Below are 54,766 nucleotides of genomic sequence, written 5' to 3' on the forward strand. Positions count from 1 at the left end.
CGCCGCGACACCGAGCGCGCCGAGGGCGCTGGTGAGCCAGAACATGGTGTGCCAGTCGGCGTACTGGACGACGAGTGCGGCGAGCGGCAGGCCGAGCGCGGCGCCGATGCCGACCGTGGAACTCATCAGCGCCACGGCAGAGCCGCGGCGCTCCGGCGGGAGTTCGTCGCGCAGGATGCTGATCGACAGCGGTACGACGGAGGCGGCGGCGCCCTGGAGCGCGCGGGCGGCGATGAGCACGCCGATGTCGGAGGACAGTGCGCACATCACCGAGCCGACGGTCATCAGCACGAGCGCGCAGGTGAGCACCCGGCGCTTGCCGTACATGTCGCCGGCCCGGCCGAGGACGGGGGTGAGGACGGCGCCGGAGAGCAGGGTCGCGGTGACCGTCCAGGAGACCGCCGCGGGCGAGGCGCCGGTGAGCCGGGGCAGGTCCGGCAGCAGGGGGACGACGACGGTCTGCATGACCGCCATGAGGATGCCGCCCGACGCCAGCACCGGGATGGTGAGCCGGTTCCGCAGCGGGATCGGCCCGGCCGGGGGCGGGGGTGTCGGGGCGGTCTGGTCCATCGGCGCTCCTGATGGCGACGTGACGGCGAGGTGAATGACAATTCACCTTATCGAGTGAATGGCCATTCACCAACATTCCCGGTCACGTGACGTGAGCGTTCGGTCCCGCGGCGGGGAGGGCGGGGTGAAGCGGGCCGAACGAGACGGGCACGATCACGGACGGGACGCCTCGCCACCCGGAGCGGCCGGGTCACCCCGTCGCGAAGTCGCGGCGTCCACGTCGTCCGATCGCGTCAGTTTGGCGGGGTGAGCCGGACCACTCGGACGGACCGCGGGCGAGAAGGATCGCCGAAAACGCGGCCCGCGTGGCAAGGAATTCCCCGTTCCGGAGCGGATCACCACCCGGGCACGGCAAGATCATCTTCGTTCAACACTGTACGACATGTAACCAATTGTCCGGATCACAGCCAACCGGTTCCGGGGGATTTCTCCCCGTCACCGAGCCCCCGATAGGCATGCGTCGTCACCACAGGAACACCCTCCAGGAGGACCGCATGCCCGACCTCACCCGGCGCCGCGCGCTCACCGCGACGGCAGCCCTCGCCGCGACGGCCACCGTCACCGCCCTCGCGGCACCGGCGGCCTCGGCCGCGGGGCACGACCACACCATGCCGATGCCGGACACCTTCAACGAGGTCTACAAGGGCCGCCGGATACAGGGCCGTCCGATGAGCGGAGGCGGCCACCACCACGAGCACGGCGGCGGATACGAGGTGCTGATCGACGGCGTGCCACTGCACCTGATGCGCAACGCCGACGGCACCTGGATCAGCGTCGTCAGCCACTACGACCCGGTGCGCACCCCGCGCGCCGCCGCCCGCGCCGCGGTGGACGAGCTGCAGGGCGCCGCGCTGCTGCCCTTCCCCGCCAACTGACCGCCCCCGCAAGGACTTCCGGAGCACCCGCACCATGACCGTACGCAAGAACCAGGCCAACCTGAGCGCCGACGAGAAGCGCCGGTTCGTCAACGCCGTCCTCGAACTCAAGCGCAACGGACGCTACGACGAGTTCGTCCGCACACACAACGCGTTCATCATGTCGGACACCGACACGAGTGAGCGGACCGGCCACCGCTCCCCGTCCTTCCTGCCCTGGCACCGCAGATTCCTGCTCGACTTCGAACAGGCGCTGCAGTCGGTGGACTCCTCGGTCGCGCTGCCCTACTGGGACTGGAGCACCGACCGCACGGTGCGTGCCGCGCTGTGGGGGCCGGACTTCCTGGGCGGCACCGGGCGCAGCACGGACGGCCGGGTGATGGACGGCCCGTTCGCCGCGTCGGCCGGCAACTGGCCGATGAACATACGCGTCGACGGCCGTACCTTCCTGCGCCGCTCGCTCGGCACGGCCGTGCGCGAGCTGCCGACGCCCGCGGAGGTGGAGTCGGTGCTGTCCATGGCCACGTACGACATGGCGCCGTACAACAGCGCCTCGGACGGCTTCCGCAACAACCTGGAGGGGTGGCGCGGGGTCAATCTGCACAACCGGGTCCACGTCTGGGTCGGCGGCCAGATGGCCACCGGGGTCTCCCCCAACGACCCGGTGTTCTGGCTGCACCACGCCTTCGTCGACAAGCTGTGGGCGGAGTGGCAGCGGCGGCATCCGGGCGCGTCGTACGTGCCGGGCGGCGGCACGCCGGACGTCGTGGACCTGAACGAGACGATGAAGCCGTGGAACGACGTGCGCCCGGCGGATCTGCTGGACCACACGAAGTTCTACACCTTCGACAGCTGAGACCGCCGAAGACGGCCCACGACGGCCGACGACCGCTGAAGGCGGCTGATCAGGCCTCGGCGGTACGGCACTCCGGGTGACCCCAGCCCTGCGCGTTCTTGGCGATGGACTCGCCGGCCGCGTAGGCGCGGCCGCACAGGCAGCGGCCGGAGAACTTCGCCTTGATCGTACGGGAGGACGCTCCGCCGCCGGCGCGGCGGGGCGCCTTCTTGCGCGGGGCCGCCGCCTTCGGGGCGTCGGGCGACGACGGCGGCTCGGGAGAGCCGAGCGCGCTGCCGGCCGCCTCCTGGACGGTGGCGGCCTGGCTCGCGGCGCGGTCGGCGAAGTCGTTCAGGGGATCGCCGTCGACCTGGTGGGCCGGGACGTAGCGGAACTCGACCGTCCGGCCGTCCAGCAGCGCGTCGATGCGCACGACGAGCTCCTGGTTGGCGACCGGCTTGCCGGCCGCGGTCTTCCAGCCGTTGCGCTTCCAGCCGGGCAGCCAGGTGGTGACGGCCTTCATCGCGTACTGGGAGTCCATGCGGATCTCCAGCGGCACGTCCGGCTCGACGGCCGCGAGCAGCCGCTCCAGGGCCGTGAGTTCGGCGACGTTGTTGGTGGCCCGGCCGAGCGGGCCGGCCTCCCAGCGGACGGCGGTCCGCTCGTCGTCGGAGATCACCCATGCCCATCCGGCCGGTCCGGGGTTTCCCTTCGAAGCCCCGTCGCACGCGGCCACCACACGTTCACGCATGTGCCCGATCATGCCATGGCCGCGCGGCCGGCCGTGCTCCGTCGTGCCGCGGACGGCCTGCAGCGGGAGCCGGTCAGACCTCCTTGACCGCCGGCATCTCCCCTTCCGTGGTCGCGATGTCGATCACGGAGAAGTTCGCGCCCTGCGGATCGCTGAGGGCCGCGAACCGGCCGAAGGGACTGCTCATCGGCCCGAAGCGGAGGACACCGCCGAGCTTGGTGGCCCGCGCCACGGCCTCGTCGCAGTCGTCGACGGTGAAGTAGACATTGATGTAGGACGGCACCTCGGGCGGGAAGTCGTCGGTCATCCGCATCCGGCCGAGGACGGTGTCCTCGCCCACGTCGAACATCCGGAAGTCGACGGCCTGGTCCTGGAGCTGCTTCATCCGGTACGGGAAGAGGGCGGAGAAGAAGGTGTCGGCCTTCTCGGGCTCACGGGTGAAGACCTCGGCCCAGCAGTAGGCGCCCGGGGTCGCGGTCGCCTCGAAACCCTCATGGGTGCCGCCCTGCCAGACACCGAACACGGCTCCGCTGGGCTCACGGGCCAGGCACATCGTGCCGAAGGTGCCGACCTGCATCGGCTCCATGAGCACCTCGCCGCCGTTCGCGCGGATCTTCTCCGCGGTCGCGGCGGCGTCCGGCGAGGCGAAGTACAGGCACCACTGGGACTGGCCCTCCTGGCCGGGCATGGGCGGGACCACGGCGGCCACCGCCTTGCCGTCCGCGTAGGCCTGCGTGTAGTTGCCGTACTCCGACGACGACTCGCCGAAGGTCCAGCCGAGGACGTCGGCGTAGAACCGCTTGGCTCCCTCGACGTCGCTGAACATCGCATCGGCCCAACAGGGCGTTCCCTCGGGTTGCACGGCCATCCTCGCGGCCCTCCTGGTGTTGTGCTGCCCCCGTGCTCACGCTAGCCAGCCCGCGGACGGCCCGCGCGCCGAACGCGCGACTGCCGGACACTGGGGAAGGGGCCCGCTGCTTCGGAAGGGCGGACGTGATGACGACGCCGACGATGCGGGCCTGGTCCGTCGTGCGGCCCGGGCCCGTCGAGGGTGACCCGCTGCGGCTCGTGGAGCGGCCCGTGCCGCTGCCCGGCGCGGACGAGCTGCTGGTGCGGGTGCGCGCCTGCGGGGTGTGCCGGACCGATCTGCATGTCACCGAGGGTGACCTGCCCGTGCACCGGGCCGGGGTGACGCCGGGGCACGAGGTCGTCGGCGTGGTGGCGCGCGCCGGAACCGGGGCCGGCGACTTCGCCGTGGGCGACCGGGTGGGCATGGCGTGGCTGCGCCGGACCGACGGGCGGTGCGCGTACTGCGCACGGGGCGCCGAGAACCTGTGCCCGCGCTCGGAGTACACCGGCTGGGACGCCGACGGCGGCTACGCCGAGTACGCCACCGTCCCGGCCGGCTTCGCCTACCGGCTGCCCGGCACCTTGGACGAGGTGGCGGTGGCACCGCTGCTGTGCGCCGGGATCATCGGGTTCCGTGCGCTGCGGCGGACCGGGCTGCCCAAGGGCGGACGGCTCGGCCTGTACGGCTTCGGCGGGAGCGCGCACCTGTGTGCGCAGATCGCCCTCGCCGAGGGCGCCACGGTGCATGTGATCACCCGGGAGCCGGCGGCCCGCCGGCTGGCCCTGGAGCTGGGCGCGGCCTCCGCGCGGGACCTGCGCGAGCCGCCGCCCGAGCCGCTGGACGCCGCGATCCTGTTCGCCCCGGCCGGTGAGCTCGTCCCGGTCGCACTGCGCGCCCTCGACCGCGGCGGCGTGCTGGCGCTCGCCGGCATCCACCTGAGCGACGTGCCGGTCCTGCACTACGAGACCGAGCTGTTCTACGAGAAGGAGCTGCGCAGCGTCACCTCCAACACCCGAGCGGACGGGCGGGAGTTCCTCGTGCTGGCCGCCCGGTACGGCGTCCGCGCGACCACGCACCCCTATCCGCTCTCCGAGGCGCCCAGAGCCTTGCGGGACCTGAAGGCCGGACGCTTCGACGGGGCCGCGGTACTGGTGCACGACCGTTCCTGACCCCGGCCGCCCGGGCACGCGCGGGACCACCCGCGCATGATCAAGAAACGCGCCCCCTTTCGCCCCGAACAGCGGGTTTACGCAACCAAGTCACGCAACCGCCCCCTTTGCGCCGTATCCCGGAGATCACCACGGCTGTTTGGCTTGTGCCTGCGCACTCGCACCTCGCGCACCACTGCCTCTTCACACCCCCTTGTTCACCTCTCCGCTGGAGGGAATGTGTCCACACCGGACAGCGTCGTCGGTCCCGCCGTAGACGAGCCTGAACCCGATCCGACCGCCGGCCGGCAGCTCACCAGTCTGAGCACCCGGGCGGCACGCCAGCTCGCCACGACCACCAAGTCCGAACCGCAGATGCAGGCCATCACCTCCCGATGGCTGCTGAAGACACTGCCGTGGGTGGACGTCAAGGGCGGCACCTACCGGGTCAACCGGCGCCTCCAACTGCGCACGGGGCGCGGCCGGGTGAGCTTCGAGCACAACGGCGGGAACGACATCCGGGTCATCCCGCACACGCTCACCGAACTGCCCATCCTGCGCGGCTACGACGACCTGGAGGTGCTGACCGAGGTCGCCGGCCGTTTCCAGGCCCGCGAGGTGCGCGCGGGACAGGTGCTGTTCGAGGCCGGGCAGCCGGTCACCGAGGCGTACCTCGTGGTGCACGGCAGGTTCACCCGGTACGCGGCGGGCAAGTACGGCGAGGAGGAGATCGTCGGGGTCGTCACCGACGGCGACCAGATGGGCGACGAGGCGGTCGGGCAGTCCGACCCGCTGTGGCTCACCTCGGTCCGGGCGGAGACCGCGGGCGTGGTGCTGGCGCTGCCCTGGGCCGTCGTCGAGGAGGTCATCGAGCGCGTGCCCTCACTGGGCGCCCATCTCCAGGCCTATGTGGACCGGCAGCAGCTGCCGATGAACCGCAAGGGCGAGGCCGAGGTTCCGGTGCAGGCCGGCCACGTCGGCGAGGAGACACTGCCCGGCGGCTTCGTGGACTACGAACTCGCCCCGCGTGAGTACGAGCTGTCGCTCACCCAGACCGTGCTGCGGGTGCACACCAGGGTCGCGGACCTCTACAACCACCCGATGGACCAGACCCAGCAGCAGCTGCGCCTCACGGTCGAGGAGATCCGCGAGCGCCAGGAGTGGGAACTGGTCAACAACCGGGAGTTCGGGCTGCTGCACAACATCGACTACGGGCAGCGGATCAGCACCTTCACCGGCCCGCCGACGCCCGACGACATGGACGAGCTGCTGTCCATGCGCCGCAAGACCAAGGTGTTCCTGGCCCATCCCAAGGCGATCGCGGCCTTCTTCCGGCAGTGCAACCGACGCGGTCTGGTGCCCGGCACGGCGAGCGTCGACGGGCACGAGGTGCCGGCCTGGCGCGGGGTCCCGATCTACCCGTGCAGCAAGATCCCGATCAGTGAGAACCACACCACCAGCATCATCGCGCTGCGCACCGGTGAGGCGGACCAGGGTGTCATCGGCCTCTACCAGACCGGCATCCCGGAGGAGTTCCAGCCGGGCCTGAACGTCCGCTTCATGGGCGTCAACGAGCAGGCCGTCATCAACTACCTGGTCACCGCCTACTACTCGCTGGCGATTCTGGTCCCCGACGCGGCGGGGATCCTGGAGAACGTCCAGCTCGGCCGGACCGCCGACTGACACGGCCTGGAGCACAGTCATGAGCACATCCACCCACTCCTACGCGCTGCCCGGGCCACCGAACATCGCCCAGAGCCTGCGTCCGGCCCGGCGCACCGGGGCCGTCCCCGGACTCCGCTACCGGCCGGCGGTACCGGCAGACCCGGAGAAGGCGGCCGAGGTCGATCGCAGGCTGGAGGCCTGGGCCCGCGAGCTGGACCTGTTCCCCGAGGCCTGGAAGGGAGACTTCTCCGGCTTCCAGTTCGGCCGGGCCGTCGTCCTGCAGCATCCGGGCGGCCTCGACCTCGACCGTCTCACCGCCGCCGGAAAACTGCTGCTCGCCGAGAACATCGTGGACTCCTGCTACTGCGAGGAGGACGAGGGACGGGGCGGATCACGGCGGGGCCTCGGCGGGCCGCTGATCATCGCCCAGTCGGCGCTCGACCCCTACCACGGCATCCCGGAGCTGGAGACGGAGTGGCGGGACGGTATCCAGGCCGACGGGCCGCTGCGCTCCTACCACTTCGCGCTGGCGGACTACGCGACCTTCGCCACGCCCAGCCAGACCGGCCGGTTCGTGCACGACATGGCCCGCCTGCACATGGGCTATCTGGCCGAGGCCGCCTGGATGGAGACCCGGTACACACCGCGGGTCTGGGAGTACCTGGTGATGCGGCAGTTCAACAACTTCCGCCCCTGTCTGTCGCTCGTCGACGCCGTGGACGGCTACGAACTGCCCGAGCCGGTCTACGCCCGCCCGGAGATCCAGCGGATCACCGCCCTCGCCTGCAACGCGACCACGATCGTGAACGACCTGTACTCGTTCACGAAGGAGCTGGCGAGCGATCCGGACCACCTCAACCTGCCCCAGGTGGTCGCGGCCAACGACCGCCGCGGGCTGAAGGCCGCCTATCTGAAGTCCGTGGAGATCCACAACGGGATCATGGAGGCCTTCGAGGAGGAGTCCGCCGCCCTGTCGGCGACCTCGCCCCTGGTCGCGCGCTATGCCGAGAGCCTGGCCGCCTGGGTCTCGGGCAACCACGAGTGGCACGCCACCAACACCCACCGCTACCACCTGCCCGACTACTGGTAGCAGATCCACAGCTCACCTGAAACACCATCAGTACCACTTCGAGGAGCAACTGTTGACCACCGCCCCTGTCGCCCGGAAGACCAGCACGTCGGCACCGGTGCCGACCCAGTCCACGTACCAGAACCGCGTCGCGGACTACTGGAACGCCGAGGAGAACCCGGTCAACCTCGAACTCGGAAAGATCGACGACCTGTACCACCACCATTACGGCATCGGGGAGGCCGACTGGACGGTGCTCGACGAGCCCGATCCCGATCTGCGCAAGGCGCGGATCACCACGGAACTGCACCGGCTGGAGCACGCCCAGGCCGAGCTGCTGGCCGGCCACCTCGGCCCGCTCACGCCCACCGACCGGGTCTTCGACGCCGGCTGCGGCCGGGGCGGCGGCAGCATCGTGGCGAACCTGCGCCACGGCTGCCACGCCGACGGGGTCACCATCTCCGCCAAGCAGGCCGACTTCGCCAACGAGACGGCCCGCCGGCGGCAAGTCGACGACAAGGTGCGCTACCACCACCGCAACATGCTCGACACCGGCTTCGCGTCGGGCGCGTACGCGGCGTCGTGGAACAACGAGTCCACCATGTACGTCGAGCTGGACCTGCTGTTCGCCGAGCACGCCCGGCTGCTGCGCCGGGGCGGACGCTATGTGACGATCACCGGCTGCTACAACGACACCTACGGCCGGGCCTCACGCGAGGTGTCCCTGATCAACGCCCACTACATCTGCGACATCCACCCGCGCTCGGAGTACTTCAAGGCGATGGCCCGCAACCGCCTGGTGCCAGTCCACGTCGAGGATCTGACCGAGGCCGCGATCCCCTACTGGGAACTGCGCAAGCAGGCCGACCACCTGGTCACGGGCATCGAGGACACGTTCCTCGACGCCTATCGCAACGGCAGCTTCCAGTACCTGCTGATCGCGGCCGACCGGATCTGAGCCGGGGACCGACGTCAGGAACTGCCGTCGACATGGGACGCCGACCCGGCCCTGGCGGGGAACTCCCGGTATGCGATCACCGGGATCCCCGTCGAGGCCGGGTGGGGCCGTCGGCCGCTACTCCCCCGCGTGTGCCCTCTCCAGTGCGGCGACGTCCAGCTTGCCCATGGCCATCATGGCCTTCATGGTGCGGGCCGCCTTCTCCTGGTCCGGGTCGCCGATCAGGTCGGGCATCCGGTCGTAGACGACCTGCCAGGAGACGCCGTACCGGTCCTTGAGCCAGCCGCAGGGGCCGGCCTCGCCGCCGTCCTCGGTGAGCTTGGTCCAGTAGTAGTCGATCTCGTCCTGGTCGGCGCAGAGGATCTGGAAGGACACGGCCTCGTTGAACCGGAACTGGGGGCCGCCGTTGAGCGCGACGAACTTCTGGCCGTTGGCCGTGAACTCGGCGACCAGCACGGAGCCCGCCGGGCCGGGACCGGCCTCGGTGTAGCGGCCGATGCGGCCGATGCTCGAGTTCTTGAAGACCGAGACGTAGAACTCGGCGGCCTCCTCGGCCTGGCCGTCGAACCACAGACACGTGACGAATCCGTCGGTGGTCATGAGTACCTCCTGGGCGGGGAACGCGGTCATCTGTATCGACCGGTCCGCGCGGCGAAACTCATCGGCGGGGGCGCCGGATAATCCGTGCGGGTGAACGGCGTCCGCGCCTAGCATCCCGATCATGACCTCCACGCCCGCCGAACGCATCGAACCTTTCCGGCTCTCGGTCCCGCAGAGCGACCTCGACGACCTGCACGACCGCCTCGACCGCACCCGCTGGCCGGCCGAGCTGCCCGGAGCCGGCTGGGAGTACGGCGTCCCGGCCGGCTATCTGCGCGAGCTGGTCCGGTACTGGCGGCACGAGTACGACTGGCGCGCCGCCGAGGCCGAGTTGAACCGGTGGCCGCAGTTCACCACCACGATCGACGGCACGAACGTCCACTTCGCCCACGTCCGCTCACCCGAGCCGGACGCCACGCCGCTGGTCCTCACCCATGGCTGGCCGGGGTCGGTCGTGGAGTTCCTGGACGTGGTCGGCCCGCTCACCGACCCGGTCGCGCACGGCGGCGACGCGGCGGACGCCTTCCATGTCGTCGTGCCGAGCATCCCCGGCTTCGGGCTGTCCGGACCCACCACCGAACGGGGCTGGGAGGCGCGCCGGGTGGCCGACGCCTGGGTGGAACTGATGCGGCGGCTCGGCTACGAGCGGTTCGGGCTGCAGGGCGGCGACTGGGGCGCGGGGATCTCCCGCGAGCTGGGGCGCGTCCATCCGGAGCGCGTGATCGGCGTCCACCTCAATCTGCTGCCCGGCGCGCAGGCGGCCACCGAGCCGACCGAGGAGGAGCTGGCCGCGCTCGACCCCGGGGAGCGGGAGCGGACGCTGCTGTCCTGGCGCCGGTGGGACGCCTGGCTCCGGGACGGCGCCGGATACGCCGGCCTGCAGTCCACCCGCCCGCACACCCTGGCCTACGCCCTGACGGACTCTCCCGTCGGTCAACTCGCCTGGATCGTCGAGAAGTTCCGGGAGTGGGCGGACTGCGCGGAGCTGCCGGAGGAGGCGGTGGACCGGGACCGGCTGCTGACCAACGTGATGCTGTACTGGCTGACCGGTACGGCCGGTTCGTCCGGCCGTATCTACTACGAGCGGGCCCACACCGGCGGCGACCGGGCGTGGCAGCCGGCCGAGCCCTCGACCGCGCCGACCGCGCTGGCCGTGTTCCCGGCCGACCCCCAGATGCCGCTGCGGCACAAGGCGGAGCGCACCGAGAACCTCGTCCGCTGGACCGAGTTCGACCGGGGCGGCCACTTCGCGGCCCTGGAGGAGCCGGACCTCCTGGTTCCCGACATCCGAGCGTTCTTCCGCGGGCTCCGCGAGAAGCCGTAGGGGTCGTCGTACGGCCGGGGCGGCTCAGGCGGCCAGGCAGAGGCCGGCGGAGGGGCGGGGACGCGCGGCGGTCGGACGGCGATGCGGGGTCGTGTGGCGGGCCAGCTCCGCGTGGGTCAGGGACAGCAGGTCGGCGAGGCCCAGGCCGAGTGCGTGCGCCGCGGCGGCGAGGACCTCCGAGGAGGCCTCCTTGCGGCCGCGCTCGATCTCGGAGAGGTAGGGCAGCGAGATCCTGGCCGCGTCGGCCACGTCCTTGAGGGTGCGCTCCTGGGACCGCCGCTCGCGGCGCAGCACCTCACCGACGAGATCACGCCACAACGGCTCCTTGCCCTCCTGCTGCCCCGCGTTCTCTCTGTTCTGCGTGTTCCCCGTGTTCCGCGCGGGCGAGGACTCGGGGTCCGCCGGGCGGGCGGGCGCCGGTCGCAGCGGGATCACTCGGGCTTCGTTACTCACCTGGTTGGTCACCCGCGCCAGCCTACGAGCCGGGGGCCGCCGGGCAAGGGCGCCGCGTTGCGCTCTGGGGGAAATCGGCGGGGCGTGTTTCGCGCCACTGCGCGACAACACATGCATGCGAGACGTGACCGGGGGTACCCGCCCCGTGAGCGGCACCGCCGGCACGCATCAAGTACCGGGGGTTCGGGTATCCGGAATAAAAGGTGGGAAACGGACAAAAGCTGGCCGCTCGGGCAGACGGCAGACGGAGCACCGTGACATTCGTGGGAGAGGTAATGAACACCGCCGGGATCCGGTCAGAAGCAGAGGTCGCCGAGAGGGCCGAGCAGGACAGGACGGGCGAGGAGTCACTGCCTGGAATCGCGGACCCTGCGTCCGTCGCGCCGCGTGACGCACGGGAGCTGTCCCGCCAGTTCTTCCGCCGCCTGACCGAGCTGGAGGAGGGCACGCACGAGTACCAGTACGCGCGCAACACCCTCATTGAGATGAACATGTCGCTGGTGCGGTTCGCGGCCGGACGGTTCCGGGGACGCGGCGACGACATGGAGGACATCGTCCAGACCGGCATGATCGGCCTGATCAAGGCCATCGACCGGTTCGAGCTGACACGCGAGGTGGAGTTCACCTCCTTCGCGCTGCCGTACATCGTGGGCGAGATCAAGCGGTTCTTCCGGGACACCACGTGGGCGGTGCACGTGCCGCGCCGGCTCCAGGAGGCACGGGTGGAGCTGGCCAAGGCGCGCGAGGAGCTGTCCAGCCGGCTGGACCGGGACCCGACGGTGGCCGAGCTGGCGACGCTGATGAACATCTCCGAGGACGAGGTGGTCGAGGCCCAGCTCGCCTCCAACGGGTACAACTCCGCCTCCCTGGACGCCGCGCTCACCGGCGACGGTCCCGAGGACGGCGAGGCGGTGCTCGCCGACTTCATCGGTGTCGAGGAGGAGGGGCTGCGGCTCGTCGAGGACTTCCACGCGCTCGCCCCGCTGATGGCGGAGCTCAGCGAGCGGGACCGGGAGATCATCCATCTCCGGTTCGTCGAGGAGGCCACCCAGGCGGAGATCGGGGCACGGCTCGGCTGCTCCCAGATGCATGTGTCCCGGCTGATCAAGCGCATCATCACCCGGCTGCGCGAGGGCATGCTCGGCGAGCTGGGCTGCGCCTGAGGTCAGCCCGCTTCCGGGCGGCGCAGTTCGAAGCGGGCCCGCACCCGCTTGCCGACCGGTACGCGCTCCGCGGTGACCGCCGAGGCCAGGGCCCACACGATCTCCAGGCCGTGCCGCCCGACGCGTTCGGGATCCTTGGGGTAGCGGCGGGGCAGGGCGGAGCTGCTGTCGTAGACGGACACCGTGACGGCGCTGTCGGTGCCCTCCAGTTCCAGGATGTAGGGGCCGTTGCTGTGCCGGTCGGCGTTGGTGACGAGTTCACTCACGAGCAGCAGCAGCTCGCCGTCGGCACGCCGGTCGGCGGTGGCGCACCACTCGGTCCGCAGCTGCTCCAGGAACCGGGAGGCGAAGGCACGCGCCTCGGCGATGCATCCGGGTTCGCCGGTGTAGTGCGCCGCGCGTCGCAGCGGCTCCACGGGTACGTCGAAACCAGTCGGTATCACTGCCCCGCCCAGATGCTCGGTCATGCTGTCTCTCTCGAAAACTCGGCCCGGCCGGTCGCCTGTCGCACCTGTCCTCGTACCCCGAGCCGGGCCCGGCAGTCCCCCTGGGCGTTCGCCCGCCGCGCACAGTGGCGAGGGTCACGAGGGTGTCGTCACGCCGGCGGCGGAGTTCTCGGAGGACGGCGGCGCGGAGCCGGTCGTCCGCTCCTGCGACGACTCCTCGCCGGAGCTCTCGGTCGCCGGGGAGCCCGCGGACGGTGACGTCGGCCCGGCGGAGGAGGACTCGGACGACGACTCCGACGACGACGCCGGCCCGGAGGAGGACTCCGGCTCCGACGACTTCGGCTCGGCCGGCTTCGACCTCGACGGCGAGGACGAGGACGACGGCGAACTCGACGAAGACGGCGAGGACGACGAAGAGGAAGAAGAGGACGAACCAGGCGAGGAGGACTTCGAAGAGGACGAGGCCGGCTTCGAAGGGGGCCGGGAGGACGGGCTCGACGAGAGCGAGGAAGACGACGTCGACCACGACGGCGAGGTGCTCGGCTTGCCCGACGTGGGCCCGCAGGGCCGGGGCGAGGGGCCCGGCGTCCCGGGCTTACCCGGCGAGGGCGGGCACGGCTCCGGCGGGTTCCAGGGGTGCGGGAACACCGGCGGCCTGGCGTGCCGGTCGTGCCGGCCGTCGGGGTCGCCGCGCTGCCGGTGGATCCAGTCGTGGTGGGGGGCGTCGTAGAGCACGAAGACGTCGACGACCTTCGGCGCGGGCGTCACCACCACCACGTTCGAGGGCCGGTACGACGACCAGCGGGTGCCCACCAGTTTCGGTGTGGCCTTCTGGGCCACCGGCGATGCCAGCGGGTTGCCGCAGGCGCAGCGCACCCGGGGCACACCGTGGCCGTCCACCAGCACGGCGGTGCCCGCCTGGAGCACCGACTGGTAGGCGGTGGCGGCGCCGTCGCGGTAGCCGTGGTTGGTGACCCGGGTGTCGACGCGCAGCTGGACCGGGGTCAGCGAGCGCAGGTAGGCGGGCACGCCGGAGGGCTGGACGCCGACCACGGAGGCGAACGCCTTGTTCTTGCCCGGTTCGGCCTGCAGAGCCTTGATCTGTTTCTCGACATCGCAGGAGGGAGTGCTCTGGGTGCCGCCGTAGAGGCCGGGCGCCCCGCCCTCGACTCCCCGCACCGCGTTGGCCCTGCCGGAGGCGGCGGGGGCGGAGGGCGACGGCGGCGCTGAGAGCAGCCACGCGCGGTACCGATTTCCACCACGGCCCGTGCGGCCCCCCGGGCCCGGCGCCGGCGCCCGGGGGCTGCGCGGGCGGTGGTCCGGAGGGGGGCCGGGAGGAGCCCGACAGCGGGCCGGAGGGCGGTCCGGTCGGGCGGCCTGAAGACGGAGGTTCGGCGCTCACGAGCACTTCTTCCCGTCGCGATCGTCGCGATACGCGGCGCGATGCGCGGCGTTTCTTGAGTCACATCCCGTGGGGTGCGTTCGGCTGCACGTCGATCCCATTGTGTGTCGCAGGGTTCTGACACTCGCAAGCCGACGCGGACGGCCCACTCGGCGGGCGCGGTGCCCTGCCGCTGCTTAGCGTGGCAGGCGTGAGCGCTCCGACCGTCTCCGCGCGGCCCGCCGCCCACCACGGCTGGGCGCGGGCCGTGGCCACGGTGCTGACCGGGCTGGCCGTCATGGTGCTCGTGGCGGCATTCGGGCTGTGGGCGGCCGGGGCGGCGGACCTGCCGGACGGCGCGTTCCCCAGGGTGGTGGTCGCGACCCTGGTCACGGCGGTGGGCGGCAGCGTGGAACTGTCCGGCAACGCGGGCGTCCTGGCGCAGACCCGGGCCGGCATCACCGTGATCCCGCTGTCCGTGACGCTCGCCGGCGCCCTGGTGATCGGCGCGGGCTTCCTGCGCCCGCTGCGGCACCGGGCGGTGGCCTCGGCAGGTGAACTGGGCGGCTGGGCCGCCCGGATCGCCGTGCTGTGGCTGCTCGTGCTGGTCGGCCTGGCCTTCGGCGCCCGGCAGACCTTCGCCGTGGACGTGGGCAGCGGCACCCTCAGCGACCTGACCGGGCTGTTCGACGTGTCGCCGAGGGTGGGGTTCACCGCGAACGTGCCGCTGACCGTCCTGTTCGGACTGCTGTGGCTGGCGGGGGTGCTGCTGCTGGCCCTGCTGGTCGCGTACGGGGCGCCCCTGCCGGCGCGGCTGCTGCGTTTCCAGGAGTCGGTGCGCCCGGCGGCGCACGCGACGGTGGCCCTGCTCCTCGCGTACGTCGCCGTCGGGCTCGTCACCGCGCTGATCACGGCGGCGACCCGTGGGCACGCCCCGGCGACCCTCGCGCTGATCCTGCTCGGCCTGCCGAATCTGGCCTGGCTGGCCCTCACCCTCGGCATGGGAGCGACCTGGAACGGCCGCGTGGACGGCCCGTTCGGCCTGCCGATGCCGCACGTCCTGGACGCGATCCTGCGCACCCCGGACGTGTCCGCGCTGAACCTGCGCTCGCTCACCGCCCACGACGCCCGGTGGTGGTGGCTGGTGGTGCTGGACGCGATCCTGCTGCTGGCCGTGGCCTTCCGGATGGCGGTCCGCTCACCGGCCCGGATCCGCCTGTGGCAGCACGCCGTCCACCTGGCCGTGGCGCTGGCGCTGGCGGTGCTGATGATCTGTCTGACGGGCCGCGTCTCGGCGCACTACGGACTGTCCCTGCTCGGCATCGGTGACGTGGGCGGCGGGCTGTCCGGGGAGCTGTTCCTCAGACCCCAGCTGTGGCAGGCGGTGGGCCTGGGTGCGGTGTGGGGGCTGGTCGCGGGGTTCGTGGGCGCTCTGCTGGCGCTCCCGGTGCGCAGGCGGGGCGAGGTGGAGCGGCCTTAGGGGTCTCAGGACCCGAACGCCGGCTCGGCCCAGCGCGGGGGCCGTGGGGTCGCGGCCGCCGTGTGGTCCGTCTCCGTGTCGGGCTCTGTGCCGGGCCCCGCCGCCGCGTGGACGTCGGCCGGGGCCGCGCCGGGCGCGGTGGCGGCGCGCAGGGCGGAGACGAAGGCCAGGCAGGTGTCGTAGCGGGCGTCCGGGCTCTTGGCGAGGGCCCGGGCGAAGACCGGGTCGACGGCCGGGGCGAGGCCGGGGCGGACCTCGCTCGGCGGGGGCGGCTCGTCGTACTGGTGGGCCCAGAGCAGGGCCATGTCGTCCTCGCGCAGGAACGGCGGACGGCCGGCGAGGGTCTCGTACACGACGCAGGCCAGGCCGTAGACGTCACAGCGGCTGTCGACCGGCCGGCCGGAGATCTGCTCGGGGGCCACGTAGTCGAGGGTGCCCACGAACTGGCCCACGCTGGTGAAGCCGGTCAGGGACAGCGACTTCTTGGTGAGCCCGAAGTCGGTGAGGTAGACGTGCTCGGGATGGTCACTGTCGATGCCCTCCGCGATCAGGATGTTGCCGGGCTTGACGTCCCGGTGGACCAGGCCGTGCTCGTGGGCGGCGTCGAGGGCGGAGGCGACCTGCGCGGCGATCCGTACGGTGTCCGGCAGCGGCAGTGGTCCGCGCAGGTCGAGGAGGCGGCGCAGGTCGCTGCCGGAGACGTACCGCATGGCGATGTAGAGCACTCCGTCCGTCTCGCCGGCCTCGAAGACCGGCACGATGTGCGGGTGGTCGATCGCCGCGGCCACCTGGGACTCGTGGGTGAAGCGCTTGCGGAAGGTGTCGTTGCGGGCGAGTTCGGGGGCGAGCAGCTTGAGGGCGACCGTGCGCTCCAGGCGCAGGTCGCGGGCCCGGTAGACGACGGCCATGCCACCGCGCCCGATCTCGCTCTCGACGAGATAGCCCGCCACCTGCCGGCCGATCAGCTCCGAGGGCCGGCCGGAGAACAAACTGGTCTCGCGTGCCATCAGCGCTCGCCCTCGGGCGCGACCAGCCGGGTCGGGGCGTGCCCGGTGTCGCCCTCGCCGGTGACCGCCCGGTCGGTGGCGTAGGTGGTCAGCCGCCGTCCGTCGCCGTAGACCCAGCGGCCCTCCTCGGGGTCGTACAGCCACATGGACTCACCGTCGACCACGACCCCGATCCTCAGGTCCCGGGTGCGGTCCTCGAAGTCCTCGCCGTCCAGGGCACCGGCCGCCAGTTCCTCGACCGCGGACCGGTAGTCGGCCAGGGCCTGTTCGGCGCGGGCCAGCAGGGGCCGGGGATCGGCGGTGCCGTCCGGAGCGTCGCCGGCGGGCGGGTCGTCGGGTACGGCGACGAGCCGGCGGCCGTCGACCCAGGCGCCCCAGCCGTTGGAGCAGCGGACGTACCCCCAGTCGCCGCGCCGCTCGACCAGCTCGACCGGGAGCAGCGGGTCGAGGGGCACGGTGGGCCGGGCCGGGTCGGGCGACTCCCAGGCGGGCATGCCGCGCCGCGGCACGACGTGCGTGGGCTGGAATCCGGGACTGGGCGCTTTGCTCATCGGGGCGCCTGCTTCCGCGTGCGTGACGTCGTCGTGGGTGCCATCGTGCCGCCTACCTCCGCATCACGGCGGGCTCGTGCCGGCGCAGCAGCCGGGCGACCGCGAGCCCGTAGAGGGCGGACAGCACCACCAGCATGGCCAGGTCGAGCAGCCAGACGCCTGTCGAGTGCCGGAAGAGCGGGTCGGCGGTCAGCGTGCCGGGCACGGTCCTGGACAGCCCCACCGTGCCGGCCATGGCGGCGAGCGCCCAGCGGGAGGGCACGAGCCAGGACAGCTGGTCCAGGCCGGGCACGCCGCTCAGCCTGAGCAGGGCCCCGCAGAGCACGACCTGGACGATGGCCAGCAGCACCAGCAGCGGCATCGTCACCTCCTCCTTGCGCACCAGCGCGGAGACGAGGAGGCCGAGCATCATGGCGGTGAACGCCAGCAGGGCGACGGCCAGGGTGATCTCGGCGAGCGGCGGCAGCAGGACGCCCCTGCCGCCGGGCGCGTTCAGGTCGACGCCGAGGAGGGCGACCAGGGTGAGGACGACGGCCTGGACGACGCTGATCGTGCCGAGCACCACGACCTTGGACATCAGATAGGCCGACCTGGGCAGGCCGACGGCGCGTTCGCGCTGGTAGACGACGCGTTCCTTGACGAGTTCGCGCACCGCGTTGGCGGCGCCGGTGAGCACGGCACCGACGCACAGGATGAGCAGCGCGCTCATCGCCGTCTCCCGGGTGAGCCGTGTGCCCGCGAGGGCCCGGGCCATGGCGCCCATGACGAAGGGCAGCGCGATCATGACGAGCAGGAAGGTGCGGTCGGCGCCGAGGACGGCCGCGTAGCGGCGGACCAGGGTGCCGAGCTGGGCGGCCCAGCCTCGCGGGCGGGGCGGCGGCGCCGTGGTGACGGGAGCCGGGCCGGGGTGGCGGGGCTGGGTGCTGGCCTCGGTGATGTAGTGCCGGTGGAACGGCGAGTCCCGGTACTCCCGCGCCCAGTCGCGGTCCTGGTCGCGGTCGAAGGCCTCGAAGGCCTCCGGCCACTGCTCGAAGCCGAGGAAGGCGAGGGTGTCGTCGGGCGGGCCGTAGTAGGCCACCCTGCCGCCCGGAGCCAGCACCAGGAGGCGGTCGCAGAGGCTCAGGCTGAGGACGCTGTGGGTGACGACGATGACGGTGCGGCCGTCGTCGGCGAGGCCGCGCAGCATGTGCATCACCGAGCGGTCCATGCCGGGGTCCAGGCCGGAGGTCGGCTCGTCCAGGAAGAGCAGCGAGGGTTTGGTGAGTAGTTCCAGGGCCACGCTGACCCGCTTGCGCTGGCCCCCGGAGAGGCTGTGCACGGGTTGTTCGGCGCGCTGTTCGAGACCGAGTTCCCGGATGACCTCCGCGACCCGGGCGCGCCGCTCGCCCTGGGCGGTGTCCTCGGGGAAGCGCAGCTCGGCGGCGTAGGACAGGGCGGCGCGCACGGTGAGCTGGGGATGCAGGATGTCGTCCTGCGGGACCAGGCCGATGCGCTGGCGCAGTTCGGCGTAGTCGCGGTAGAGGTCGCGGCCGTCGTACAGGACGGTGCCGCGGTCGGCGGGCCGCTGTCCGGTGAGGGCGTTCAGCAGGGTGGACTTGCCGGCGCCGCTCGGCCCGACCACCGCGAGCAGGCACTTCTCGCCGAGCGGGAAGGACACGTGGTCGATGAGCACCTTGCTGCCACCGTCCACGGCGACGGTGAGGTCCTGGACGTCCAGGGCCACTTCGCCGGTGTCGACGTACTCCTGGAGTTCGTCGCCGACCAGGCAGAACGCGGAGTGGCCGACACCGACGATGTCGCCGGGGCGCACGGGCGCGCGGGTGACGGGCCGGCCGTTGAGGTAGGTGCCGTTGTGGCTGCCGAGGTCGACGATCTCGTACGTGCCGTCGGTGCGGGCGCGCAGCTCGGCGTGGCGCCGGGAGACGACCAGGTCCTCCACCACGAGGTCGTTGTCGGCCGCCCGGCCGATGCGGACCGAGCGCGCGGGCAGCGGGCGGACGCTGGTGGGCCGGCGGAAGGTGCCGGTCAGCTGGGGCAGCGACACCGCGGAGGGACGGTCGGGGGCGGGCCGCGGGGCTCCGGCGAGTACCGCGCGGGGGCCGTCGGCGGGGTTGCCGAAGCGGATCACGCTGCCGGGGCGCACGGCCCACCGCTCGATCCTGCGGCCGTCGGCGTAGGTGCCGTTGGTGCTGTGCCGGTCCGTCAGGGTCCAGTGGTCGTCATCGCAGTGCAGCACGGCGTGGTCCCAGGAGACCCGGGCATCGTCGAGGACGATGTCGCTCAACGGGTCACGTCCGACGTGGTAGTCGCGGCCCGGGCTCATCACCGTGGAGCCCGTGTCGGTCTCCAGGACGAGTTCGGGCGCCGTCGGGGCGACCGACCGCTCCGCCATGGCCAGAATTCTACCGATTCGCTCACCTGTACGCCCCTGCCGGGGGGTCGGGCTCCGGCTGAACGGACACGTGTCAGGCGACGGGCACCACGAGCACCGGCAGGACGCGCTGCATGCGCACCGCGTCCACGGACTCGGCGAGCAGTTCGTACTCGGTGGTGTCGTCGCTGGCGGCGATCCGCACCAGCCGTCCGCCCGCCAGCTCGTCGGCCACCAGCTCCTGCCGGGCGTCGTCGGCACACCAGCCGCGCAGCAGGGCCGGCACGTCGACGACCGTGTCCGGGACCGGCACCAGCGCGCCCGCCGGAAAGGCGGGGCCCTCCGGGGCCGGGTCGAGGCGCTCGGCGATCCAGGACGCCCGGTCCCTCAGCCACCACAGGGCGAGGGCCAGCGTCGGTGCGCGGTAGGTGCCGAGCGGTACGCCGATGCGCCGGCCGTCGCACATGCCGTACGCCGTGACATGGCACAGGAATTCGTCGTGCATGTCTCACTCCCCCGTCGCCTGGCTGTGTGGCGGCTGGACCTCGCTCTGCGTGCGGCTCTGTGCGGTGAAGTGCCCCTGGCGTTCGAGTATCGCCACTCCCGAAACACAGTCACCATGACTTTCCGGCCAGTCTGTTGGCATATTCACCACCTGTTCTGGCCGGAATGCACCGGCGCGCACGGCCCCGGGGCATTACCAGGCAGGTAATCGACCCGCCCCTCGGGTCTCCGGCATGGTGGTCACACCGGATCGGCGAAGCCCCGGATCCGGTCCCGACCAGCAGCAACGACCTCGATGGAGGCTGATTCACCATGTCCGCGCACACCGACCGTTACGAGACCGCCGCCGGCCGTTACTTCGAGGCCTGGAACGCCACCGAGCCCGAGGCCCTGAAGAAGGCCGTCGCCGCCGCCTGGACCGCGGACGGCGGCTACACCGACCCGCTCGCCGAGGTCCGCGGCCACGAGGGCATCGCGGCCGTGATCGCGGCGGCGCACGAGCAGTTCCCGGGGTTCGTCTTCCGCCCGCTCGGCGTTGTGGACGGCCACCACGACACCGCGCGCTTCGGCTGGGAGCTGGTGAACGAGGCCGACGGCTCGGCGCCGGTGGCCGGGTTCGACGTCGTCACGCTGGACGCGGAGGGCCGGATCCGGCAGGTCCTGGGCTTTCTGGACCGGGTGCCGGCGGGTGCCTGACACCGTCTGGCCGACGAAGCGGCCGCCGCCGGAGTGAGTGCGGCCGCGGGGGCGGCTCGGGTGACCGTGCCGCTTCAGGAGCGGGATGGGTGAGCGCGCGGTCGCGGGGTGTCAGGGGGAGCGCGCGGCCTCGGGGGTGCCAGGGGAGCGCGCGGCCCCGGGGGCCGCGGGGCCGCCAGGGTGAGCGCGCGAGCACGCGGCCACAGGACCGCCAGGGCGAGCACGCGATCACAGCACCGCCCGTCGCAGGCGAGCTCGCGGCCACAGAACCGCCGGGGGCGAGCGTGCGGCCACAGGACCCCCAGGGGCGAGCAAGCGATCACAGCACCGCCCGTCGCAGGCGAGCGCGCGGCCACAGGACCGCCGGGGGCGAGCGTGCGGCCGCCGGGCCGCCGCGGGTGGGCGTGCGATTCGGCGGCCACTGGACCGGTCGGCGGCGAGCGCGCGACCACAGAACCGCCACAGGACCCCCAGGGGCGAGCGTGCGGCCGTGGGGGCTCATGGGCGGGCCCGCGGCTCCCGGAGTGGCTCGGGGGCCGGTTCCCGCAGGGACGTGGGCGGCTCGGCCGGACCTGATGCCTTCGGGTCTGCGCGGTCACCCCCGAGGCGTGCGGACGCCTCACCACCGGCTCGCCTCAGGGCCGGCGGCGAACGGCTCAGCCCTGGAGCCCCCGTCGGCACCGGCTCACCTCCGGTCGGGGCGGCGGCTCGGTGGGTTCAGGCCTTCACGATCGCGTCGATCCGCGCCAGTTCCTCGTCATCGAAGTGCAGGTTGCGGATCGTGCCCACGCTGTCCTCGATCTGCTGCGGGCTGCTCGCGCCGACCAGCGCCGAGGTGACCCGGCCGCCGCGCAGCACCCAGGCCAGGGCCAGCTGGGCCAGGGTCTGGCCGCGGGACTTGGCGATCTCGTCGAGCGAGCGCAGCCGGGCGACCAGGTCCTCGGTGACCGCGTCCGAGTTCAGGAAGGGGCTGTCGCTCGCCGCCCGGGAGTCCTCGGGGATGCCGTCGAGGTAGCGGCCGGTGAGCAGGCCCTGTTCCAGCGGGGAGTAGACGATGGAGCCGACCTGGAGTTCGTCCAGGGCGTCGAGCAGACCCTCGTCCTCGGGGCGCCGGTCGAGCATCGAGTAGCGCGGCTGGTGGATCAGGAGCGGGGTGCCCAGGCCAGCGAGGATGCGTGCGGCCTCGCGGGTCTGCTCCGCCGAGTAGTTGGAGACGCCCACGTACAGCGCCTTGCCCTGCTGGACCGCCGAGTGCAGCGCGCCCATGGTCTCCTCCAGAGGAGTGTCCGGGTCGGCGCGGTGCGAGTAGAAGATGTCGACGTAGTCCAGGCCCATACGCGTCAGGCTCTGGTCGAGCGAGGAGAGCAGGTACTTGCGCGAGCCCCATTCGCCGTACGGGCCCGGCCCCATGAGGTAGCCGGCCTTGGTGGAGATCACCAGCTCGTCCCGGTACGGCGCGAGGTCGGCCTTCAGGGCCTCGCCGAGCGCGGACTCGGCGGCGCCGGGCGGCGGGCCGTAGTTGTTGGCGAGGTCGAAGTGGGTGACACCCAGGTCGAAGGCGCGGCGCAGGACGGCCCGCTGTGTCTCGACGGGCCGGTCCGGGCCGAAGTTGTGCCACAGGCCGAGGGACAGCGCGGGGAGCTTCAGTCCGCTGCGTCCGGAGCGCCGGTAGGGCATGTCGGCGTAACGGTCGGGGTGTGCGGTGTACAACGCGACTCCAGAGGGGTTGGCACACGTGTCTTCCCGGCTCCCGGGAGCTTGCGCTCCTGGTCACCGCTCCCACTCTTCCCCGCCCGCCGGGCAGCGGTCCAACAGAAGAATCCGATGGGATTCAGCGACTAGGCTTCTCAATCATGGAACTGCGCCATCTGCAGCACTTCGTCGCCGTCTCCGAGGACCAGCATTTCACCCGGGCCGCCGAACGCCTGATGGTGTCCCAGTCGGGGCTGTCGGCGTCCATCAGGGCGCTGGAGCGGGAGCTGCGGGCGCCGTTGTTCGTGCGCACCACCCGCCGGGTGACGCTCACGGAGGCGGGGCGGGCGCTGCTGGTGGAGGCCGAGCGGATCCTGGCGCAGGTGCGGGCGGCGCACGAGGCGGTGGCCGCGGTGCAGGGCGTGCTGCGCGGGACGCTGGCACTGGGCACCGAGCAGTGCATCGCGGGCGTTCATCCGGCGCGGTTGCTGGCCGCGTTCCGGGGGCGGCATCCGGACGTGGAGATCCGGCTGCGGCAGGCCGGTTCGGGCGCGCTGGCCGAGGAGGTCACGGCCGGCCGCCTCGACCTGGCCTTCGCCTACCGCACCCAGGCGGACACCGACCAGCTGCGCTCGGTGGCGCTGACGAGTGAGCCGATGACCGTGCTGTGCCATCCGGGCCATCGGCTCGCCTCGGCCGACGCGGTGCTGACCCCGGACGACCTGGCCGGTGAGGTCTTCGTGGACTTCCACCCGGACTGGGGCCCGCGGCGCACCACCGACGCCGCGTTCGCCGCGGCCGGTGTCCGGCGCACGGTCGCGCTGGAGGTCAACGACGTGCACAGTCTGCTGGACCTGGTGGACGAGAACCTGGGGATCGCGGTCGTACCGCGGCACTTCCGGCACAAGCGGCCCTCGCTCACGGCGCTGCCGCTGAAGGGCGCGGGCGAGGCGGAGTACCAGACGGTGGCCCTGCTGCCGCCGGACCGCGCGACCAGTCCCGCCGCCCGGGCACTCGTCACCCTCCTGGAAACAGGGGGCGGGACGCCGGAGCCGGCGCCGCCCGGTGTCCACGGGAGCCTGATTCCGGACGCATGAGCGCCCGCTGTTTGGGATGGTGGACGGTATGCACGCAAAGGACATCCTCATCGACGGCTACGGCCGCATCCAGGAAGAAGTCCATGCCGCCCTCGACGGCCTCGGACCGGACGAGCTGCACCACCGCCCGGCCCCCGACGCCAACTCCATCGCCTGGCTCGTCTGGCATCTCACCCGGGTGCAGGACGACCACATCGCCGACGCCTTCGACCTCGACCAGGTGTGGCTGTCCCAGGGCTGGGAGAAGCGCTTCGGCCTCGGCCTGCCCCGCCATGACACCGGCTACGGGCACAGTCCCGCGAAGATCGCGAAGGTGCGGGTCGAGTCGGCCGACCAGCTGACGGGGTACTACGACGCCGTCCACGAGCAGTCGCTCGGCGCGCTGCGCTCGCTCGCCGCCAAGGATCTGGAACGGGTCGTGGACGAGCGGTGGGATCCCCCGGTCAGTCTGGGTGTGCGCCTGGTGAGCGTCCTGTCCGACGACCTTCAGCACATCGGACAGGCCGCCTACCTGAGGGGGCTGCTTCAGAGCGCTGCCGCGTAACCCGGCAGGACCACGTCCTCGATGAGGGCCTTGCGCTCGTCGAACGGGATGAACGCGCTCTTGAGGGCGTTCACCGTGACCGTGCGCAGGTCCTCGACCGTCCAGCCGGCCTCCTCGACCAGCAGGGACATCTCCCGGGTCATCGTCGTGCCCGACACCAGGCGGTTGTCGGTGTTGAGGGTGACCCGGAAGCCGAGGTCCTTCAGGGCCGTGATGGGGTGCTCGGCGATCGAGGTGGCGCAGCCGGTCTGCAGATTGGAGGTCGGGCACATCTCCAGGGCGATACGACGGTCGCGCACCCAGGAAGCGAGCCGGCCGAGCTTGCCGGCCGCGAGGTCGGGGATGTCCTCGACGAGGCGCACGCCGTGGCCGATGCGCTGGGCGCCGCACACCTGCAGGGCCTGGTGGATGCTGGGCAGGCCGTGGGCCTCGCCGGCGTGGATCGTGAAGGGCACGCTCTCGCGCCGCAGGTGCTCGAATGCCTCAAGGTGGTCCGCGGGCGGGAAGCCGTCCTCCGCGCCGGCGATGTCGAAGCCGACGACACCCGCGTCGCGGTAGGCGACGGCCAGGTCGGCGGCCTCACGGACCCGGTCGAACATCCGCATCCCGCACAGCAGGGTGCCCACGCGCACGGGGGTGCCGGCTGCGGCGGCCTTGGCCATACCGGTGGCGAGGCCCTCCTGGACGGTCTCCACGACCTCGCGGAGCGACAGCCCGCCGTTGGTGTTCAGCTCGGGGGCGTAGCGCACCTCGGCGTAGACGACACCGTCGGCGGCGAGGTCGAGGACGTACTCCTCGGCGGTGCGCAGCAGGCCCTCGCGGGTCTGCATGACGGCGAGGGTGTGCTCGAAGGTGGCTATGTAGCGGACCAGGTCGCCGGAGTTGGCGGCCTCGAAGTACCAGGCGGCCAGCTCGTCGGGGTCGGTGGTGGGCAGCTGGTGGCCGACCGCGGCCGCGAGCTCGACGACGGTGGCGGGGCGCAGGCCGCCGTCGAGGTGGTCGTGCAGGACGGCCTTGGGGAGCCGGCGGAGGGTCTCGGTGTCGATGCGGGGCGCGGTCATGGCAGGGCTTTCCTCAGGTGGTGCGGTGGGATGTCAGTGGTCGGCCGGCTGGAGCAGGTCCCAGCGGTTGCCGTAGAGGTCCTGGAAGACGGCGACGGTGCCGTACGGCTCGTGGCGCGGCTCCTCCAGGAAGGTCACGCCGGCCGCGGTCATCCGGCCGTGGTCGCGGGCGAAGTCGTCGGTGTGCAGGAAGAACCCGACGCGTCCGCCGGTCTGGTCGCCGATCCGGGACCGCTGGTCCTCGCCCTTGGCCCGGGCCAGGAGCAGGCCGGTGCCGGTGCCCTCGGTCCCCGGCTCCACGACGACCCAGCGGGAACCGTCGGGGCGCGGGGCGTCCTCGGCCAGCCGGAAGCCCAGGGCCTCGGTGTAGAAGCGGATGGCCTCGTCGTAGTCGTCGACGACGAGGGTGACCAGGGCGACGCGTCGCATCGGGACCTTCCGGTGGGGGTGGTTAGCGGGTGAGGTTATACGTAAAACCCTGCGCGCGCCAGTCCCTGTTCTACGCGCGTTGCCGTGCGGTGGTGCCAGGCACGTACGCAGGGCCGCGGGTGGGTTCTCCGGAGGGGTTCGTCAGGGTGTCTCGTCGCCCTGGGCGACCTCGACCCGGTGGTGGAAGTCGGCCATTCCCGCGGCCGAGGCCACGCAGGAGACGGCCGTGCAGGCGATGAGGAGAGCGGCGATCGTCCGGCCGGCCCGGGGTGCGCGCGGAGCGGCCAGCAGGGCCTGGACGCGCTGCGGGACGGGGCCGGTGGTCGCGGCGGGCACGAAGCCGGGGCGCTCGGTGCGGGCGGCCTGGCCGGCGAGGGCCGCACGGGCGATGGCCCGGGCGATCAGGCGCCGGTCGCCGACCCGGACGGCGGCGGCCTCGTCGGCGGCGCGCTCGGCGGCCAGCCGGATGGTCTCGCGGACCGGGCGCAGGGCCGGATGGCAGTGCGCGGCGAGTTCGGCGGCGGCGAGGAAGTAGTGGTGTCCGCCGTCGTTGTGCGCCCGCTCGTGCGCGAACAGCGCCTCGCGCTCGGGTCCGTCCAGGCTGCGCAGCATCGCGGTGGTGACGACGACGCGGTGCGGGCGGCCGGGCAGCGCGTAGGCGTCCGGGCGGGGCGAGTCCACCACGCACAGGTCGCCGGCCGCGGGGCCGCGCCCGGCCTCCGTCCGGGCCGCACGGAAGGCGCGGGTCTGGCGCAGCACCGAGCGGACGAGGGTCCAGCCGCAGACGGCGAGCACACCGACGGAGGTCGCGGCGGCCGGCAGGACGACGAGGTCCGAGGCGGTGCGCAGCGGGTGGATCAGCTCGCCGAGCGCGGCGAAGAGGGGGAGCTTGAGCAGCCCGACGAGGACGAACGAGCCGAGCGCGGCCAGCGAGCAGCCGGCGAGGAGCACCGCGCAGGCGGTGACGGCCCACAGCGCGGCGACCGGGACCAGCCGGTCCAGCGCCCGGCGGGCCAGGGCCGGGAGGGCGAAGGGCAGCAGCAGCGGGAGCAGGAGGAGCGCGGTCATCGTTCGCCGGATTCGAGCAGGTCTCGCAGAATGCGTTCGTCGTCGGGGCTGAGCTGGGCGACGAAACGGGCGAGGACCGTCTGGCGGTCGTCGTCCCGGTCCAGTTCGCTGTGCATCCGGCGGGCGGTGAGGCCCTGGGCGTCCTGGACGTCCCGCACCGGGACGTAGGCGTAGCCGCGGCCCTGGCGGTGCCGCTCGACGACTCCCTTGTCGTACAGGCGGGTGAGGATGGTGGTCACCGTCGTACGGGCCAGGTCCGTGCCGAGGCTCCGCTGGACCTCGCCGGGCGTCCGTGGTGCGCCGGCGGCCCAGAGCGCGGCCATGACGCTCGCCTCGAGTTCACCGGCCGGCCGCCGCTCGTCCTTCGCCTCGGTCATGGAACGTTCCTCACCCCGTCCTCGTCTGCGGTCGTTGCGACCGTCTACACGATGGTAGTCAAGCGGACCCTCGAACGGCCGTGCGCCCGGGGCACCCGTCCCCGAGGGGGCGGTGCCGGACGTCCGGCCGTTTCCGAGCGTCCGTCGGTGTGAGGCGCGGGCGCGGCGGCGTTCGCCCGGCGTGCCGGGGGAACGCCGGCGCCGCCCGTCCGCCGCATGACCGCGGTGCGGTGCGGCGGGCGGGCAGGGCGCCGGGTGCGAAGGTGCGGGTTTCAGCCGAGCGGCTTCTCCAGGACGGCCTTGCGGTGGCTGAACGTCTCGATGGAGTACCGGCCGTGGTAGCTGCCCGTGCCGCTCTCCCCCACGCCGCCGAACGGCAGGTCGGAGACGGTGAGATGGGCGAGGGGAAGGCCGTGGCCGAGGCCGCCGGAGGAGGTCTCGGCAGCGATGCGGGCGCGGGTCTCCTCGGACTCGCTGAACACGTACAGCGCGAGCGGCTTGTCACGGTCGTTGATGAAGGCGATCGCCTCGTCCAGGCCGGACACGGTGACGAGGGGCAGGATCGGGCCGAAGATCTCCTCCTGCATGACGGGCGACTTCGGGTCGACGTCCGCGAGGACGGTGGGCGCGATGTACTTGGCCGTACGGTCGCTCTCCCCGCCGACCGCGACCCGGCCGGAGTCGAGGAGGTCGGAGAGCCGGTCGAAGTGCCGCTCGTTGATGATCCGGCCGTATTCGGGCGAGGCCTGCGGGTCCGTGCCGAACAGCGCCTCCACCGCACGCACCAGCGCGCGCTCCAGGGCGGCGGCGGTCTCCGGGTCGGTCAGCACGTAGTCGGGGGCGACGCAGGTCTGGCCGGCGTTGAGGAACTTGCCGCGGGCGAGCCGGTCCGCGACCACGTCGAGGTCGGTGTCCCGGTCCACGAACACCGGGGACTTGCCGCCGAGTTCGAGGGTGACCGGGGTGAGGTGCTCGGCGGCGGCGCGCATCACGACGCGGCCGACCGTGCCGTTGCCGGTGTAGAAGATGTGGTCGAAGCGCTCGGCCAGCAGGGCCGTGGTCTCCGGGATGCCGCCCTCCACCACGGCGACGGCGTCGGTGTCGAGATAGGCCGGGATCAGCTCGGCGAGGGCGGCCGAGGTGGCCGGGGCCAGCTCGCTGGGCTTGGCGACGACCGCGTTGCCGGAGGCCAGGGCGCCGACCATCGGGGCGAGCAGCAGCTGCGCCGGGTAGTTCCAGGGGGCGATGACGAGGACGACGCCGAGGGGGTCGTACTGCGTCCAGGCCCTCGCGTCGGCGCCGAGGTGGGCCGGGACCGGGGCGGGCTCGGGGCGCAGCCACTGCGCGAGGTGGTCGAGGGTGTGGTCGATCTCGCGGACGGTGAAGTCGATCTCGGTGCGGTAGGCCTCGGTGCCGCTCTTGCCGAGGTCGGCGCGGAGGGCGGTGGCGAGGTCGGCCCCGCGCTCGGTGAGCATCGCGCGCAGGCGGCGCAGCTGGCCGGTGCGCCACTCGACGGGCTTGGTGCGGCCGGTGGTGAAGGTGGCGCGCAGCCGGGCCACGATGTCGGCGGGCTGCTCGGGTGCGTGGTGGTTCACGGATGCCTCGCTGAGGTGCACGGGCTGGTTCGGGCCCGAGCCTAGGTGTCAGTGGATGTATTCACCAACCTTTCAGGTTCTCAAGTTCATTCCGGCTGCTCGGGGTGACGAGGGTCACGCGGCCGGGCCGGTCTCCCGTCGGCGTCGCTCCAGATAGGCCCGCTCGGCCTCGCTCGCGGCCAGCTCGGCGGCCAGACCGTACGCGGTGGCGGCCTCGGCGGTGCGGCCCAGGCGGCGCAGCAGGTCGGCGCGGACGGCGTGCAGCACGTGGTAGCGGCCGAGGTCCAGGGTGTCGACCAGGTCGAGCGCCGCGGCGGCGCCCTGGGTCTCGGCCAGGGCGACCGCGCGGTTCAGGGCGACGACCGGGGACGGCGCCACGGCCATGAGCTGGTCGTACAGGCGCAGGATCTGCGGCCAGTCGGTGGCGGCGGCGGTGGGCGCGTCGCCGTGCACGGCGTTGATGGCGGCCTGGATCTGGTAGGGGCCGGGCCGGCCGTGGCGCAGACAGCGCCGGACCAGGTCCTGGCCCTCGGCGATGAGGGCCCGGTCCCAGCGGGAGCGGTCCTGCTCGGGCAGCGGGACGAGGACGCCGTCGGCGTCGCGCCGGGCGGGCCGACGGGACTCGGTGAGCAGCATCAGCGCGAGCAGGCCGGTGACCTCGGGTTCGTCCGGCATCAGGGCGGCGAGCAGACGGCCCAGGCGGAGCGCCTCGGCGCACAGGGCGGGGTCGCCGGTGTAGCCCTCGTTGAAGATCAGGTAGACGACGGCGAGGACACCGCCCAGCCGCGCGGGCAGATCGGCGGCGCGGGGCACGCGGTAGGGGATGCCCGCGTCCCGGATCTTGGCTTTGGCCCGCACCAGCCGCTGGGCGAGGGTCGGCTCCGGCACCAGGAAGGCGCGGGCGATCTGGGCGGTGCTCAGCCCCCCGAGGAGACGCAGGGTCAGGGCGACCCGGGCCTGGAGGGCGAGCGCGGGGTGGCAGCAGGTGAACATGAGGCGGAGCCGGTCGTCGCGCACGGGACCCTCATCGGGCGGTGCGTCGGACGCGTACAGGCGGGCGGCCTCGGCGTGGCGGGCGTCCCGGGAGGACTCGCGGCGCAGCCGGTCGATCGCCCGGTTGCGTGCGGTGGTGATGATCCAGCCGGCCGGGCTCGGCGGCACACCGGCCTCGGGCCAGGTGCGTACGGCGGTGGTGAAGGCGTCCTGGACGGCTTCCTCGGCGAGGTCGATGTCGCCGAGGAAGCGGACGAGGACGGAGACCGCGCGCCCGTACTCGGCGCGGAAGACGGCCTCGACATCGACGGTGTCCGGCATGGGCGCCCGTGCCCTCCTGTCCGATCACGCCCCGACCCGGACGATGCCGGCCGTGGGGTGGGGTGCGGGCCGGTGGGCGGCGGCTGTCCTGTCGGGGCCGGCCGTCGCAAGCGTACGGGCTGCCTCATGCCGAGCACCGCAGACAGGCGCGGACTTCCCGCCCGCCGCGGGTCTGATGGACCTCGGTGGACTGCGCGAGGGAGTCGACGATGCCGGTGCCTCGGCCGTGCTCGTCCGGAGCCACGTCGTGAGGGACGCGCTCGACCGCCGTGCCGGAGTCGGTGACCACGATGTGCAGGGTGCCGCCGTCGAGGACGAGCAGCAGCGTCATGCGTTCGCGGCCGTACTGGGCGGCGTTGGCGGCGAGTTCGTCGACGATGAGGACGGCGGAGTCCCGCTCGCTCTCGGGCACGCGCCAGCACTCCAGCAGCTCGGCCGCGAGATGACGGGCGGCGGGGACATGCGCCTCCTGCGCGGGCAGGGTGAGCATCGCCTGGTGGTGGCAGGACCGTGCGGGGAGTGAGCCGGCACGGGCGGAATCGGTCACAAACATGGTCTTCTGGCTCTTCTGCGTAGGAACCTGTATGTGAGCACTCATTGAGTTCTACGGATGGCGAGCACATATAGTTCGAGCCATTCGCCCCTTTTGCGCATCTTGTGGGATCGAATTCGTCCGCTGGGCGGTGAGCCGGTGCGCCCCGCTCGCCTCATGCCCGGATCGTGACCAGCTTCTGGCCGTCGCCCGCGACGATCTCGAAGTGCTCGATGGCGGACGGGGGCATCGGGACCGCCCCGGGGATCGTGGTGCCGACGGGATACTCGCCCGCCCGCCAGGTGGCGGCGTCCGCCCTGGTTCCACCGGTCCCGATCGCCTGCAGCCGGCAGGTGATGCCCGCGGGCGCCCCCCGGGCGGAGACCTGCAGCACACTGCCCCACGCCGAGGGTGAGACCCGCACCGACGCGGTGACGCCGGTGGTGGGGTCGCTTCCGGAGAAGATGCGCGACGGAGCCGGGGTGACCGGTGCGGGCCGTGTCGCCTGACCGGCCACCGGTCCGCCGACCGCCAGCCAGGTGCCGCCGACCGCCGCACCGGCGACCAGCGTCAACGAGGCGGCCGCCCCGGCCAGTTGCCACCGCCAGGTCCTGCGGCGCCGGGCAGCGGCCTGCCGAAGCATCCGGTCGAGCAGTCCCGCCTCGGGAGCCCGCGGCACCGCGGACGGGCCGGGCGGGGCCCGGAACGAGCCCCCGGCGCTCTCCGCCGCCCGCCGCACCAGCCGGTCGGCCGGGTCCTCGTCGCCGGCCGGCGCGGGCCGGCCTTCGGCTTCCGCCGCGGTGACCGTCGCGAGCAGTGCCGGAAGTCCGGCCAGCTCGGCGTGTTCCGCCCGGCACGCGTCGCATTCGGCGAGGTGCGCCCGCACCTGTTCCGTCTCCGCCGGCGACAGCACGCCGAGGACATATCCTCCCAGCGCCAGCCGGAGGGCGTCATGGTCCGTGTTCATGGCCGGCACCTCCTCCATGCCGTGGTCATGGCTCGATGCCCCGTTCCCGCAGTGCCAGCCGGAGGGCGTGCAGGGCGTAGTACGTCCGCGACTTGACGGTGCCCGGCGGGATGCCCAGCACCTGTGCGGCCTCCGCCACGGTCCGGCCCCGGTAGTACGTCTCCAGCAGGACCGCACGATGGTCCGGGGACAGCGTCCGGACGGCGTCGGCCACGGCCCAGCTCTGCAACGCCTGCTCGATCCGGTCCTCGCCCGGCGCCTGCTCCGCGGCCCGCTCCAGCGCCTCGCCGCCCACCTCCGCCGGCCTCGCCTGCCGGGCCCGGTGCATGTCGATGACCAGGCGCCGGGCGACCGTGCACAGCCAGGCGCGCGCCGGACCGCGTCCGGGTTCGAACGCGGTGGGGTGCTGCCACGCCCGCAGCAGCGTCTCCTGGACGACATCCTCGGCCCACTGCCGGTCTCCTGACGTCAGTCGCAGCACGTAGTGGAACAGTGGGCCTGCGTGCTCGGCATACAGAGCCCGGAGCAGTTCCTCGTCCGTGGTCGAAACGGTCCCGTCACCCGGAACACGGCCCCCGGAGCGATTCGGATCGGCCGCCTCGCCACGTTTTCGAGCACTCCATGGCATAAGCCGATCATCACTCATATGCGCTGGTTTGTCGTGCCATACCCACTGACTGAATAGATGGCCCGAAAAAGATGTGTATCCACCGAACCGTGCGACACCCCTGCCCGTGAAACCAGGCATGAGCCGTCACGGACGGCATCACCTGACCAGTGGGGAATGAACATCATGTACGTCAACTTCCGCCCCGTGAGCCGCCGATCGCGCTGTGCGGCCGGGCTGGCCGTCGCCACCGCCGGTGTACTGGGACTCCTGAGCGCGTGCGGCCAGTCACCCCCTTCCGCGGGCACCGGCTCCCTCACGCCCGGCCCGGGCCAGCATCGGCTTGCCGGGATGCCCGGCGGCTCGGCAGCGCCCAGCATGACCATGCCCATGGCCTCTCCGGGCGGGGGCACCACCGCCGCGCCGGTGTCCGCGGACACCGTGGCGATCAAGAACTTCGCGTTCTCTCCGGCCACGCTGAAGATCAAGGCGGGCACGACGGTGACCTGGACCAATGAGGACACCGACGCCCACACCGTCACCAGCGCCGGCTCGGGCGGCCCGCTGCACTCGCCCGCACTCGCCACGCACGGCACCTACACCCACACCTTCACCAAGCCCGGCAGCTACGGCTACGTCTGCACCATCCATCCGTTCATGACCGGCACCGTGGAGGTGACCTCATGACCGGGTACGACGGCCATCAGGGCCCGGCACCGGTCGACGGCGCCGAGGAGCCGCCGGCGTCCGAACACGGCATGACCCGGCGCCAGCTCATGCGGCACGCCGGGTGGTTCGGCGGAGCCGTCGTGCTCACCGTGGCCGGCGGAGAGGTGCTCAGCCATGTCGCCGGCTCCCGGAACGCCACCGCCGGGGCCGTCACGGCACCGAGCGGCGCACTGCGGTTCGTGCAGGTCTCCGACAGCCACATCGGCTTCCAGGGCCCGGCCAACACGGACGTGGTCGGCTCCTTCACCGAAGCGATCGACCAGGTCAACGGGCTCGGGTTCACGCCCGACTTCGTCATGCACAGCGGCGACCTGACCCACCTGTCGACCGCGGGACAGTTCGACCAGGTCAGGCAGATGATGACCGGGCTGCGCACGGAGCGTGTGTTCACCGTGCCGGGCGAGCACGACTCCATCGGCGACGCGGGCCGCGCCTACCGGCAGATCTTCGGCAAGGGCACGCTCGGCGACGGGTGGTACAGCTTCGACACCCGCGGTGTGCACTTCCTCGCCCTGGTCAACACCCTGAGCCTGGAGAAGCTCGGTCACCTCGGCACCGCGCAGATCGACTTCGTCCGCAAGGACCTCGCCGGCCTGTCGTCGGACACCCCCGTCGTGGTCTTCAGCCACATCCCGCTGTTCGCCATGTACCCGCGGTGGGGCTGGAGCACGGACGACGCCTTGAAGGTGATCGCGCTGCTGCGCCGCTTCTCCTCGGTCACCTGTCTCAACGGACACGTCCACCAGCTGTTCACGAAGACGGAGGGCAACATCACCTTCCACTCCGCCACCACCACCGCCTACCCGCTGCCCAGGCCGGGGCGGGCACCCGCGCCCACTCCGCAGGTCGTGCCCGCCCGGCAGCTGAAGGACGCGCTCGGCATCCGCACCGTGGCCTACCGCAGGGGAGACCAGCAGCTGGCGATCAAGGACGAGAGGCTGGCGTGAACCCCGGGCAGTGCCTCGCCGAGTCCCCGGATCACCTCGCGACCGCCTCGTGCGGGCCGCGAGATGGTCCGGCGGGACGCACGGCTAGTGCTGGTCCACGAAAGGCCGTACCTCGACGGGCAGCGTCGTGGCGAGGGCGGCCTTGCGGCCCCACTCCAGGGCCTCGTCCAGGTCGGCCGCCCGGATCAGGCACAGTCCGCCGAGGTACTCCTTGCCCTCGGCGTAGGGGCCGTCGGTGATGAGGACGTCACCGTCCTTGGGCCGGAGCACGGTGGCGGTCTCGGGACCGTGCAGACCGCCGGCGAAGACCCAGGCCCCGGCGGCGCGCAGCTCGTCGTTGAAGGCCTCCACATCGCGCATGATCGCGGCGAGCGCGTCGGGGGCGGGCGGGGTGCCGTCGGCTGGCTGGACCACGCTGAGCAGGTAGTGCTTCATGACGTCCTCCTGTTGTCTTCAGGGTCTCTCGGGTGCCTGACACCTCCTACACGAACGGCCCGGCCCCGGATCGACACGACGCCGGAAGAATTCCCGGACAGAATTCCTCGCATGACGGCCACCACCGCACATCCGCTCCTCGACCGCGCCCTTCGGCTCGCCACGGACCTGCTGATCCCCGAGGCCGAGCGCGTCGACCAGGAGGGCGTGCCGGTGAGCCACATCGAAGCGGTGAAACGGTCGGGACTGCTGGGAGCGGGCGCCCCGGTCGCGTACGGCGGCTCGGGCGCGCCGCCGGACGTGGTCCGCCGGATCGCGGAGATCCTGTCCGGGGCCTGCTGTTCGACGTGGTTCGTGCAGACCCAGCACCACACGCCGGTGCAGACCCTGGCCCAGAGCGGGCTACCGGTCCGGGAACGGTTGCTGGGGCCGCTGGCACGGGGGGAGCTGCTGTCCGGGGTGGCGTACGCGCATCTGCGGTCGTATCCGCGTCGCGTCCCGGTGCGCGTCCGCCGGGACGGTGGCGGCTGGCGCTTCGACGGGACCGTGCCCTGGTACACGGGGTGGGGTCTGAACGACGTGATGCTGCTCGCCGGGGTGACCGAGGCGGACGAGGTGCTGTTCGCGTTCGCGGAGGCGCGTGAGCAGGCGGGGCTGCGGGCGTCGGAGCCGATGCGCCTCGCGGCGCTGACGGCCGCGCGCACGGTGTCGCTGGAGCTCGACGGGCTGTGGCTGCCCGAGGAGGCGGTGGCCCTGCGGGCGCCGTACGAGCACTGGGCGCCCGGGGACCGGGCCAGGACGCTGAACGCCACCCCGGCGGTCTTCGGCGTGGCGGAGGCCGCGCTGTCCCTGCTGGGCCCGGAGACGGCCGCGCCGCTCGCGGCCCGGCTCGCCGATGTGCGCCGCCGCGCCTACGCCCTGGTCGACCGTCCGGCGCCGCTGGAGCGGGTAACGGAGCGGCTGGCGGTGCGGGCGGAGGCGTACGAGGTGCTGCGAACGGCCACCACCGCGGCGGTGGTGGCCGGCGGCGGCCGGTCGATGTCCCTGTCGAGCCGTGCCCAGCGCCTGGCCCGCGAGGCGCTGTTCCTGCTGGTACAGGGCCAGACGACCGAGTCACGAACGGCGCACCTGCACGCCCTGGCGGCCACCTGAGCCCGGGCCTTCCGGCCACCGGGGACACCACCACGGCCCGCGGTCGGCACCGACGGGGCCGCGGGCGCCCTCGGTGGCCGAGGCAGCCGTCCGTCCTCGGGGTGTTCGCGGAGGCCGGAGCCGTCCGGCAGCGGGGCCTTGCCGTCACCCCGACGCGGCCGCAGGTGTTCGGCGCTGCCGGAGCCGGGTGCCCGTCGTCACCGTCCGCGCAGCACGCCCTGGGCCAGTGCGTGGGTGCCGACCGCGGCCGCCGCGGCGAAGGCGAGGCCCTCGGCCAGCTGCCGAGGCCGGGCGGGGCGCAGGACGCCGGAGCGACGCAGCCGGCCGCGGGCCCACACGCTGAACGGCAGGACCACCAGGGGCGTGGTCGCCGAGCCCGGGGTGTAGCCGCGCAGGGTGGCCGCCTGGACCAGATGGACCAGGCCGTGCAGGCCGAAGGCGTTGAGCGCCGTCTGGTACACGGCCGAGCGACCCCCGGTCCGATGGCCGTCCGCCGCCGCGGCGGCCAGCACCACCGCCATCGCGGCGACCGCGGTGCTGAACTCCCGCGCGTCCACGGCCTCCAGCCGCCGCCACACCGTCTCCGGCACCCGGGGGAACCTCTTGCGCAGCTCCGGCACATGGGTGCGCACCCAGCGCGGCACCATCACCACTTCCTCGGTGTCGTGCACCGCCCACGCGGCCAGCAGGCCCCAAGTGACCGCCCTGGAAACGTCGTTCGGGTTCTGTGTCATGAACCCGCAGTCTGCCAGGACGGTTGATCAACTCGCGAACGGCACCTGGGCCGAGGCGGCGGACACCGTGCCGCCGGGATGCGTCCACAGTCCCTGCGCGGCGAGCCGGGGCAGCACGCCCTCGCCGAACCGGTACGCCTCCTCCAGGTGCGGGTAGCCGGGGAGGACGAACTGGTCGATGCCGAGGGCGTGGTACTCCTTGATCCGCCCGGCGATCTCGTCATGGCTGCCGACCAGGGCCGTGCCCGCGCCGCCGCGCACCAGGCCGATGCCCGCCCAGAGGTGGGGATGGATCTCCAGGCTCTCCCGGCGCGCCGCCGTGCAGGGCGAGCATCCGCCGCTGCCCCTCCGACTCGCTGCGGGCGAGGCCCGCCTGGACGGCCCGCACGGTCACCGCGAGCAGTCCGGAGGCGGACAGGCGGTCCACCTCGCCCCGTGGCAGCCGCCACTCGGCGGCACCGCGCGGAACCCCACGGCCAGGGCCTCGGCGGCGTCGGCGATCACGTGTGCGGTCATGGCGGTCAGCTCGCCGCCGCCAGCGCCGGGGCGCGGTCGAGGGCGGCGGAGAACTGGTCCACCACGTGCCCCAGCGCCTCGGCGGTGGGCGGGGCGACCGTCAGCGAGCCGTCCTCGCCCACGGTGATGTCCTTGTCGAGGGTGAACCAGCCCTGGACGATGTGCGCGGCACCCATGGAGTTCAGCACCGGCCGTAGTGCGTAGTCGATGGCGAGGACGTGCGCGCTGGAGCCTCCGGTGGCGAGGGGCAGCACGGTCTTGCCGGTGAGCGCGTACTGCGGGAGCAGGTCCAGCAGCGCTTTCAGGACGCCGGAGTACGACGCCTTGTAGATGGGTGTGCCGATCAGGACGCCGTCGGCACGGGCGAACAGCTCGGCGGCCTCGGCGATGGCGGGGTGCCGGAAGTCCGCGCCGAGCAGCGCTTCGGCGGGGACGGTGCGTACGTCGAGCGGAATCACCTCGTGGCCCTGGGCGATCAGCCGCTGGTCCAGGTGGCGCAGCAGGCGACCCGTGCGCGAGGAGGCGGAGGGGCTGCCGGAGACGGACAGGACGGTGGCCATGGGTGCCTCTGTTTCTGGGGTGCGCCGGGCGCCCCTACGGGGGACGGGCGCTCGGGGAGTGGGGTCGGTCAGGAGTACCAGGCGGGTCCCCAGTGGGCGAATTTCACAGGCGCTGCGGGCATGTGGAACTCCTGTTGCGGAAGAGTTTTCGGGCACGCCTGATTCAAAAGCGTGCGAGGGCACGGTGAATTCGGGCGAGGAAAGAGGAGATGCGGAGAGGCGGCGGATTCCGAAGGGTCGATCAGGCCGCGGGGCAACAGGAGGCGCTGGAGACGCGCGCGAGGTCGACGTGGCGTCGCCGCGTGAGGTCCAGTCGCATCTTCATGCCGTCGATCGTGTCAGCCCCGCGGAACGGCGGTCAAGGAAAAACCGACCGGTCTCGTATCGCGGACCGTTGAATTTCACGAAGGTGCGACAGGTGAACCCTTGAACGGGCCGGGAAATAGGCCGCGTTCTGCGGCGGTGCGGACGGAACGGCTGGAATACATCGCGGCCGTGACAAGGCTCGGCTCTCTGCGCCGCGCGGCCGACGAACTGCGCCTGTCCCGGCCCGCGTTGAGCGAGACGGTGCGCAACCTGGAGCGGGGCACTCGGCGTCGACCTGCTGAGCGCAAGCGGTCGGGCGCCACGATCAGCGCGGCGGGTCGGGAGCTGCTGCCGCACATCGTGAGCGTGCTGGAGGCGGTGGACCGGCTGCGGTCGGCGGCGGCCGGCGCGCGGCACCGGACCCGCCGTTGGTGCGGGTCGGCACGGTGAACGCGGTGACCGTGCCGCTGCTCATCCCGTGCTGCGGGCCCCGCATCCGGTCACCGAGGTGGAGGTGGTCGGCGCACAGCGCTGCCGTGCGGACGTTCGCCGGCGTTCTCGTGCTCGACCGACGGCGCGGTCGTGGGCAAGCAGCTTGCGGCCGAGGGGCTCGGGGCGACCGTGCTGCCGGACTTCGGTGTCCTCGGGAGTCCACTGGAGCGGTCCGGCACGCTCGTCTTCCGGCCGATCGCGGACGACACCATCCGGGTACTGCGGATGCTCCAGCGCCGGCGCGCGGAGTCGGTGCCGCAGGCGGCCCGGGATCCGCACGCGGAGTTCGTACGCCGGGCGGGGAGCTGACGGCGCCGCCCTGACACCCCGGGCGCCACGTCGACCGCCGTGCCCGGGGCAACGACTCCCCGGTCGGGCGCTCAGGAGCGGCCGTCGTCGTCCTGGGGCTGGGCCACGACGAGGAACGCGTCGGACTTCAGGTCCATCACCACGGTCACCCGCTCGCCCTCGGCGCGGCGCGCGGCCGCGTACTCCTCCGCGGGCCATGATCCGCGCGGGGCTCCGGCGGGGAACCACTCCAGCACCTTGGCGTTCATGACGGTCGGTCACCTCCGGGGTCGGCAGCCGGACGGAACGTACATCCTGTACTTCTGCGGCTGCCCCGTGTCGGTACCGGCATGCCATCCGGTACCGGAGTACTCCTGATCGTCCGGTCCCCCCTCGACCGTCCCGCCCGCCGCCCGCGCCCACGGAGCCGCGCCATGAACGCCTCGGTCGTCCTGTTCACCGCCGATTTGCGCCTGCACGACCACCCACCCCTGCGGGCCGCGTCGGCGGGCGGCCGCCAGGTGGTCCCGCTGTTCGTGCGCGACCGCGGTGTGGCCGACGCCGGCTTCGCGGTGCCCAACCGGCTGGCGTTCCTCGCCGACTGCCTGCGGGACCTGGACGCGGGGCTGCGCGAGCGCGGCGGGCGGCTGGTGCTGCGCTCCGGCGAGGTCGTCGAGGAGGTGTGCCGGGTGGCCGCGGCGGCGGACGCCGACGAGGTGCACCTGGCGGCCGACGTGAGCGCCTACGCCCATCTGCGGGAAGAGCGGCTGCGGCGCGCCCTGGAGGCGGACGGGCGGCGGCTGCACGTGCACGACACGGTGACCACGGTGGTGGCGCCCGGGGTGCTGACGCCGGCCTCCTCCGACCATTTCGCCGTGTTCACTCCGTACTTCCGCCGCTGGTGGGCACAGCGGCCGCGCGACCCATTGGGCGCGCCGCGCTCGCTCTCGGTCCCGGACGGCGTGGGATCCGAGGGTCTTCCGTCCCGTGACGCGTGGCCGGGGGTGTCGGCAGGGCTGGCCGCCGGCGGGGAGGCGGCGGCCAGGAAACGGCTCGCCTCCTGGCTCCGCTCGGGCCTCGGCGCGTACGAGGAGCGGCATGACGACCTGGCCGGCGACGCGACCTCGCGGCTCTCCCCGCACCTGCACTTCGGCACGCTGTCCCCGGTCGAACTCGTCCACCGGGCGCGCAGGGCGGGGGGTCCGGGCGCGGAGGCGTTCGTCCGGCAGCTCGCCTGGCGGGACTTCCACCGTCAGGTGCTGGCCGCGCGTCCCGCGGCGGCCGCCGCCGACTACCGCACCCGGCACGACCACTGGCGCTCCGGCCGGTCGGCCGAGGAGGACGCCGAGGCCTGGCGGGAGGGCCGTACCGGCTATCCGGTGATCGACGCGGCGATGCGCCAACTGCGGCACGAGGGCTGGATGCACAACCGGGGGCGCCTGCTGGCGGCGAGCTTCCTGACCAAGACCCTGTACGTCGACTGGCGCGTCGGGGCCCGTCACTTCCTGGATCTGCTGGTGGACGGCGACCTGGCCAACAACCAGCTGAACTGGCAGTGGGTGGCGGGCACCGGCACGGACACCCGGCCGAACCGCGTGCTCAACCCCGTCGCCCAGGGAAGGCGGCACGATCCCGAGGGTGCGTACGTGCGGCGCTGGGTGCCCGAGCTGGCCGGCGTCCCCGGGGCCGCGGTGCACGAACCGTGGAAGCTGCGGGGGGCGGACCTAGCGGGCATCGGCGCGTACCCGGACCCCATCGTCGACCTCGCCGACGGCCTGGCCCGCTTCCGGCGAGCCCGGTCACAGAACCGACACGTAGCTACAGATAAAGAATAAATAAGAGCAAACTGGGAACATGCGGTGATATCCGCACACCGCACCAGACGCGGTCTGGCCTGCTAAGTCAAAGGAGACGAGTCATGGCCAACCTGCACAGGGGTGATATGACGACCCACCCCGATGTCTCCGAAATGCGGGAACGCTACGCCCGCATGCTCGGCGGTCGTGATGTGGCGCTCGTGGACGGCCCGGTCTTCCTGCTCGGGCTCTACTGCGCGGCATCTCCGTGGATAGTGCACTACACGGCGAGCCAGCCCGCCCTCATGACGCACAACCTGATCATGGGGATCGCCATAGGGCTGCTCGCACTGGGATTCACCCGTGCTCCCGAGCGGATGTACGGCCTCAGCTGGGCCATGTGTGCCATGGGCATCTGGCTGATCATCGCCCCGTGGATCGTGGGCAGCAGCCCGGACGCGGGTGTGATCATCAACAACATCATCATCGGCGCACTCGCGCTCGTACTCGGACTCGTGTGCGCCGGTACGGCGATGAAGAGCTCCCCCAGGGCGTGACCGGAGGCACGAGGGAAGGAAGACACGCAGAAGGTGAGGCCGGTCCGCACGGGCGGACCGGCCTCCGTCGTACCCGCTCAGCGGCCCGGCACCCACCAGCCGGGGCGCTAGCTCATCTCCAGGGCCTTGTACTCCTCGGCGATCTCCCTCGCGCCGAAGGGCCACACCTTCTCCCGCCACGCCCAGACGGCGAAGGCCACGCAGCCGAGGGCCAGCCAGGCCAGGGACCATTCGACGGGGTGACGGCCCGGGGAGTTCTTGTCGGCATAGCCGTAGATCACGCACCAGCCGGCGAACGCGATGACGCTCGGCAGGGGGTAGAGCCACATGCGGTACGGGCGGCGCAGGTCCGGCTGGCGCCGGCGCAACACGCTCAGCGCCACGATCTGGGCGAGCGCCTGGACGATCACCATGACCGTGGTCAGCAGCTGGATCAGGGTCGCCAGGTCGGTGTGGCGGCCGATCAGGAAGCCGACCGCGGTGATCACGCCCATGGTCGCAAGGCCGAGCGTCGGGAAGCGGTGCCTGGGGTGCAGCTTCTCGTACGGCCGGAAGAAGACGCGGTCGCGGGCGGCGTCGTAGGGCACCCGGGAGCCGCCGAGCAGGCCGGTGAAGACCGAGGCGAAGGCCGTGACCAGGATCAGCACGGTGACCGTGTCGGCGGCGCCCCTGCCCCAGGTCTTCTCCAGCACCGCCGCGGCGACCGAGGTGGAGGCGATGTCGTGCGGGTCGGTCATCCGGCGCCAGTCCACGACGCCGAGGGTGCCGATCTGCAGCAGCAGGTAGATCGCCATGATGCCGAGAATGGAGAAGAGGATCGAGCGCGGGAGGGTGCGGCCGGGGTCCTTGATCTCGGCGCCCATGTATGCCGTGGTGTTGTAGCCGAGGTAGTCGTAGATGCCGATGGTCAGGCCCGCGGCGAAGCCCAGCCAGAAGTGGCTGCTCGTCAGGTCGAAGGCGCGCGCCGGGTAGGTGAAGGCCAGGTGCGGACTGAAGTCGGTGGCCGCGGCGACGATCACCAGGAGAACCGAGGCGATCATCACGGTCCACATCACGGCGGTGATCCGGGCGATGTGCTCGATGCCGCGCCACAGCAGGAGAACGACCAGGGCGATGACGCCGAGGCCGATCAGATCGCCCGCCGTCCGCCCGAGATCGGGGGCCAGATAGCCCAGGTACTGCACGAAGCCGACCACGCCCGTGGACATGATCAACGGGATGAAGAGCATCGCCGTCCACACGAACAGGAACGGCATCAGCCGGCCCGTGCGGTACTGGAAGGCCTGGCGGAGATAGACGTAGCTGCCGCCGGAGCCGGGCATCGAGGCGCCGAGCTCGGCCCAGACCAGTCCGTCGCACAGCGCGAGGACGGCGCCCGCGACGAAGCCGATGACCGCCTGGGGGCCACCGAACGCGGCGACCATCAGCGGGATCGTGACGAACGGGCCGATGCCGCACATCTGGCTCATGTTGATGGCCGTGGCCTGGAACAGGCCGACACGGCGGACGAAACCACCCGTGGGTGGCGGACTACCGGACATGGGGACTCCTGACGCCACGGGCGGCCTCGGCGGCACCCGGCGGGCTGATGGCCGATAAAGTTAAGGAGCCTTACTAGGTGCGTCAAGTATGCGCCGGGAATACCTGAGAATGGTCCGATGACCGCCAGTGACGTCGAAGAGCAGCCGGAGCAGCCCTGGAGCCGCCGGCGGCTGCGCAGCACCAACGAACGGCTGCTGCTCGACCGGCTGCGCACCCTCGGCGCCGCGTCGCGCGCCCAACTCGCCCGGGAGACCGGCCTGTCGAAGCCGACGGTCTCCAGCGCGCTGGCCTCTCTGGAGACGGCCGGCCTGGTGCACGAGGTGGGCACCCAGGCCCCCGAGCGCGGACGCACCGCCGTGCTCTACGCCCCCGACCCGGCCGCCGGGTACGCGCTCGGCGTGGACATCGGCCGGGGCTGGCTGCGGGTGGCGGTGGTCGACCTGGACGGCACGGTCGTCGCGCGGGCCGACGTACGCAACCGGACCCGCGCTTCCGCCGCGCTGGCCGACCTGGTCGTGCGCACCGCCCGCCAGGTGATCGCGAATTCGGGCGTGGACCGGGCCGAGGTGGTGCACGGCGTGGTCGGCACGCCCGGCGTCTACGACGCGCGACAGCGGCGGGTGCGGTACGCGATGCATCTGCCCGGCTGGGGGCGGGCGGGGCTGGTCGACCGGATGCGCGAGGAGCTGGGCGTTCCGCTGGAGGTGCACAACGACGCCAATCTCGCCGCGCTCGGCGAGTACACCTACGGCGTCGGCACGGGCAGCCGGCTGTTCGCGTACATCCTGATCGGCACCGGCCTCGGCATGGGTGTCGTCAGCGAGGGGCGGCTGTTCACGGGGGCGCACGGGCTGGCCGGCGAGATCGGCTTCCTGCCCTGGCCGGGCCGGCAGAAGCCGGAGCGGCTGGAGGACGCGGTGTCCGGGGTGGCCGTGGTGGAGGCCGCCCGCGAGTTCGGGATGAGCGGGCAGCTCACGGCGAAGACGGTCTTCGACGCGGCCCGGCAGGGCCATCCGGGCGCCGCGCGGGCGGTGGAGCTGGAGGGCGAGCGGATCGCGCACACCGTGGCGGCGACCGCCGCCGTGCTCGACCCGGACCTGGTGGTGCTCGGCGGCGGCGTCGGCCACAGCGTCGACCTGCTGCTGCGCCCGGTCCAGGAGCACGTACGCGCCCTCACCCCGCTGCGCCCGCGGATCGCGCCGAGCCGGCTGGGCGAGGACGCGGTCCTGCTCGGCGCGGTCGCCACGGCGCTGGACACGGCCCGCGACCTGGTGTTCGAGCGCAGGACGGCCGGAAGCTGACCGCGCGAACACCGCCCGGGCCGACGGTCATTGACACGGCCCGCGCGGCGCCCTAGCTTGATCCAGGTTAGTAAAGTTTCCTAACTTTACCAGGCCGGAGCTCTGCCATGTTCCCTCGCCCCTCCCCCACCCGCCGGTACGCCGTCACCGCGCTGGTTCTCGGCCTGCTCGGCTCCCTGACCAGCGGCGCCTGGGCCGGCGCCCGGCATCCGGCACCGCCGCACGGGCCCGCCCCGACCACCCGGGTCCCCTCCGCGGCCGGCACCGGCACCCCGCTCCAGGGATACGCCATCCAGTCCTCGGCGAAGGTGAGCGACTCACCGGCGGCCGTCTCCTCCCCCGGCTATCCCGCCCGGGACTGGTACCCGGCAGGCCCCCGCTCGACGGTCATGGCCGCGCTGCTCGCCGACGGCGTGTACGCCGACCCGTTCTTCTCCACCAACCAGCAGAAGGCAGCGAAGGCGGACTTCGAGGTCCCCTGGTGGTACCGCTCCGACTTCACCGTCAAGGACACCGCACGGCGTACGTTCCTCGACTTCAGCGGAGTGATCTCGGCGGCCGACGTCTATGTCAACGGCCACCAGGTGGCGAAGGCCGCGGACATCACCGGCGCCTATCCGCACCACGAGCTGGACGTCACCTCGCTGATCAGGCCCGGCACCAACACGGTCGCCTTCCGCGTGCAGCCCAACGAGCCGAACAAGAACCTCACCATGGGCTGGATCGACTGGCTCCAGCCGCCGGCCGACCGGAACATGGGCATCGTCCGGGACGTCGTGGTGCGCCGGGGCGGCCCGGTGGCGCTGCGCGACGCGCACGTCGTCACCCGGCTGGCCGTGCCGTCGCTCGCCTCCGCGGACCTGACGGTGAAGATGCGGGCCCGCAACGACACCGGCGCCGCGGTCACCGCCGAGATCACCGGACGCATCGGCGCGACGACGTTCACCCGGCAGGTACCGCTCGCCGCCCACCAGACGAAGACCGTCGCCTTCTCCCCGGCCGACACCCCGGGGCTGCGCCTCACCTCGCCGAAGGTGTGGTGGCCGGCCGGGATGGGCGGGCAGCCGCTGTACGACCTCGACCTCACCGCGTCCGTCGCCGGTACGGCCTCGGACACCGCGCACGAGACCTTCGGCATCCGTGACGTCCAGGCGCCCCTGAACGCCGACGGCGCACGTCAGTACCGGATCAACGGCCGCAGGCTGCTGGTCAAGGGCGGCGGCTGGTCGCCGGACGAGTTCCTGCGCTGGGACCGCACCTATGTCGAGGACCGGCTGAAGTACGCCGTGGACATGGGGCTGAACACGATCCGGCTGGAGGGGCACCTGGAGCCGGACGAGTTCTTCGACCTGGCCGACCGCCACGGTGTGCTCACCCTTCCCGGCTGGGAGTGCTGCGACAAGTGGGAGGGCCAGGTCAACGGGAGCGGCGAGTCCGGCGACCCGTGGACCGCCGCCGACTACCCGGTCGCCAAGGCGTCGATGGCCGCCGAGGCCGCCCGGCTCCGCGACCACCCGAGCGTGCTCTCGTTCCTGATCGGCAGCGACTACGCACCCGACGCGACGATCGAGAAGAGCTACCTGGACGCGTTGAAGGCGGCCGACTGGCCCACCCCGGTCGTCTCCTCCGCCTCCGACCGCTCCTCACCGCAGCTGGGCAGTTCGGGCATGAAGATGACCGGCCCCTACGACTGGGTGCCGCCCGGCTACTGGTACGCCAAACGCGAGGGCGGGGCCACCGGCTTCAACTCCGAGACCAGCGCGGGACCGAGCATCCCCACCCTCGACACCCTGCACCGCATGATGACCCCCGCCGAACTGGACACCCTCTGGAAGGACCCGGACGCCAAGCAGTACCACCGCTCGCCGTCCCCGGTCTTCGGCACGCTCAAGATCTACGACGCCGCACTCGCCGGCCGCTACGGCGCCCCCACAAGCCTCGCCGACTATGTGCGCAAGGCACAGCTGGCCCAGTACGAGAACGTCCGGGCCCAGTTCGAGGCGTACGACCGCAACGCCACGGACTCCGCCAGGCCCTCGACCGGAGTGATCCACTGGATGTTCAACAGTGGCTGGACCTCGCTGCACTGGCAGCTGACGGACCGCTACCTGGACCAGGGCGGAGCCTATTTCGGCGCGAAGAAGGCGAACGAGCCGCTGCACGTCCAGTACTCCTACGACGACCGCTCGGTGGTCGTCGTCAACCACCGGCACACCGCGGCGACCGGGCTCACCGCACGCGCCACGCTCTTCGACCCCGACGGCAAGCAGAGGTACGACAAGACCGTCACCGCAGTGGGCGTGAACGGCGACGGGGCGCACGGCACCGCGCTCACCCTGCCGTCCTCGGTGAGCGGACTGCCGTCGACGTATCTGCTCCGCCTGGTCCTGACGGGCGCGGACGGCAAGGAGGTGAGCCGGAACGTGTACTGGCTCTCCACCCGGCCCGACACCCTCGACTGGAACGGCACCACCTGGTACTACACGCCGACGACCGGCTACGCCGATCTCAAGGGGCTCGGCTCGATGGCGCCGGTGCCGGTGTCGGCGACGGCCGCCACCCGGTCGTCGGACGGCACCTCGGCCACGACGGTCACGCTGCGGAACACGGGCGGCGGCAGGACGCCGGCGCTGCTGACGGACGCCCATCTGGTGGACGGGCAGGGGAAGCCGGTCCTGCCGGTGCGCTGGTCGGACAACCAGGTGAGCCTGTGGCCGGGCGAGTCGGTGACCCTGACCGCCACCTACCGCACGGCCGACCTGCACGGCGCGGCACCGCGGGTGCGGGTCTCCGGATGGAACACCCCGGAGCGGACGGTGCCGGCGTCATGACGGTGCGGGGGCGGGCCCGGCGGCCCGCCCCCGGCCGGTTCAGCCGACGTCGAGCGCGGTGTCGTCCACGACGAACGAGGTCTGGTACTTGGAACCCTCGGTGCCGGTGAACTTCAGGGTGACGGTCTGCCCCGCGTAGCCGCTGAGGTCGAAGCTGCGCTGCGTGTAACCGGAGGCGGCGTTGAGGTTCGAGTACGTCGCCAGGGTGCCCAGGACCGTGCCGGAGCTGTTCAGCACCTGCACCTTGAGGGTGTCGTAGGCCGTGCTGGTCGTGGTCTCGGCCGTGTCGACGTGCAGATAGAAGCTGAGCTTCGCCGACGAGCAGGCGGACGGAATGGTCACCGACTGGGAGAGGGTGTCGGTGGTGGCGGTGCCGTTGCCGTCGAGCCAGGCGTAGTACGAGCCCGAACGGGCTGACTCGCCGCTGGAGTTGGTGATGACACCGCTGGTGGCGCTCCATGTGCCGTTGCCCGACTCGAAGCCGCTGTTTCCGAGGAGCTGGGCGGCCGTGCAGCTACCGGTGCCACCGCCTCCTCCCCCACCGCTGCCGGTGCCGGAACCGGCCAGCCAGGCGGTGGCGTTGAGGGCGAGGGCGGCGTTGGTGGCGCCGGAGTCGTTCCAGCCGTCGTACAGGGTGTTGCCGGACTGGCCGGTGCCGTCGTCGATCGGGGAGCTGTCGCCCCAGAAGGCGACCCGGCCGCTGCCGAAGGTGCTGGTGAGGAAGAAGGCGCCGGTGTTGCCGGAGTAGCCGCTGCGGTAGACCAGGCCCTTGACGGAGGAGTTGTCGGCGGGCTTGAGGGTGGCGGTCGTGCCGTCGGCGATCAGGCTCTTGGTGACCGTGCCGAAGGAGCCGTGCAGGACCGGGTCGGTGCTGTCGCCGATCGCGGCCGGGTAGCCGGACTTGACGTCGAGCGAGTCGATGGAGAAGCCGAACGGGTCGGTGGGGTCGACGCTGTTGTTCGTCATCAGGTCGTTGAGGATCTCGACCGCGTCCTCGCCGTCGTTGTTGCGGTCGGCTCCGGTGTGGTCGGAGATCATGAACAGTCCGCCGCCGTTCTTGACGAAGTTCATGATCGCCGTCTTCTCGGCACTGGTGAACAGCGTGCTCGGCTCCGGCAGGACCAGCGTGTCGAAGTTCGACAGGTCGGTCGAGGAGGAGCCGCCGTAGCTGAGGCTGGAGCCGGACGGCAGCGTCTTCAGGCTGTAGTCGCCGGTCTTCTGCAGTGCCACGCCCCAGGAGGACAGGGCGCCGGTCCAGTCCGTCTCGGCCGACGGGGAGGAGTCCTGGCCGAGCGGGTCGGGCTGGCTGGTGGAGATGATCCAGTCGGCGTTGCCGGCCGTCTCGGCATGGGCGTTGTCGAACAGGATGCGGTGCGTGGCCGCCGCGTGGGCGGCGGTGCCGCTGCCGAGCTGGACCGCTGCCCCGGTGAGCAGCAGCCCGCATCCGGCCAGGGCGGTGGTGAGTCTGCGGCGGGATCTCCTGGATCCGAACATCCGGCGAACCTCCATGAGGGGTGGGGAGAGGCGGTGCGGCGCCAAGTCTGCGCGCGTAGAGCCCGCTTGAGGGTTCTACACGCGTCAATTGGTTGAAAGGTACATGGCATGAAGGGGCGGTGAACAGAAAGTCGCGGCAACAACCGGAGCGGACTGCGTCCGCTTACAGCGGGCAGACGGTGAGCGAGAGACAACACCAAAAGGGGTGGCCATGGAGATCTCGGGCATCATCAGTGCCGTCATCATCGGGCTCATCATCGGTGTGCTGGGGCGCCTGGTCGTCCCCGGGCGGCAGCACATCGGCATGCTGTGGACCATCGTCGTCGGCATCGCTGCCGCGCTGCTGGGCTCGGCCATCGCCGCCGGGTTCGGGGTCGCGAACACCAAGGGACCCGACTGGATCGAGTGGTTCATCCAGATCGCCCTGGCCGCGGTGGGCATCGCCGCGCTGGACCGGGCGCGGGTACACCGTTGACGGGACGTCAGCTTCCGTAGAGATAGGGGGTCGTGGTGCTCAGCGCGTGGAAGCCGAGGCGCTGCAGGATCGGGCGGCTCAGGGCTGAGGCGTCGACCTGCAGATAGCGGCAGCCGTGGGCGGCGGCGACGCGGGCCCGGTGGGCGACCAGGGCGCGGTAGACGCCCCGGCCCCGCCAGGCCTCCACGGTGCCGCCGCCCCACAGTCCCGCGAACCGGGTGCCGGGCACCAGCTCCATGCGCGCGGCGCTGACCGGTTCGCCGCACGCGAGGGCGACCACGGCGACGACCGTGCCGGGGTCGGCGGCCAGGCGCGCGAGCAGCCGGTGTCGCAGCCCGGTCCCGTCGGTGCCGAAGGCCTTCTCATGGACATCCACGACGAGGTCGACGCCGGCCGGGTCGGTGACCCGTACGAGACGGATGCCCGCGGGCGGTTCGGCGTCCAGGGCGAGCCGGCCGGTCTCACCGATCAGCAGGGTCTCCTCGGGCTCGGCCCGGAATCCGGCGGAGGCCAGCCGGGCACCGAGATCCCCGGGCCGGTCGTGGCCGTAGAGCTTCCACTCGAAGCCGCGGCCGAGGCCGGTGAAGCGGTCGATCTGCTCCTGGATCGCCCGGTCCGCGCTCCCCGGGTCCAGGCCGGACCAGAGCACGCCGTTCCAGCCGTGCGCGTCCGCGACCTGACGCACGACCGCACCGGCCCGTTCGATCCGGGCACCGGGGCCGTCCGGGGTCGCGTTCTCGCGCATGTCTCGGTCGTAGCGGGCGAGCACCGCGGAGTGGTCCATGCACCCAGCTCAGCAGGGACGTTCCGGCGGGGCAACGCGATTACCGCGGGTCCGGGCGCACGGCGGCCAGATAGGCGCTGAGCCGGTCGCGGTTGCGGGACAGGCAGTCGATACGGGACTGGATGCGCTCGATGTGCCCCTGGAGCAGGGCGGCTGTCTGCGGCGTCACGCATTCGGCGGGCGGGTGCAGAGCGCCGGGGCCGGAGAGGTACGGCATGATCGCGCGGATCATCTCGGTGGTGAGCCCGGAGTCCAGCAGGCCGCGGATCTGCCCGACGGCGGCGACGGCGGACTCGGGATAGCTCCGGTAGCCGTTGTCGGCGCGTTCGGGGTGGAGGAGATCCTGCTCCTCGTAATAGCGCAGCAGCCGGGTGGGGACACCCGTGCGGCGCGACAGCTCACCGATCCGCATGCCTGTCTCCCGGTTCGCGCTTGACCTTCACACTGATGTCAGGCTCCGACCATGGTCGCATGACCGTGTCCTCCACGTCTTCCCAGGTCAAGGGTGCCCCGCTGCCGTGGTCGGGGCTGCTGGCCCTGTCCTGCGCCGCGTTCACCGCCGTCCTCACCGAACTCCTGCCGGCGGGCCTGCTGCCCGCGATGGCGCCCCCGCTCGGGGTCGCCGAGTCGCGGATCGGATTCCTCGTCACCGCCTACGCGGCGGCTTCCTTCCTGGCCGCCGTCCCGGTCACCGCGGCTCTGCGCGGGCTGCCCCGACGGCCCGTGCTGTGCGGTGCCCTGTTCGGCTTCGCCGTCAGCAACGCGCTGGTGGCGCTGTCGTCTTCGTATCCGCTCACGTGCGCGGCGCGGCTGCTGGCCGGCGCGATGGGCGGCACGCTGTGGGCGATGCTGGCGGGCTACGCGTCCCGGATGGTGCCGGCCGAGCGGCGCGGGCGGGCCATCGCCCTCGTGCTCGCCGGGATCACCCTGGCGCTGTCGCTCGGCGTGCCGGCGGGCACCGCGCTCGCCGGTGCGGTGGGGTGGCGGGCGGCCTTCGGCGCTCTGGCCGTGCTCGCCGTCCTGCTTGTGGCCTGGATACGGCTGCGGGTGCCCGGCTTCCCCGGCGAACCCCCGCACGCGCGCGTGCCGCTCACCGGGGTCGCGCTCCGCCCCGGCATCCGCCCCGTGCTGTCGGTGACCCTGTTCCTGTTGCTGGGGCACCAGGCGCTGTACACCTACGTCGCCCCGTTCGCCCGGCATGCCGGGTTCGGCCGTACGGGACTGCTGCTCGCGGTCTTCGGGACGGCCACGGTGGCCGGGATCTGGGTGACCGGAGTGCTGGTCGACCGGCATCCGCGGGCGACGCTGCTGGCGGCGCTCGCGCTGCTGGCCGGGGTGCTGCTGGTGCTGGGCCTGGGCGCGCGGACGCCTGTGCTGCTGGTCGGAGCGGTGGCACTGTGGGGTGCGGCCTTCGGCGGGGCGCCGACGCTGATCCAGACCGCGCTGGTCGAGGCGTCGGGGCCGGCCGAGGCCGAAGTGGCGACCTCGTTGCAGACGACGGTGTACAACGCGGGCATCGCCGCCGGCTCGCTCACCGGCGGTGTGGCGCTGGACGTCCTGGGCGCCGGAGCCCTGCCCTGGACCGCCCTGGCGCCCGTGGCCCTGGCGCTGGCGACGGTCGCGGCGGGCCGCCGGTACGCCTTCCCCGCCCGGCGGCACACCCGCACCCCGCAGGCCGGGGCGCCGGCCGCGCCGGTGCACTAGCCCTCCGCTCGCGGTGCCGCGCCGTGCCGTCGGCCGTCCACAGCGCCGTCGTGGCCGGCAGCGGTCGAGCCAGGTCCCGCGAAGCTTCAGGGCGCTGCCGTCGCCCGCCCGTGAGGCCGCGCGGGCCGGTGCCCGAGGGGCGCCGCCGGTGCTGCCCGGCACCACGTGCCGAGTGTCAGCCCAGTTCGAGGGTGGTGACGCCGAACACGTGGTGCTGGGCGTGCGGGCGGACGGGGCCGGTGTACATGCGGGCGGTCTCGAACGAGGCCTGGAAACCGGCCGCTTCGGCGAGCGCGACGCCGGCCGCGTTCGGCTCGGGCACGTCGATGGCGACCTGGCGTCCGGCGGCGTCGGCCGTGAGGGCGGCGAAGAGGGCGCGGGCGTCGTCGGCGGTGTCCGCGAAGAGGGGACCGATGCGCAGGGTGTCCCGGCCGGGGCGGAGCACGCCGTAGCCGGTGAGGCGTGCGCCGTCGTAGCGGACGAGGGCCTGGTGGCCGGGGCCGGTGAGCCACTCGGAGAGGAAGCGCGGTCGGTCGGCCGGGTAGCAGGCGCTGTCGTAGGCGGTGATCGCGGCCAGGTCCGCGGGACCGGCCGGGCGGATCCCCTCGGGCGTCTCGCCCTGCGGGGCGGCGCCGGTGAACCGGATGGTGCGGTAGGCGAGTTCGAACCCGGACTGGCGGTAGTTGTCCTGCTGGGCGACGACGCCGTCCAGTCCGACGGTGCGCTCACCGGCATGGGCGAGGGCGGTCTTCCACGTGGTGAGGCCGTGGCCGTGGCCGCGCAGGTCGGGGCGGACCAGATAGCAGCCCAGGAAGGAGTAGTCCGCGCCGTAGTTCACGACGGAGACGGCCGAGACCGGCTCGCCGTCGATGCGGCCCAGGAAGAACCCGCCGGGATCCTGCGCGAAGAACGCCGGACCGTCGGACAGTCCGGGATTCCAGCCCTCCGCCGCCGCCCACCCGGCGATCACCGGCCAGTCGGCGAGGGTGGCCTGCGTGACGACGAGGTCGTGGGGGACCGCAGAGGTCATCGGTGTGCTCCGTCTTCCGTCGGGACCAGACTGCCGTGCCGCATCCTTCCGGATCGACGGGGGGCAGCGCCACGGGAAGATCAGCCGTTGCCCGCGCCGGGCTTGACTTCGAGCGCACTCGAATCCGTAGCGTTCGGACATGAGCACCGCACAGCACGAGATCGGTTCCGGTTTCGGCGCCACCAGCACCGCCGACGACGTCCTGCGGGGCATCGACCTGACGGGAAAGCTCGCCCTCGTCACCGGCGGCTATTCGGGCATCGGTCTGGAGACCACCCGCTCGCTCGTCAGGGCCGGCGCCCGCGTGGTCGTGCCCGCCCGCCGTCCCGTCACCGCCGAGCAGGCGCTGGCCGGCGTCCCGGGCGTGGAGCTGGACGAGCTGGACCTCGGCGATCTGGAGAGCGTGCGCGGCTTCGCCGAGCGGTTCCTGGCGTCGGGACGGACCCTCGACATCGTGATCGACAGCGCCGGGATCATGGCGTGCCCGGAGACCCGCGTGGGGCCCGGCTGGGAGGCCCAGTTCGCCACCAACCACCTCGGCCACTTCGCCCTGGTCAACCGTCTGTGGCCCGCCATCGCACCGGGGGGTGCCCGAGTCGTCTCCGTCTCCTCCCGCGGCCACCACTTCTCCGGCGTCCGCTGGGACGACGTCCACTGGCGGCAGGGCTACGACAAGTGGGAGGCCTACGGCCAGGCCAAGACCGCCAACGTCCTGTTCGCCGTTCAGCTCGACAAGCTCGGCCGCGACGCCGGCGTCCGCGCCTTCGCCCTGCACCCCGGCGGCATCCTCACGCCGCTGCAACGGCACCTGGCCAGGGAGGAGATGATCGAGCGCGGCTGGATCGACGAGGAGGGCAACGCGCTCGACCCCGAGGGCTTCAAGACCCCGCCGCAGGGGGCGGCCACCCAGGTGTGGGCGGCGACCTCGCCGCAGCTGCACGGGCTCGGGGGCGTCTATCTGGAGGACTGCGACATCGCCGAACGCGCACCGCGGGGCGACGAGCGCACCGGCGTCAAGGACTGGGCGACCGACCCGGAGCAGGCGGCCCGGCTGTGGAAGCTGTCGGCGGAGCTGACGGGCGTCGACGCGTTCGCGGCGTAGCGGCCGCGCAGCGGTACCCGGGGTCGACGTCGGCCTCCACCTGGACGTGGAAACGGTCGCTTCGCCGGCCGGTGGCTCGGTCCTCCTCGCGATCGTCGTGGCGGTGACCTGGCGTGGCACGCGCCGGGCGAACCGGTCGCGCGGGGAAAGCGTCGGCACCGCCACGAACAGCCCGCACGGGGCGCGGCGGAGCGATCCGCCGCGCCCGGCGACACCACCGGGCCGTGGACGGACCGGACCCCACCGGGCCGACGTCCGGTGGGGTCTCGGAGGGTGCCGGTCAGCCGGTGTGACCGGAGCGGAAACGGCGGTACAGGGCCGTGCCGGCGAGAAGGAGCGTGGCGCTGCCGGCGACGGCGGGCGTCGTCACGTCCATTCCGGTGTGGGCCAGCACCGCCGACTGCGCGACGGGCTGCACGCGCGGGCCGGCACGGTGCTTCGCCGGCGCCGGGGGCCTGGGAGCCGGGGTACGCGGGTGACGGGGAGTACCGGGCGCCTCGCCGTTGACGGACCGGTTGCCCCCGGCCGGGTTGCCCACGCCGACCACGTTGACGCTGTTTCCGGTGACGTTGACCGGAAGGTCGACGGGGAGCTGGATGTCGTTGCCGGATGCCACGCCGGGCGAGTCCTGCGCCCCGCCGTGCGCGGACGCCCCGCCCGACGCGGACGCCCCGGCCTTGGCGGCGCCGCGGTTCGCGCAGGCGTTGCCGGCCGCCGGGTTGAGCAGCCCCACCACGTTCACGGTGTTGCCGCACACGTTGACCGGCACGTGCACCGGGAGCTGGATGCCGTTGCCGGAGATCAGCCCGGGCGAGCCGGCCGCGGAGCCGTCGGCGCCGGCACCATCGGCAGCGAAGGCGGCGGACACCGGCAGCGCCAGAGCCATCGCCCCGGAAGCGGCGGCGACGGCGATCACACCGTTTCGGGTAGCCCGTCTCATAGTTCCCTGCCTTCCAGAGGTCGTAGCGGGCACTCACCCGCACCTCATAGAACGCAGAAGAACCATCCGAGTTATGGCTTATCGGTCTTTCACCCCGTCGAGCGACACTGTTATCGAACTGCATGTAAAGCCTCTCAATGATCTCCAACGGGCATGGAGGGCGCGAAGGGTACGGCACCGGGCGCCGCCCCGCTCGCCCGGAGGCGGGCCTTCCGGGGCCCGCTTATGGTGGGTCGAGGGCGCCGTCCCCCCCGGTCCGCGACAGGCGTCCCGGGAGGCGATCGATGCTGGCCAAGCTGTCCAGACGGCCCACCGTGCGGCGCTGCGCGGGCGCCGGAGCCCTCGCCCTGGCACTGCTCGGTGCCGGGCTGCCCCGGGCCGGCACCGACCGGCCGCAGCCGCAGCCCGACCTGTCCCGGTTCTACCGGCAGAAGGTGACCTGGGCGGCCTGCAAGGGCCCGGACATGCCGAAGGACCTCCAGTGCGCGAAGGTCACCGTCCCGCTCGACTACGCCCGGCCCCGCGCGGGCACCCTCGACGTGGCCGTGGCCCGCTATCGGGCGACCGGCGCGTCGCGGGGGTCGGTGCTGCTGAACTTCGGCGGCCCGGGCGGCGCGGGCATATCCGAACTCGCCTCCGGCGGCAAGGAGTTCATGGATCTGACCAACGGCTACGACGTGGTCACCTTCGACCCGCGCGGCGTCGGGCGGTCCTCCCCCGTCAGCTGCGGCGAGGGCGGCGACGAGGCCTCGGACGCGGCGGGCGAACACGCCGACCTCGCCCATCCGCAGGCTCTGCTCACCAAGTTGCGGACGGCTGTCGGCGAGTGCGCCCGGAACTCCGGCCCGGTGCTGCGGCACATAGGCACCGTGAACGCCTCCCGCGACCTGGACGTCATCCGCCAGGCCCTCGGCGACAAGAAGCTCAACTACCTCGGCTTCTCCTACGGAACGCGGCTCGGCGCGGTGTACGCGGCACAGTTCCCGGACAAGGTCGGCCGGATCGCCCTGGACGGCGTGGACACCCTGACCGAGCCGCTGTCCGAACAGGGGGTGGCCGGCGCCCAGGGGG

Annotated in this window: 54 protein-coding genes and 3 pseudogenes (2 of these 57 cut by a window edge); 24 read left to right on the plus strand and 33 right to left on the minus strand. The window is 72.5% G+C overall.

Going from position 1 to position 54,766, the window contains the following annotated elements; all coding sequences use genetic code 11:
- Positions 1–570 carry the start of an MFS transporter gene (locus IO33_RS0109710; RefSeq protein ID WP_031162575.1) on the minus strand. Its footprint begins 915 nt before the window's first position, so the window shows 570 of its 1,485 coding nt (coding positions 1–570); the start codon lies at positions 568–570; the stop codon falls past the left edge of the window.
- Between the two features lie 494 nt (positions 571–1,064).
- On the opposite strand from IO33_RS0109710, the gene melC1 reads away from it, so the two are divergent.
- Positions 1,065–1,445 (plus strand): apotyrosinase chaperone MelC1, encoded by a 381-nt coding sequence (melC1, locus tag IO33_RS0109715; RefSeq protein WP_031162578.1) that lies wholly within the window; start codon positions 1,065–1,067, stop codon positions 1,443–1,445.
- Between the two features lie 34 nt (positions 1,446–1,479).
- Positions 1,480–2,301 (plus strand): tyrosinase MelC2, encoded by an 822-nt coding sequence (gene melC2, locus IO33_RS0109720; RefSeq protein ID WP_031162581.1) that lies wholly within the window; start codon positions 1,480–1,482, stop codon positions 2,299–2,301.
- Between the two features lie 49 nt (positions 2,302–2,350).
- On the opposite strand, the gene IO33_RS0109725 is transcribed toward melC2, so the two are convergent.
- The gene (locus IO33_RS0109725; RefSeq protein WP_031162584.1) at positions 2,351–3,043 is read right to left on the minus strand and encodes a ribonuclease H family protein; all 693 of its coding nucleotides are present in this window, start codon (positions 3,041–3,043) and stop codon (positions 2,351–2,353) included.
- Positions 3,044–3,104: 61 nt separating this feature from the next.
- Positions 3,105–3,899, minus strand: a complete 795-nt coding sequence (locus IO33_RS0109730) for a VOC family protein (RefSeq protein WP_031162586.1) — start codon at positions 3,897–3,899, stop codon at positions 3,105–3,107.
- Positions 3,900–4,042: 143 nt separating this feature from the next.
- On the opposite strand from IO33_RS0109730, the gene IO33_RS0109735 reads away from it, so the two are divergent.
- The 4 genes from IO33_RS0109735 (at position 4,043) to IO33_RS0109750 (ending at position 8,721) form a co-directional block, all read left to right on the plus strand.
- On the plus strand, positions 4,043–5,050 hold the full coding sequence (locus IO33_RS0109735) for a zinc-binding alcohol dehydrogenase family protein (protein WP_031162587.1): 1,008 nt from the start codon (positions 4,043–4,045) through the stop codon (positions 5,048–5,050).
- Positions 5,051–5,269: 219 nt separating this feature from the next.
- Positions 5,270–6,712: a family 2B encapsulin nanocompartment shell protein gene (locus IO33_RS0109740; RefSeq protein WP_031162589.1), complete on the plus strand. Its 1,443-nt coding sequence runs from the start codon at positions 5,270–5,272 to the stop codon at positions 6,710–6,712.
- Positions 6,713–6,731: 19 nt separating this feature from the next.
- The gene (locus tag IO33_RS0109745; RefSeq protein ID WP_031162591.1) at positions 6,732–7,784 is read left to right on the plus strand and encodes a family 2 encapsulin nanocompartment cargo protein terpene cyclase; all 1,053 of its coding nucleotides are present in this window, start codon (positions 6,732–6,734) and stop codon (positions 7,782–7,784) included.
- A gap of 52 nt (positions 7,785–7,836) precedes the next feature.
- On the plus strand, positions 7,837–8,721 hold the full coding sequence (locus IO33_RS0109750) for a geranyl diphosphate 2-C-methyltransferase (RefSeq protein ID WP_031162594.1): 885 nt from the start codon (positions 7,837–7,839) through the stop codon (positions 8,719–8,721).
- A 117-nt stretch (positions 8,722–8,838) separates the two neighbouring features.
- On the opposite strand, the gene IO33_RS0109755 is transcribed toward IO33_RS0109750, so the two are convergent.
- Positions 8,839–9,321, minus strand: coding sequence for a VOC family protein (locus IO33_RS0109755; RefSeq protein WP_031162597.1), 483 nt, complete (start codon positions 9,319–9,321; stop codon positions 8,839–8,841).
- A 121-nt stretch (positions 9,322–9,442) separates the two neighbouring features.
- Between IO33_RS0109755 and IO33_RS0109760 the strand changes: the two genes are divergently transcribed.
- Entirely contained in the window at positions 9,443–10,645 is a 1,203-nt protein-coding gene (locus IO33_RS0109760; protein WP_031162599.1) for an epoxide hydrolase family protein, read from the plus strand.
- Positions 10,646–10,669: 24 nt separating this feature from the next.
- Here the strand turns inward: IO33_RS0109760 and IO33_RS0109765 are convergent, their stop codons facing one another.
- Positions 10,670–11,110, minus strand: a complete 441-nt coding sequence (locus IO33_RS0109765; protein ID WP_031162601.1) for a helix-turn-helix domain-containing protein — start codon at positions 11,108–11,110, stop codon at positions 10,670–10,672.
- A 263-nt stretch (positions 11,111–11,373) separates the two neighbouring features.
- Here IO33_RS0109765 and IO33_RS0109775 point away from each other — a divergent pair, with 263 nt between their 5' ends.
- Positions 11,374–12,261 (plus strand): RNA polymerase sigma factor SigF, encoded by an 888-nt coding sequence (locus IO33_RS0109775; protein WP_031162603.1) that lies wholly within the window; start codon positions 11,374–11,376, stop codon positions 12,259–12,261.
- A 2-nt stretch (positions 12,262–12,263) separates the two neighbouring features.
- On the opposite strand, the gene IO33_RS0109780 is transcribed toward IO33_RS0109775, so the two are convergent.
- Positions 12,264–12,728 (minus strand): ATP-binding protein, encoded by a 465-nt coding sequence (locus IO33_RS0109780; protein WP_031162605.1) that lies wholly within the window; start codon positions 12,726–12,728, stop codon positions 12,264–12,266.
- 306 nt (positions 12,729–13,034) lie between these two features.
- Positions 13,035–14,109: pseudogene (locus tag IO33_RS53765) on the minus strand (DUF6777 domain-containing protein); the annotation flags it as partial.
- Between the two features lie 190 nt (positions 14,110–14,299).
- Here IO33_RS53765 and IO33_RS0109795 point away from each other — a divergent pair.
- Entirely contained in the window at positions 14,300–15,568 is a 1,269-nt protein-coding gene (locus tag IO33_RS0109795; protein ID WP_031162609.1) for a streptophobe family protein, read from the plus strand.
- Between the two features lie 5 nt (positions 15,569–15,573).
- On the opposite strand, the gene IO33_RS0109800 is transcribed toward IO33_RS0109795, so the two are convergent.
- From IO33_RS0109800 to IO33_RS0109815, 4 genes are all read right to left on the minus strand, one after another.
- Positions 15,574–16,575, minus strand: coding sequence for a serine/threonine-protein kinase (locus tag IO33_RS0109800; protein ID WP_031162611.1), 1,002 nt, complete (start codon positions 16,573–16,575; stop codon positions 15,574–15,576).
- Entirely contained in the window at positions 16,575–17,126 is a 552-nt protein-coding gene (locus tag IO33_RS0109805) for a hypothetical protein (RefSeq protein WP_031162614.1), read from the minus strand. The genes IO33_RS0109800 and IO33_RS0109805 overlap by 1 nt, the downstream gene beginning before the upstream one ends.
- Positions 17,127–17,178: 52 nt before the next feature.
- Positions 17,179–19,518 carry an ABC transporter ATP-binding protein/permease gene (locus IO33_RS0109810; RefSeq protein ID WP_031162617.1) on the minus strand — a complete coding sequence of 780 codons (2,340 nt, stop codon included), beginning with the start codon at positions 19,516–19,518 and terminating at the stop codon, positions 17,179–17,181.
- Between the two features lie 73 nt (positions 19,519–19,591).
- Positions 19,592–20,002, minus strand: coding sequence for a hypothetical protein (locus IO33_RS0109815; RefSeq protein WP_031162619.1), 411 nt, complete (start codon positions 20,000–20,002; stop codon positions 19,592–19,594).
- A 311-nt stretch (positions 20,003–20,313) separates the two neighbouring features.
- Between IO33_RS0109815 and IO33_RS0109820 the strand changes: the two genes are divergently transcribed.
- Positions 20,314–20,697 carry a nuclear transport factor 2 family protein gene (locus tag IO33_RS0109820; RefSeq protein ID WP_031162620.1) on the plus strand — a complete coding sequence of 128 codons (384 nt, stop codon included), beginning with the start codon at positions 20,314–20,316 and terminating at the stop codon, positions 20,695–20,697.
- Positions 20,698–21,414: 717 nt separating this feature from the next.
- Here the strand turns inward: IO33_RS0109820 and mgrA are convergent.
- A complete protein-coding gene (gene mgrA, locus IO33_RS0109825) occupies positions 21,415–22,407 on the minus strand; it encodes an L-glyceraldehyde 3-phosphate reductase (RefSeq protein ID WP_031162622.1) in 993 nt (330 codons plus the stop codon).
- A gap of 143 nt (positions 22,408–22,550) precedes the next feature.
- On the opposite strand from mgrA, the gene IO33_RS0109830 reads away from it, so the two are divergent.
- Both IO33_RS0109830 and IO33_RS0109835 read left to right on the plus strand, forming a co-directional pair.
- Complete coding sequence (locus tag IO33_RS0109830; RefSeq protein WP_031162625.1) at positions 22,551–23,486, plus strand: LysR family transcriptional regulator; 936 nt, start codon at positions 22,551–22,553, stop codon at positions 23,484–23,486.
- 28 nt (positions 23,487–23,514) lie between these two features.
- Positions 23,515–24,030, plus strand: a complete 516-nt coding sequence (locus IO33_RS0109835; RefSeq protein ID WP_031162627.1) for a mycothiol transferase — start codon at positions 23,515–23,517, stop codon at positions 24,028–24,030.
- On the opposite strand, the gene IO33_RS0109840 is transcribed toward IO33_RS0109835, so the two are convergent.
- The 9 genes from IO33_RS0109840 to IO33_RS0109880 form a co-directional block, all read right to left on the minus strand.
- Entirely contained in the window at positions 24,012–25,091 is a 1,080-nt protein-coding gene (locus IO33_RS0109840; RefSeq protein WP_031162629.1) for an adenosine deaminase, read from the minus strand. The two genes, IO33_RS0109835 and IO33_RS0109840, sit on opposite strands and share 19 nt — an antisense overlap.
- A gap of 33 nt (positions 25,092–25,124) precedes the next feature.
- On the minus strand, positions 25,125–25,520 hold the full coding sequence (locus IO33_RS0109845) for a VOC family protein (RefSeq protein ID WP_031162631.1): 396 nt from the start codon (positions 25,518–25,520) through the stop codon (positions 25,125–25,127).
- Between the two features lie 141 nt (positions 25,521–25,661).
- The gene (locus tag IO33_RS0109850; RefSeq protein ID WP_031162633.1) at positions 25,662–26,588 is read right to left on the minus strand and encodes a M48 family metalloprotease; all 927 of its coding nucleotides are present in this window, start codon (positions 26,586–26,588) and stop codon (positions 25,662–25,664) included.
- Entirely contained in the window at positions 26,585–26,965 is a 381-nt protein-coding gene (locus tag IO33_RS0109855) for a BlaI/MecI/CopY family transcriptional regulator (RefSeq protein WP_031162635.1), read from the minus strand. The genes IO33_RS0109850 and IO33_RS0109855 overlap by 4 nt, the downstream gene beginning before the upstream one ends.
- A gap of 272 nt (positions 26,966–27,237) precedes the next feature.
- Positions 27,238–28,560 (minus strand): aldehyde dehydrogenase family protein, encoded by a 1,323-nt coding sequence (locus IO33_RS0109860; protein ID WP_031162637.1) that lies wholly within the window; start codon positions 28,558–28,560, stop codon positions 27,238–27,240.
- Between the two features lie 114 nt (positions 28,561–28,674).
- Positions 28,675–29,874 (minus strand): RNA polymerase sigma factor, encoded by a 1,200-nt coding sequence (locus IO33_RS0109865; RefSeq protein ID WP_031162639.1) that lies wholly within the window; start codon positions 29,872–29,874, stop codon positions 28,675–28,677.
- 124 nt (positions 29,875–29,998) lie between these two features.
- Positions 29,999–30,421 carry an ATP-binding protein gene (locus tag IO33_RS0109870; protein ID WP_245235742.1) on the minus strand — a complete coding sequence of 141 codons (423 nt, stop codon included), beginning with the start codon at positions 30,419–30,421 and terminating at the stop codon, positions 29,999–30,001.
- Between the two features lie 160 nt (positions 30,422–30,581).
- On the minus strand, positions 30,582–31,373 hold the full coding sequence (locus tag IO33_RS0109875) for an anti-sigma factor family protein (protein WP_031162646.1): 792 nt from the start codon (positions 31,371–31,373) through the stop codon (positions 30,582–30,584).
- Between the two features lie 25 nt (positions 31,374–31,398).
- Positions 31,399–32,019 carry a sigma-70 family RNA polymerase sigma factor gene (locus IO33_RS0109880; RefSeq protein ID WP_078963463.1) on the minus strand — a complete coding sequence of 207 codons (621 nt, stop codon included), beginning with the start codon at positions 32,017–32,019 and terminating at the stop codon, positions 31,399–31,401.
- 168 nt (positions 32,020–32,187) lie between these two features.
- Here IO33_RS0109880 and IO33_RS52305 point away from each other — a divergent pair, with 168 nt between their 5' ends.
- Positions 32,188–32,667 (plus strand): cupredoxin domain-containing protein, encoded by a 480-nt coding sequence (locus IO33_RS52305; RefSeq protein ID WP_245235743.1) that lies wholly within the window; start codon positions 32,188–32,190, stop codon positions 32,665–32,667.
- Positions 32,664–33,656, plus strand: coding sequence for a metallophosphoesterase family protein (locus IO33_RS0109890; protein ID WP_037685176.1), 993 nt, complete (start codon positions 32,664–32,666; stop codon positions 33,654–33,656). Before IO33_RS52305 ends, IO33_RS0109890 begins: the two co-directional genes overlap by 4 nt.
- 84 nt (positions 33,657–33,740) lie before the next feature.
- Here IO33_RS0109890 and IO33_RS0109895 read toward each other — a convergent pair whose 3' ends face one another.
- Positions 33,741–34,091, minus strand: coding sequence for a YciI family protein (locus IO33_RS0109895; protein WP_031162651.1), 351 nt, complete (start codon positions 34,089–34,091; stop codon positions 33,741–33,743).
- Between the two features lie 111 nt (positions 34,092–34,202).
- Between IO33_RS0109895 and IO33_RS0109900 the strand changes: the two genes are divergently transcribed.
- Positions 34,203–35,243 carry an acyl-CoA dehydrogenase family protein gene (locus IO33_RS0109900; RefSeq protein ID WP_031162653.1) on the plus strand — a complete coding sequence of 347 codons (1,041 nt, stop codon included), beginning with the start codon at positions 34,203–34,205 and terminating at the stop codon, positions 35,241–35,243.
- A gap of 197 nt (positions 35,244–35,440) precedes the next feature.
- On the opposite strand, the gene IO33_RS0109905 is transcribed toward IO33_RS0109900, so the two are convergent.
- The 4 genes and pseudogenes from IO33_RS0109905 to IO33_RS54065 form a co-directional block, all read right to left on the minus strand.
- Positions 35,441–35,977, minus strand: coding sequence for an HXXEE domain-containing protein (locus IO33_RS0109905; protein ID WP_031162656.1), 537 nt, complete (start codon positions 35,975–35,977; stop codon positions 35,441–35,443).
- 27 nt (positions 35,978–36,004) lie between these two features.
- Positions 36,005–36,407, minus strand: a pseudogene (locus IO33_RS47120) (LLM class flavin-dependent oxidoreductase); the annotation flags it as partial.
- A 91-nt stretch (positions 36,408–36,498) separates the two neighbouring features.
- On the minus strand, positions 36,499–37,053 hold the full coding sequence (ssuE, locus tag IO33_RS0109915; RefSeq protein ID WP_031162658.1) for an NADPH-dependent FMN reductase: 555 nt from the start codon (positions 37,051–37,053) through the stop codon (positions 36,499–36,501).
- Between the two features lie 241 nt (positions 37,054–37,294).
- On the minus strand, positions 37,295–37,378 hold the full coding sequence (locus tag IO33_RS54065) for a putative leader peptide (protein WP_356352894.1): 84 nt from the start codon (positions 37,376–37,378) through the stop codon (positions 37,295–37,297).
- 137 nt (positions 37,379–37,515) lie between these two features.
- On the opposite strand from IO33_RS54065, the pseudogene IO33_RS44005 reads away from it, so the two are divergent.
- Positions 37,516–38,160: pseudogene (locus IO33_RS44005) on the plus strand (LysR family transcriptional regulator).
- A 71-nt stretch (positions 38,161–38,231) separates the two neighbouring features.
- On the opposite strand, the gene IO33_RS51110 reads toward IO33_RS44005, so the two are convergent.
- On the minus strand, positions 38,232–38,408 hold the full coding sequence (locus tag IO33_RS51110) for a hypothetical protein (protein ID WP_167349443.1): 177 nt from the start codon (positions 38,406–38,408) through the stop codon (positions 38,232–38,234).
- Between the two features lie 165 nt (positions 38,409–38,573).
- Here IO33_RS51110 and IO33_RS0109930 point away from each other — a divergent pair, with 165 nt between their 5' ends.
- Together IO33_RS0109930 and IO33_RS0109935 are read left to right on the plus strand one after the other, a co-directional pair.
- Positions 38,574–39,974: a cryptochrome/photolyase family protein gene (locus IO33_RS0109930; RefSeq protein ID WP_031162660.1), complete on the plus strand. Its 1,401-nt coding sequence runs from the start codon at positions 38,574–38,576 to the stop codon at positions 39,972–39,974.
- Between the two features lie 83 nt (positions 39,975–40,057).
- Positions 40,058–40,492 (plus strand): SPW repeat protein, encoded by a 435-nt coding sequence (locus tag IO33_RS0109935; RefSeq protein WP_031162662.1) that lies wholly within the window; start codon positions 40,058–40,060, stop codon positions 40,490–40,492.
- A gap of 107 nt (positions 40,493–40,599) precedes the next feature.
- Here the strand turns inward: IO33_RS0109935 and IO33_RS0109940 are convergent, their stop codons facing one another.
- Positions 40,600–42,033: an APC family permease gene (locus IO33_RS0109940; RefSeq protein WP_031162664.1), complete on the minus strand. Its 1,434-nt coding sequence runs from the start codon at positions 42,031–42,033 to the stop codon at positions 40,600–40,602.
- Positions 42,034–42,150: 117 nt separating this feature from the next.
- Here IO33_RS0109940 and IO33_RS0109945 point away from each other — a divergent pair, with 117 nt between their 5' ends.
- On the plus strand, positions 42,151–43,335 hold the full coding sequence (locus tag IO33_RS0109945) for an ROK family transcriptional regulator (RefSeq protein ID WP_031162666.1): 1,185 nt from the start codon (positions 42,151–42,153) through the stop codon (positions 43,333–43,335).
- Between the two features lie 107 nt (positions 43,336–43,442).
- Entirely contained in the window at positions 43,443–46,166 is a 2,724-nt protein-coding gene (locus IO33_RS0109950; RefSeq protein WP_031162668.1) for a glycoside hydrolase family 2 protein, read from the plus strand.
- Positions 46,167–46,205: 39 nt separating this feature from the next.
- On the opposite strand, the gene IO33_RS0109955 is transcribed toward IO33_RS0109950, so the two are convergent.
- On the minus strand, positions 46,206–47,660 hold the full coding sequence (locus IO33_RS0109955; protein ID WP_031162670.1) for a M6 family metallopeptidase: 1,455 nt from the start codon (positions 47,658–47,660) through the stop codon (positions 46,206–46,208).
- A 211-nt stretch (positions 47,661–47,871) separates the two neighbouring features.
- Here IO33_RS0109955 and IO33_RS0109960 point away from each other — a divergent pair, with 211 nt between their 5' ends.
- Positions 47,872–48,135 carry a GlsB/YeaQ/YmgE family stress response membrane protein gene (locus tag IO33_RS0109960; protein WP_031162672.1) on the plus strand — a complete coding sequence of 88 codons (264 nt, stop codon included), beginning with the start codon at positions 47,872–47,874 and terminating at the stop codon, positions 48,133–48,135.
- 7 nt (positions 48,136–48,142) lie between these two features.
- Here IO33_RS0109960 and IO33_RS0109965 read toward each other — a convergent pair whose 3' ends face one another.
- Both IO33_RS0109965 and IO33_RS0109970 read right to left on the minus strand, forming a co-directional pair.
- Entirely contained in the window at positions 48,143–48,919 is a 777-nt protein-coding gene (locus IO33_RS0109965; protein WP_031162675.1) for a GNAT family N-acetyltransferase, read from the minus strand.
- A gap of 40 nt (positions 48,920–48,959) precedes the next feature.
- A complete protein-coding gene (locus IO33_RS0109970) occupies positions 48,960–49,331 on the minus strand; it encodes a MerR family transcriptional regulator (RefSeq protein ID WP_031162677.1) in 372 nt (123 codons plus the stop codon).
- Positions 49,332–49,390: 59 nt separating this feature from the next.
- On the opposite strand from IO33_RS0109970, the gene IO33_RS0109975 reads away from it, so the two are divergent.
- The gene (locus IO33_RS0109975; protein WP_037685177.1) at positions 49,391–50,623 is read left to right on the plus strand and encodes an MFS transporter; all 1,233 of its coding nucleotides are present in this window, start codon (positions 49,391–49,393) and stop codon (positions 50,621–50,623) included.
- Between the two features lie 175 nt (positions 50,624–50,798).
- Here the strand turns inward: IO33_RS0109975 and IO33_RS0109980 are convergent, their stop codons facing one another.
- Positions 50,799–51,653 (minus strand): GNAT family N-acetyltransferase, encoded by an 855-nt coding sequence (locus IO33_RS0109980; RefSeq protein WP_031162683.1) that lies wholly within the window; start codon positions 51,651–51,653, stop codon positions 50,799–50,801.
- A 139-nt stretch (positions 51,654–51,792) separates the two neighbouring features.
- Here IO33_RS0109980 and IO33_RS0109985 point away from each other — a divergent pair, with 139 nt between their 5' ends.
- On the plus strand, positions 51,793–52,755 hold the full coding sequence (locus IO33_RS0109985) for an SDR family NAD(P)-dependent oxidoreductase (RefSeq protein WP_031162686.1): 963 nt from the start codon (positions 51,793–51,795) through the stop codon (positions 52,753–52,755).
- A gap of 280 nt (positions 52,756–53,035) precedes the next feature.
- On the opposite strand, the gene IO33_RS0109990 is transcribed toward IO33_RS0109985, so the two are convergent.
- On the minus strand, positions 53,036–53,695 hold the full coding sequence (locus IO33_RS0109990; protein WP_107069273.1) for a chaplin: 660 nt from the start codon (positions 53,693–53,695) through the stop codon (positions 53,036–53,038).
- A 284-nt stretch (positions 53,696–53,979) separates the two neighbouring features.
- On the opposite strand from IO33_RS0109990, the gene IO33_RS0109995 reads away from it, so the two are divergent.
- Positions 53,980–54,766 carry the beginning of an alpha/beta hydrolase gene (locus tag IO33_RS0109995; RefSeq protein ID WP_031162691.1) on the plus strand. The gene runs 824 nt beyond the window's last position, so the window shows 787 of its 1,611 coding nt (coding positions 1–787); it begins with the start codon at positions 53,980–53,982; its stop codon lies off the right edge, out of view.

The organism is Streptomyces durhamensis, from assembly GCF_000725475.1.
Classification (GTDB): Bacteria; Actinomycetota; Actinomycetes; order Streptomycetales; family Streptomycetaceae; genus Streptomyces; species Streptomyces filipinensis.

Excerpts from the sequence above, each read along its gene's own strand:
- melC1 (WP_031162578.1), top strand. The coding sequence starts at position 1,065 with ATGCCCGACCTCACCCGGCGCCGCGCGCTCACCGCGACGGCAGCCCTC.
- melC2 (WP_031162581.1), top strand. The coding sequence starts at position 1,480 with ATGACCGTACGCAAGAACCAGGCCAACCTGAGCGCCGACGAGAAGCGC.
- IO33_RS0109725 (WP_031162584.1), bottom strand. The coding sequence starts at position 3,043 with ATGATCGGGCACATGCGTGAACGTGTGGTGGCCGCGTGCGACGGGGCT.
- IO33_RS0109730 (WP_031162586.1), bottom strand. The coding sequence starts at position 3,899 with ATGGCCGTGCAACCCGAGGGAACGCCCTGTTGGGCCGATGCGATGTTC.
- IO33_RS0109735 (WP_031162587.1), top strand. The coding sequence starts at position 4,043 with ATGCGGGCCTGGTCCGTCGTGCGGCCCGGGCCCGTCGAGGGTGACCCG.
- IO33_RS0109745 (WP_031162591.1), top strand. The coding sequence starts at position 6,732 with ATGAGCACATCCACCCACTCCTACGCGCTGCCCGGGCCACCGAACATC.
- IO33_RS0109755 (WP_031162597.1), bottom strand. The coding sequence starts at position 9,321 with ATGACCACCGACGGATTCGTCACGTGTCTGTGGTTCGACGGCCAGGCC.
- IO33_RS0109760 (WP_031162599.1), top strand. The coding sequence starts at position 9,443 with ATGACCTCCACGCCCGCCGAACGCATCGAACCTTTCCGGCTCTCGGTC.
- IO33_RS0109775 (WP_031162603.1), top strand. The coding sequence starts at position 11,374 with ATGAACACCGCCGGGATCCGGTCAGAAGCAGAGGTCGCCGAGAGGGCC.
- IO33_RS0109780 (WP_031162605.1), bottom strand. The coding sequence starts at position 12,728 with ATGACCGAGCATCTGGGCGGGGCAGTGATACCGACTGGTTTCGACGTA.
- IO33_RS0109800 (WP_031162611.1), bottom strand. The coding sequence starts at position 16,575 with ATGGCACGCGAGACCAGTTTGTTCTCCGGCCGGCCCTCGGAGCTGATC.
- IO33_RS0109805 (WP_031162614.1), bottom strand. The coding sequence starts at position 17,126 with ATGAGCAAAGCGCCCAGTCCCGGATTCCAGCCCACGCACGTCGTGCCG.
- IO33_RS0109810 (WP_031162617.1), bottom strand. The coding sequence starts at position 19,518 with ATGGCGGAGCGGTCGGTCGCCCCGACGGCGCCCGAACTCGTCCTGGAG.
- IO33_RS0109815 (WP_031162619.1), bottom strand. The coding sequence starts at position 20,002 with ATGCACGACGAATTCCTGTGCCATGTCACGGCGTACGGCATGTGCGAC.
- IO33_RS0109820 (WP_031162620.1), top strand. The coding sequence starts at position 20,314 with ATGTCCGCGCACACCGACCGTTACGAGACCGCCGCCGGCCGTTACTTC.
- IO33_RS0109830 (WP_031162625.1), top strand. The coding sequence starts at position 22,551 with ATGGAACTGCGCCATCTGCAGCACTTCGTCGCCGTCTCCGAGGACCAG.
- IO33_RS0109835 (WP_031162627.1), top strand. The coding sequence starts at position 23,515 with ATGCACGCAAAGGACATCCTCATCGACGGCTACGGCCGCATCCAGGAA.
- IO33_RS0109840 (WP_031162629.1), bottom strand. The coding sequence starts at position 25,091 with ATGACCGCGCCCCGCATCGACACCGAGACCCTCCGCCGGCTCCCCAAG.
- IO33_RS0109845 (WP_031162631.1), bottom strand. The coding sequence starts at position 25,520 with ATGCGACGCGTCGCCCTGGTCACCCTCGTCGTCGACGACTACGACGAG.
- IO33_RS0109850 (WP_031162633.1), bottom strand. The coding sequence starts at position 26,588 with ATGACCGCGCTCCTCCTGCTCCCGCTGCTGCTGCCCTTCGCCCTCCCG.
- IO33_RS0109855 (WP_031162635.1), bottom strand. The coding sequence starts at position 26,965 with ATGACCGAGGCGAAGGACGAGCGGCGGCCGGCCGGTGAACTCGAGGCG.
- IO33_RS0109865 (WP_031162639.1), bottom strand. The coding sequence starts at position 29,874 with ATGCCGGACACCGTCGATGTCGAGGCCGTCTTCCGCGCCGAGTACGGG.
- IO33_RS0109875 (WP_031162646.1), bottom strand. The coding sequence starts at position 31,373 with ATGAACACGGACCATGACGCCCTCCGGCTGGCGCTGGGAGGATATGTC.
- IO33_RS0109880 (WP_078963463.1), bottom strand. The coding sequence starts at position 32,019 with ATGAGTGATGATCGGCTTATGCCATGGAGTGCTCGAAAACGTGGCGAG.
- IO33_RS0109890 (WP_037685176.1), top strand. The coding sequence starts at position 32,664 with ATGACCGGGTACGACGGCCATCAGGGCCCGGCACCGGTCGACGGCGCC.
- IO33_RS0109895 (WP_031162651.1), bottom strand. The coding sequence starts at position 34,091 with ATGAAGCACTACCTGCTCAGCGTGGTCCAGCCAGCCGACGGCACCCCG.
- IO33_RS0109900 (WP_031162653.1), top strand. The coding sequence starts at position 34,203 with ATGACGGCCACCACCGCACATCCGCTCCTCGACCGCGCCCTTCGGCTC.
- IO33_RS0109905 (WP_031162656.1), bottom strand. The coding sequence starts at position 35,977 with ATGACACAGAACCCGAACGACGTTTCCAGGGCGGTCACTTGGGGCCTG.
- ssuE (WP_031162658.1), bottom strand. The coding sequence starts at position 37,053 with ATGGCCACCGTCCTGTCCGTCTCCGGCAGCCCCTCCGCCTCCTCGCGC.
- IO33_RS54065 (WP_356352894.1), bottom strand. The coding sequence starts at position 37,378 with ATGAAGATGCGACTGGACCTCACGCGGCGACGCCACGTCGACCTCGCG.
- IO33_RS51110 (WP_167349443.1), bottom strand. The coding sequence starts at position 38,408 with ATGAACGCCAAGGTGCTGGAGTGGTTCCCCGCCGGAGCCCCGCGCGGA.
- IO33_RS0109930 (WP_031162660.1), top strand. The coding sequence starts at position 38,574 with ATGAACGCCTCGGTCGTCCTGTTCACCGCCGATTTGCGCCTGCACGAC.
- IO33_RS0109935 (WP_031162662.1), top strand. The coding sequence starts at position 40,058 with ATGGCCAACCTGCACAGGGGTGATATGACGACCCACCCCGATGTCTCC.
- IO33_RS0109940 (WP_031162664.1), bottom strand. The coding sequence starts at position 42,033 with ATGTCCGGTAGTCCGCCACCCACGGGTGGTTTCGTCCGCCGTGTCGGC.
- IO33_RS0109945 (WP_031162666.1), top strand. The coding sequence starts at position 42,151 with ATGACCGCCAGTGACGTCGAAGAGCAGCCGGAGCAGCCCTGGAGCCGC.
- IO33_RS0109950 (WP_031162668.1), top strand. The coding sequence starts at position 43,443 with ATGTTCCCTCGCCCCTCCCCCACCCGCCGGTACGCCGTCACCGCGCTG.
- IO33_RS0109955 (WP_031162670.1), bottom strand. The coding sequence starts at position 47,660 with ATGTTCGGATCCAGGAGATCCCGCCGCAGACTCACCACCGCCCTGGCC.
- IO33_RS0109960 (WP_031162672.1), top strand. The coding sequence starts at position 47,872 with ATGGAGATCTCGGGCATCATCAGTGCCGTCATCATCGGGCTCATCATC.
- IO33_RS0109965 (WP_031162675.1), bottom strand. The coding sequence starts at position 48,919 with ATGGACCACTCCGCGGTGCTCGCCCGCTACGACCGAGACATGCGCGAG.
- IO33_RS0109970 (WP_031162677.1), bottom strand. The coding sequence starts at position 49,331 with ATGCGGATCGGTGAGCTGTCGCGCCGCACGGGTGTCCCCACCCGGCTG.
- IO33_RS0109975 (WP_037685177.1), top strand. The coding sequence starts at position 49,391 with ATGACCGTGTCCTCCACGTCTTCCCAGGTCAAGGGTGCCCCGCTGCCG.
- IO33_RS0109980 (WP_031162683.1), bottom strand. The coding sequence starts at position 51,653 with ATGACCTCTGCGGTCCCCCACGACCTCGTCGTCACGCAGGCCACCCTC.
- IO33_RS0109985 (WP_031162686.1), top strand. The coding sequence starts at position 51,793 with ATGAGCACCGCACAGCACGAGATCGGTTCCGGTTTCGGCGCCACCAGC.
- IO33_RS0109990 (WP_107069273.1), bottom strand. The coding sequence starts at position 53,695 with ATGAGACGGGCTACCCGAAACGGTGTGATCGCCGTCGCCGCCGCTTCC.